The organism is Actinokineospora sp. NPDC004072, assembly GCF_053604195.1.
Window position 1 is genome coordinate 114,474 of sequence record NZ_JBSGHB010000006.1, and the last position, 56,416, is coordinate 170,889.

Genomic DNA, 56,416 nt, shown 5'->3' on the forward strand with positions numbered 1-56,416 from the left:
GGCCTCCCTGCTCGTGCGTCCTATGCCGACCTGCCTCGACGTGGACAGCCCAGATTTCCGGTATTCGTCCTTCTGGTTCGTGGGCCGGGAACCAGAAGTGTTCGAACCATCGGTGCAGGCTGAGCGCGAGAAGATGCAGCAGGAGGAAGAACGCAGGCAGAACGACATCTACCGACGGCTCGGAGGGACGGCGTGAAGGCGGCTGCATACCTGGTGGTGACGGCATGCCTGGTCGCTGCCTGCACCCCGGAGCCGGGACAACCGGTTGCTGCGCCCGGGAGCAGTTCGGCGCCTCCTGTTTCTCCGGTCACCACACCTCAGCGGACGCCGGTCACCACCTTCACCGTGACCCCGCCGACCGTCTCCCGGTCCCTCGACGTCCTCCCGTGGACGTTCAAGGTCTGCGACCTGCTCACCGATCCCGAGGCCGCGGAGATCGGGGTGAGCGGTCCGGCGGTGGCGGGTCGGCCGGACGAGCAGGGCGGCCGCTGCACGCGCGACGGCGACTCCCGGCTGACGATCAGGATGTACGGCCGCTACGAAGAGGTCACCAACCTGCTGCTCACCACCGACTACAAGACCGAGTACATCGCCGAAGCCACCGTCTCCGGCCAACCCGCGATCGTCGTATCGAACGAACGGACACCTACCGAGAAGTGCACAGTCGGCGTGATGCTCGCCCGACGGCAGTCCCTCCAAGTCGACCTCAAGACCAGTGCCCAAGGCCCAGGAGACGTATGCGACCGAGCCCTCATCGCCGCGGAACGAGCCGTAGGGCGGATCGCCGGGTGAGGCGGGTTGGGTGGTTGGTGGGTGCTGCTCTGCTAGGCGGGTGCGCTGGGGAGGTGGGTGTGCCGGTGCCAGGCGCGCCGACCACGACCCAGCCCATCTACGCCACGGTCCCGCCCCAGACGCGGATCACGACACACTCGGTGGAGCCGCCGGAGGTCGAGACGGGCATTGACGTGCTGCCGTGGACGTATCGGCCGTGTGATGTGCTCACCGATGCGCAGGCCCGGTATGTCGGGGTTGAGGCGCCTGCGGAGGCCAGCGTGCCGGATGAGCAGGGGGCGGAGTGCTCGCGGACCGCGGGCGACGGGCCGGATCTGCGGATTCGGCTCTACGGGCGGCGGGAGGAGGTGACGGGGCTGCTGCTCGCCACGGATGTGCGCACCCAGTACCTGGCCGAGGCCACCGTCGAAGGCCAGCCCGCCATCGTCGCCTCACCCGAATCCACTCCACAAAGGCGGTGCGTGGTCGGGGTGATGATGGCCGAGGAGCAATCCATCGAAATCAAACTGGAGGCCGAGGATCGCGCTGTCTGCGATCGGGCGCTGGTCGTCGCCGGGTTCGTGGTGGCGACGATGGGATAAAGAAAACCGGGCCCTCGGCGGAGGGCCCGGTTCGTCACAGTTCGCGCTTGGCCTTCAGCTTGGCCAGGGCTTCGGCCAGGATGGCTTCGCCGTCGGCGTCGGAGCGGCGTTCCTTCACGTAGGCCAGGTGGGTCTTGTACGGCTCGTTGCGGGGTGGCTTGGGTGGGGCCTGCTCGTCCAGCCCGGCCGGGAGGCCGCAGCGGGGGCAGTCCCAGGAGTCGGGCTTCTCGGCGTCGACGGCGAACGCCGGGCGGGACTCGTGGCCGTTCGCGCACCAGTACGACACCCGTTGGCGAGGAGCGGACTCACCGCGCTCGGACTCGCCCATCGGACCGGCTCCGACCCGGGTGCCCCGGATCGCATTACCACCGGACATCGGTCTTCACACCCCCACAATCAACGTTGTCACGCGATCTTCGTCATCAGGCCGAGCCCGACGACGCAGATCACCCAGATGGCGCCGATGAACAAGGTCGCGCGGTCCAGGTTCTTCTCGACCACGCTGGAGCCCGACAGGCTCGACTGCATGCCGCCGCCGAACAGCGACGACAGACCGCCACCGCGGCCCCGGTGGAGCAGGACCAACAGGACGAGCAGAAGGCTGGTGACGATCAGAGCGATCTGCAGGGTCAGGATCATGTCATCCTCGCTGTCGAACGGTGGAAGCCAAGGCTACCGTGTGTGGTCCTGAGGTACGACCACCGGTATCGCCCGCCCGCGGCCCACCCTTGAGCAGGGTAACCCGGCACCGGCCGCTTCCGATCATCGGACCCCGCCCTCTCGATCACCTGACCGAGTGATTCGGACAATAACCCGAAAGAGGGGGAGCCCGGAATGGACTCCCCCTCGATTACCGCTTTCAGGGCAGCGGTCCGCCCGCCGCCATCGCGCAGAGCTTCGTGAACTCCTCGCTCTGCAGACTCGCCCCGCCGACCAGCGCGCCGTCGACGTCCTCCTGCGCGACGAGGTCGCCGATGCTGCCGGACTTCACCGAGCCGCCGTAGAGCACGCGGACCGTCGAGGCCACCTCGTCGCCGTAGGACGACGCGAGCTGCTTGCGCAGCGCGGCGCAGACCTCCTGCGCGTCGGCGGGCGTGGCCACCTTGCCGGTGCCGATCGCCCACACCGGCTCGTAGGCCACCACGACCGAGGCCACCTGCTCGGCCTTGAGGCCCTTGAGCCCGGCCACGAGCTGGTCGGTGCAGTGCTGGACGTGGTTGCCCGCCTCGCGGACGTCCAGCTGCTCGCCCAGGCACAGGATCGGCGTGATGCCGTGCTTGAGCGCCGCCTTGACCTTCTTGTTCACCAGCTCGTCGGTCTCGCCGTGGTACTCCCGGCGCTCCGAGTGGCCCACGGTGACGTACGAGCAGCCGAGCTTGGCCAGCATCGGGCCCGAGACGTCACCGGTGTAGGCGCCGGAGTCGTGCTGGGAGATGTCCTGCGCGCCGTACTTGAGCAGCAGCTTGTCGCCGTCGACCAGCGTCTGCACCGAGCGGATGTCGGTGAACGGGGGCAGGACGGCGACCTCGACCTTGGCGTAGTACTTCTCGGGCAGCGCGAAGGCGATCTTCTGCACCAGGGCGATGGCCTCCAGGTGGTTGAGGTTCATCTTCCAGTTGCCCGCGATGAGCGTCTTGCGCGCCATCAGCCCTCCAGCACCGACACGCCGGGGAGGTCCTTGCCCTCCAGGAATTCCAGCGACGCGCCGCCGCCGGTGGAGATGTGCGAGAAGCCGTCCTCGGGCAGGCCGAGCAGGCGCACCGCCGCGGCCGAGTCGCCGCCGCCGACCACCGAGAACGCGGCCGAGTCCACGATCGCCTGGGCGACGCCGCGCGTGCCCTCGGCGAAGGGGGCCAGCTCGAACACGCCCATCGGGCCGTTCCAGAACACCGTCCCCGCCGACCGCAGCACCTCGCCGTAGCGCTCGACGGTGATCGGGCCGATGTCCAGGCCCTTCCAGCCCTCGCGGATCTGCGCGGCCAGCACGGTCTGGGTGTTCGCCTCGGCGGAGAAGTCGTCGGCGATGACCACGTCGGCGGGCAGCAGGATCTTGCCGGGGTGCTCGGCGAGCAGCCGCTTGCAGGTGTCGATCATGTCGGCTTCCAGCAGCGAGTCGCCCACGCCCAGGCCCTCGGCGGCCAGGAACGTGAAGCACATCCCGCCGCCGACCAGCAGGGTGTCCACCCGCGGCAGCAGCGACTCGATGACGGCGAGCTTGTCGGAGACCTTCGAGCCGCCCAGCGCCACCACGTACGGCCTGTCGGGCTCGCCGGTCAGCTTGCGCAGCACCTCGACCTCGGCGAGCACCAGGCCGCCCGCGTAGGCGGGCAGCTTGGCGGCCACGTCGTAGACGGAGGCCTGCTTGCGGTGCACGACGCCGAAGCCGTCGGAGACGAACACGTCGGCCAGCGCCGCGTACTCCTCGGCCAGCGCGGACCGCTCGGCGGCGTCCTTGGCCGTCTCGCGCGCGTCGAACCGCACGTTCTCCAGCAGCGCCACCCCGCCCTCGGCGAGCCCGGCCACGGTCTCCTGGGCCGAGGGCCCGGTTACGTCGTTGGCCAGCGCGACCGGCGACCCCAGCAGCTCGCCCAGCCGCAGCGCGACCGGGGCGAGGGAGTACTTGGCGTCGGGCGTGCCCTTGGGACGGCCCAGGTGCGCCGCCACCACGACCCGCGCCCCGGCCGCTGCCAGCCGGGAGATGGTCGGCAGCGACGCGCGCACGCGGCCGTCGTCGGTGATCCGGGTGCCGTCCAGGGGGACGTTCAGGTCGGCGCGCACCAGCACGCGCCGACCAGCGACCCCCTCGGCGAGCAGGTCGTCCAGCGTCCGCATCAGAGCTTGGACGCCACGAGCGCGGTCAGGTCGGCGAGGCGGTTGGAGTAGCCCCACTCGTTGTCGTACCAGCCGACGACCTTGACCTGGTTGCCGTTGACCTTGGTCAGCGGGGCGTCGTAGATGCACGACGCCGGGTCGGTCACGATGTCGGCGGAGACGATCGGCTCCTCGTTGTAGCGCAGGATGCCCGCCAGCGGGCCGTCGGCCGCGGCCTTGTACGCGGCGTTGACCTCGTCCAGGGAGACCTCGCGGCCCAGGGTGACGGTCAGGTCGGTGGCCGAGCCGGTCGGCACCGGCACGCGCAGGGCGTAGCCGTCGAGCTTGCCGTTGAGCTCGGGCAGCACCAGGCCGATCGCCTTGGCGGCGCCGGTGGACGTCGGCACGATGTTCAGCGCGGCGGCGCGGGCGCGGCGCAGGTCCTTGTGCGGGGCGTCCTGCAGGTTCTGGTCCTGGGTGTAGGCGTGGATGGTGGTCATCAGACCGCGCTCCACGGTGAAGGCGTCGTGCAGGACCTTGGCCAGCGGCGCGAGGCAGTTGGTGGTGCAGGAGGCGTTGGAGATGACGGTCTGCGAGCCGTCGTACTTGTCCTCGTTCGCGCCCAGCACGACGGTCAGGTCCTCGCCCTTGGCGGGCGCGGAGATGATGACCTTCTTGGCCCCGCCCTCGTCGACGTGCTTGCGCGCGTCGGCGGCGTTGGTGAAGAAGCCGGTGGACTCGACCACGACGTCGACGCCGAGGTCCTTCCAGGGCAGCTTGCCCGGGTCGCGCTCGGCCAGGGCCTTGATGGTCCGGTCGCCGACCTTGATGCCCTCGTCGACCACCGACACCTCCTGCGGCAGGCGGCCGAGGACGCTGTCGTACTTGAGGAGGTGCGCCATCGTGGCCACGTCGCCGAGGTCGTTGAAGGCCACGATCTCGATGTCGTGGTCACCGGCCGCCACAGCCCGGAAGAAGTTGCGACCGATACGACCGAAACCGTTGACGCCTACTCGAACCGTCACCGTCTTGTCTCCTCGTGAAATGGGCTCTTGACCAACCCGAACCCTACTGGCCGGACGAGGGCGCCACAGGGTGCGGTCGGCAGTGTCTCTTTATCGAATCAGATCCGCGCCCCGCGCGCCACCACCCCGCCCGGATCGTGGACGCGGACCTGTCACGGGTGTACCCGCTGGCGCGATCGTCGATGCGAGGGCAATCGCACCGAGGAGGCGGCGTGGGCGGATCGCTGAAATCCCGGCGGGGCCGGGTCCTGGCGGGGCTGGTCCTGGCCGGGTTGCTGATCGGGCTGGTGGTCGTCCTCCGGTCGGCGACCGAGCAGCAGTCGTGGGCCTCGGCGCAGGGCGTCGTGCAGGAGCGCATCCGCGAGGGCAAGAGCTACTCGGTGCGCGTCGCCTACGCGCTGCCCGACGGCAGCCTGCAGGTGGCGACGCTGTCGGAGAACGGCCCGGCGCGCGAGCCGGGCGAGCAGGTGACCGTGCGCTACGACCTGGAAGGCGGACGGGTGGTCGACGCGGCGCTGGCCGACAACGACCAGGCGTTCTGGGTGACCGGGATCCTGCTGGGCGTGCTGGCCCTCGGCGCGCTGGTGGTGAACCTCGCCGCGTGGGCGCCGCGGCCGCGGGACTGACGTGGAACGAAGCGGAGTCCGCCTGCCCCCACGCCGGGCGGACTCCGCTTCGTTCATCCCCCCGCGGGTGCTCCTCCCCCAAGCAGCACCCGCGCTCCCGGTAGTCAGGAGCACGGGGCGCCCGGGGCAGATACCTGATGTGACCCAGGTCACGCTTCGACTTCGAGCATCTCGGGCGTGACCACCGATTCGGTGTCCGGGACGCCGAGGTCCTTGGCCCGCTTGTCGGCCATCGCCAGCAGCCGCCGGATGCGCCCGGCGACCGCGTCCTTGGTCATCGGCGGGTCGGCGAGCTGGCCGAGCTCCTCCAGCGACGCCTGCTTGTTCTTCAGCCGCAGCTCCCCCGCGGCGGCGAGGTGGTCGGGGGCGTCGACGCCGAGGATCTCCATCGCCCGCTGCACGCGCGCGGCGGCGGCGACGGCGGCGCGGGCGCTGCGCCGCAGGTTGGCGTCGTCGAAGTTGGCCAGGCGGTTGGCCGTCGCCCGCACCTCGCGGCGCATCCGGCGCTCCTCCCAGGCCAGCACGCTGGAGTGCGCGCCGAGCCGGGTCAGCATCGCGCCGATGGCGTCGCCGTCGCGCACCACCACCCGGTCGGCCCCGCGGACCTCCCGCGACTTGGCCTGGATGCCCAGCCTGCGCGCCGCGCCGACGATGGCCAGCGCCGCCTCCGGGCCGGGGCAGGTGATCTCCAGCGCCGAGGAGCGGCCCGGCTCGGTCAGCGACCCGTGGGCCAGGAACGCCCCGCGCCACGCGGCCTCGGCGTCGCAGAGCCCGCCCGCCACGACCGGGGCGGGCAGCCCCCGCACCGGGCGGCCACGCGGGTCCAGCAGCCCGGTCTGGCGGGCCAGGCCGTCGCCGTCCTTGACCACGCGCACCACGTACCGGGTGCCCTTGCGCAGGCCGCCGGAGGTGATGACGTGCACGTCGGCGTGGTGGCCGTAGAGGTCGTGGATCTCCTTGCGCAGCCGCCGAGCCGCCGAGCCGGTGTCCAGCTCGGCCTCCACGACCACCCGGCCGCCGACGATGTGCAGGCCGCCCGCGAAGCGCAGCAGGGCGGAGACCTCGGCTCGTCGGCAGCAGGTCTTGGACACCGCGAGCCTGCTCAGCTCGTCCTTGACTGCAGCGGTCATCGCCACGGCCGATCTCCTCTCCCACGCGCTCCCGGCGTACATCCCATCACGGCGTGTCGGCCCCGGCGTGTCGGCCCCGGCGGATCAGCGCCCGCGCACCGCGGCGATCGCCCTGGCCAGGGTGGCGCCGAGGGCCGCGGGGTCGTGCCGCTCGGGGGCGGCGGCGTTGGTGACCGAGTCCAGCCACGCGGTCGCGCCGAGCGCGCCGGCGGCCCGTCGCAGCCGGTCCGGGGTGGGCACGGCGTCGGCGTCGGCCACCACCGCGTCGACCCGCAGCCCGGGGGCGTGCTCGCAGAGCACGTCCAGGTGCTGCTCCGGGGAGAAACCCGCGGTTTCCCCCGCCTGGGGGACCAGGTTGAGCACCACGACCCGGGTGGCGGCGGTCTCCACGAGGGCGTCGTGCAGCTCGGGGACCAGCAGGTGCGGCAGGACGCTGGTGAACCAGGAGCCGGGGCCCAGCAGCACCAGGTCGGCCTCCCGGACGGCGGTCACCGCGTCCGGGCAGGCGGTGGGCAGCTCGCCGCGGCGGCGGGCGTTGCACAGCCGGATGCGGTGCACTCGGCCCGGCGTGGTGGCGACGGCGACCTGCCCGCGGATGCGCCGCACGGTCGCCGGGTCCTCGTCGAGGCCGGTCACGTCGGCCTCGATGTCCATCGGCTCGGTGCACATCGGCAGCACCCGGCCGGTGACGCCGAGCAGCCGCCCGGCCTCGGCCAGCGCGGCGACCGAGTCGCCCAGGACCTCCAGCAGCCCGGCCAGCACCAGGTTGCCGACCGCGTGCCCGGCCAGCGCGCCGGTGCCGCCGAAGCGGTGCTCGAACACCGTGCGCCAGGCGTCCGGGCCGGCCAGGGCGGTCAGCGCCTTGCGCAGGTCGCCGGGCGGCAGCAGGCCCAGCTCGCGGCGCAGGCGGCCGGAGGAGCCGCCGTCGTCGGCGACGGTGACCACCGCGGTGATGTCGTCGGTGATGGCGCGCAGCGCGCCGAGGGTGGCCTGCAGGCCGTGCCCGCCGCCCAGCGCGACCGCGCGCAGACCCGTCACTCGCGCCCCAGGTCGCGGTGCACGACCTTGACCGCCATGCCGTCGGTGTCGCTGAGCCGCCGGGCCAGCTCCTCGGAGATGGCCACGCTGCGGTGCTTGCCGCCGGTGCAGCCCACGGCCAGCGTCAGGTACCGCTTGCCCTCGCGGCGGAAACCTGCGCCGATGAGCCGCAGCAGCTCGTGGTAGCGGTCGAGGAACTCCTCGGCGCCCTCCTGGCTGAGCACGTAGTTGCGCACGTCGCCGTCGCGGCCGGTCAGCTCCTTCAGCTCCGGGATCCAGAACGGGTTGGGCAGGAAGCGCACGTCCATCACCAGGTCGGCGTCCATCGGCAGGCCGTACTTGTAGCCGAAGCTGAGCACGGTGACGCGGGTGCCGACGTCGGTCTCGGTGCCGAAGGCGTCCTCGATCTTGGCGCGCAGCTGGTGCACCGAGAGGGTGGAGGTGTCGAGGATGAGGTCGGCGTCGGTGCGCAGCGGGCGCAGCACCTCGCGCTCAGCGGAGATGCCGTCGATGAGCCTGCCCTCGCCCTGCATCGGGTGGCCCCTGCGGACTTGCTCGAAGCGGCGCACCAGCACCTCGTCGGTGGCCTCCAGGAACAGCACGCGCGGCTTGTACCCGCGGGCGTCGAGGTCCTTGATGATCGCGTCGAGGTCGTGGGTGAACGCCCGGCTGCGCACGTCCATCACCACGGCGATGCGGGTGATCGCGCCGCGGGCCTGGGAGCCGAGCTCGACCATGGTGGCGATCAGCTCGGGCGGCAGGTTGTCGACGACGAACCAGCCGAGGTCCTCCAGGCACTTGGCCGCGGTGCTGCGGCCCGCGCCGGACAGCCCGGTGACCACAGCGACCGACATGCCCGTCCCACCGGGGGATGCGCCGCTGACAGTCGGATCAGTCATGGTTTCCTCTCTTCGGAAAGCGCGCTGTGCACGGCCTCGGCGGTGGTCCTGCCGATGCCCGGCACCCCGCTGATCTCCTCGACGCTGGCCGCGCGCAGCCGCTTCACCGAGCCGAAGTGCTTGATCAGCACCTTGCGGCGGTGCTCGCCGAGTCCGGGGATGTCGTCGAGGGCGGAGGCGGTCATCCGCTTGGCGCGCTTCTGCCGGTGGTAGGCGACCGCGAACCGGTGCGCCTCGTCGCGCACGCGCTGGAGCAGGTACAGCGCCTCGCTGGTGCGCGGCAGGATCGCGGGCTCGGGGTCGGCGGGCAGCCACACCTCCTCCAGCCGCTTGGCCAGGCCGATCACCCCGACGTCGGTGATGCCGAGGTCGGCGAGCACGTCGGCGGCGGCGTTGGCCTGCGGGCCCGCGCCGTCGACGACCAGCAGGTTGGGCGGGTAGGCGAAGCGGCGCGGGCGGCCGGTCTCCGGGTCCACCCCCGGGGTCGGGTCCTGGCCGCCGGACTCCCCGGCGTGGCGGGCGAAGCGGCGGCGCACGACCTCGGCGATGGCGGCGACGTCGCCCTCGGTGGCGGCCTCGCGCAAGGCGAAGCGGCGGTACTCGGACTTGCGCGGCAGCCCGTCCTCGAAGACCACCAGCGAGGCGACGACGTCGCTGCCCTGGATGTGGCTGACGTCGATGCACTCGATCCGCAGCGGGGCCGAGTCGAGGCCGAGGTGGTCCTGCAGCTCCTGCAGCGCCGCGGAGCGGGCGGTCAGGTCGCCCGCGCGGCGCAGCTTGTGCTGGGTGAACGCCTCCTTGGCGTTGCGCTCGACGGTCTCCATGAGCGCGCGCTTGTCGCCGCGCTGCGGCACGCGCAGCCCGACCCGCGCCCCGCGCAGCCCGGAGAGCCAGTCGGCCAGGGCGTCGGCGTCGGCGGGCAGCTCGGGCACCAGCACCTCGCGCGGGACCGGGCTGTCGGCCTCGGCCTGGTCGGCCTGCTCGCCGTAGAAGCCCAGGAGGAACTGCGCGACGAGGTCGGCCAGCGGGCTGGCGCTCTCCTCCACCCGGTCGATCACCCAGCCGCGCTGCCCGCGCACCCGCCCGCCGCGCACGTGGAAGACCTGCACGGAGGCTTCGAGGTCGTCGAAGGCGAAGGCGACCACGTCGGCGTCGGTGCCGTCGCCGAGCACCACGGCCTGCTTCTCCATCGCCCGCTTGAGCGCGCCGATGTCGTCGCGCAGGCGGGCGGCGCGCTCGAACTCCAGCGCCGCCGACGCCTCGCCCATCTCCCGCTCCAGCCTGCGGATCATCAGGTCGGTCTTGCCGGAGAGGAAGTCGGCGAAGTCGGTGACGATCTCCCGGTGCCGCGCGGCGTCGACCCGGCCGACGCAGGGGGCCGAGCACTTGTCGATGTAGCCGAGCAGGCAGGGCCGCCCGATCTGGCCGTGCCGCTTGAACACCCCGGCCGAGCAGGTGCGGGCGGGGAAGACGCGCAGCAGCAGGTCCAGCGTCTCGCGGATGGCCCAGGCGTGGGCGTAGGGGCCGAAGTAGCGCACGCCCTTCTTGCGGGCGCCGCGGTAGACGTGCAGCCGCGGGTACTCCTCGTTGAGGGTCACGGCGAGCACGGGGTAGGACTTGTCGTCGCGGTAGCGGACGTTGAACCGCGGGTCGAACTCCTTGATCCAGTTGTACTCGAGCTGGAGGGCCTCGACCTCGGTGGTGACGACCGTCCACTCGACCGCGCCCGCGGTGGTCACCATCTGGCGGGTGCGCGGGTGCAGCGAGGCGACGTCGGCGAAGTAGGAGTTGAGCCGCGAGCGCAGGCTCTTGGCCTTCCCGACGTAGATCACCCGGCCGGTGGGGTCCCGGAACTTGTAGACCCCCGGGGCGTCGGGGATGGACCCGGCGGACGGGCGGTAGGTGGACGGGTCGGGCACGCGACAACCCTACGTGCCAGGGCCGACAGCAGGTCCGCGGGCTCGCCGGCCCCGGCCGGTCCGACCGGGGCCGCCGCCGCGCTCAGGCGAGCCGGACGTTGCCGCCCTCGACCTTGACCGGGATCTCCGCCAACCCCGCCGTCGCGGGCCCCCGGGTCACCGCTCCGGTGGCCGCGTCGAAGGTGCTGCCGTGGTTCGGGCAGGTGATCGTCCCGTCAGACGGCAGGCCGACGATGGTGCCCTGGTGCGGGCACGCGGGGTTGTACGCCTTGACCGCCTCTCCCGTGCGGACCAGCAGGATCTTGGTGTCCGGGCCGTCGACCAGCACGCCGCCGCCGTCCGGGATGTCCGCGACGGCCGCCAGCGCGCCGGGCGCGCCGCCGGTGGTCGTGCCCGCGCCGGTCGTGGGGCCTGCACCGGTGGTCGGGCCGCCGGGCGCCGGGGTCTCGGTCGAGCACGCCGCCAGCGCGCCGGGGGCGATCAGGGCGACCATGAGGCCGCACAGGGCCTGCCTGCGTCCGGTGGTGGGTTCTGCGGTCACGCGGGAGCCTCCTCGTAGCTGCACTCCAGGACAGGAGAACACCCCGGGTTACGCCCGCGCAGCGCGGGAGGTTCAGCCGACGTGCGCGGCCTTGTGGAGCTTGCGCAGCTCGCGGATGGCCAGGACCGCGCGGTCGCGGTCGATCGACTGCACCGCCATCAGCACGATGTACTCGTCGTCGGGCAGTTCGAGGCGGGCGTAGGACGCCCCGTCGGGGAAGGTCACCGCGACCACGTCCGACCAGGGGACCAGCTTCGAGCCGAGCATGTTGCGCACGACGACGCCGGTCTCGTCGGCGGTCACCTTCGGCCAGGTGAACCAGAGCGCCCCCAGCGCCAGCAGCACCCCGATGCCGATCATGGCGACCTGGTCGGAGGTCTGGAAGTACACCCCGGTCGACTGGTTCTTCAGCAGCACCCCGACGGCGGTGAACACCGCGATGAACACCACCGCGAAGGCCACGGCGACGAACCGGACCTTGATGGGGCGGACCGTCACCGGAACCCCTGCTCCGTCCACGGCTGCCGCAGCCCCCGCAGCACCAGCGCGGATTCCAACGCCGCCAGACACGCCTCGTACCCCTTGTCCTCCGCCGAACCGGGCAGCCCGCACCGGTCCAGGGCCTGTTGCTCGTCGTTCACGGTCAGCACGCCGTTGCCCACCGGGGTGGACTCGTCCAGCGACACCCGGGTCAGCCCGGCCGTCACCGCGTCGCAGACGTACTCGAAGTGCGGCGTCCCGCCGCGGATCACCACGCCCAGCGCCACGACCGCGTCGTGGTGGCGGGCCAGCTCCTGGCAGACCACCGGCAGCTCGACCGCGCCCGGCACCCGGACCACGGTCGGCTCGGCGATGCCCGCGGCGTCGGCCGCGGCGAGGGCGCGCTCCAGGAGCTGGTCGGTGATCTTGGTGTGCCACCGGGTGGCCGCCACCGCCAGCTGGATGCCCTCGCAGTTGGGGACGACCGCCTCGGGCCTGCCTTCGCCGCTCACGCGGTTCCCTCCCCGGACGTCGCCTGCGTGGTGTCGAATTGTTCCAGGTTGGCCAGGTCGTGCCCCATCCGGTCCCGCTTGGTGCGCAGGTAGTGCAGGTTCTCCGGGTTCGGCCAGACCGACAGCGGCACCCGGTCCACCACGGTCAGCCCGTAGCCGTCGAGGCCCACGCGCTTGGCCGGGTTGTTCGTCAGCAGCCGCATCGAGCGCACGCCCAGGTCGACCAGGATCTGCGCGCCGGTGCCGTAGTCGCGGGCGTCGGCGGGCACGCCGAGGGCGAGGTTGGCGTCCACGGTGTCGGCGCCCTTGTCCTGCAGCTGGTAGGCCTGCAGCTTGTGCATCAGGCCGATGCCGCGGCCCTCGTGGCCGCGCATGTAGAGCACGATGCCGCGGCCCTCGTTGGCCACCGCCTCCATCGCCGCGTCCAGCTGCGGGCCGCAGTCGCACCGCAGGGAGCCGAAGACGTCGCCGGTCAGGCACTCCGAGTGCACCCGGACCAGGATGTCGGCGCCGTCGCCGATCTCGCCGTAGACCAGCGCGACGTGCTCGATGCCGTCGAGCAGGCTGTCGTAGCCGACCGCGCGGAAGGTGCCGTGCGTGGTCGGGATGCGCGCCTCGGCCACCCGCACGACCTGCTTCTCCGTGCGCCGCCGGTAGGCGATCAGGTCGGCGATGGTGATGATCTCCAGCTCGTGCTCGGCCGCGAAGACCTCCAGCTCGTCGCGCCGGGCCATGTCGCCGGTGTCCTTCTGCGAGACGATCTCGCAGAGCACGCCCGCAGGCCGCAGCCCGGCCATCCTGGCCAGGTCGACGGCGGCCTCGGTGTGCCCGGGGCGGCGCAGCACCCCGCCCTCCTTGGCGCGCAGCGGCACCACGTGGCCGGGCCGGGTGAAGTCCTCGGCCCGGGACGCCTCGTCGGCCAGCAGCCGGATCGTGCGCGCCCGGTCGGTCGCCGAGATGCCGGTCGACACGCCCTCCTTGGCGTCCACCGTCACCGTGTACGCGGTGCCGCGGCCGTCCTGGTTGGTGTGGAACATCGGCGGGAGGTTGAGCCGCTCGCAGTCGGCGTCGGTCAGCGCGACGCAGACGTAGCCGGAGGTGTAGCGGACCATGAAGGCCAGCATCTCCGGGGTGGTCTTCTCCGCGGCGAAGATGAGGTCGCCCTCGTTCTCCCGGTCCTCGTCGTCGACGACGATCACCGGCTTGCCCGCGGCGACGGCATCGATGGCCCGCTCGATGGCGGCGAAGTCACTCACCCGCGACCTCCTTCACGACGGCCCCGATGTGGGGCGATGCCAGTCTCTCCACGTACTTGGCGATGACGTCCACTTCGAGGTTGACCTTGTCCCCGACCGCGCGGACGCCCAGCGTGGTCACGCGCAGGGTCTCCGGGATCAGGCTCACGGTGAACCAGTCGGGCCCCACCTCCACCACGGTCAGCGAGACGCCGTCGACGGTGATGGAGCCCTTCTCCACCACATAACGCGCCAGCCGCGGCGGCATTCCGATCCGCACCAGGTCCCAGTGCTCCGACGGCTCGCGGGCGGCGATCTCGCCGGTCCCGTCCACGTGGCCCTGCACGATGTGACCGCCGAAGCGGGCACCCACGGCCGCGGCGCGCTCCAGGTTGACCGGGTCGCCCGCGCCCAGGCCGCCCAGGCTGGTGCGCACCAGGGTCTCGCGCATCACGTCGGCGGTGAACGCGCCGCCGTCCAGCTCGACCACGGTCAGGCACACGCCGTTGACCGAGATCGAATCGCCGATGCGCGCGTCCGCGGTGACCAGCGGGCCGCTGATGGTCAGCCGCGCCGCGTCGGCGAGGTCGGCCACGGCCACCACCTCGCCGCGCTCCTCCACGATCCCGGTGAACACCGCGTCCTCCCTCAGTCCGTGACCGGCACGGCGCTCACGCGCACGTCCGGTCCACACATGGTGACCTGTTCGACGGCCATCCGGTGCGCATCGGTGATGGTCGACACGCCCGATGCGCCCAACGCCACAGGGCCGCCGCCCAGCAGGACGGGCGCGATGTAGGCCAGCAGCCGGTGCACGGCACCCGCTTGGACGAACGCGCCCGCCAGCGTCGGCCCGCCTTCGAGCAGGACGTCGACCGCGCCGCGGGCGTCCAGCTCGGCCAGGACCTCGTGCGGGTCGCGCGTGCGCAGGTGCAGGGTGGGCGCGCTGGCGTCGAGGACCTTCGCGCCCGCGGGCAGGTCGCCCTCGCCGACGACCACCCGCAGCGGCTGGCGGTCGAGCAGCGCGCCGTCGGCGTCGCGGGCGGTCAGCGCCGGGTCGTCGGCCAGGACGGTGCCGCGGCCGACGACGATCGCGTCGATGCGGGTGCGCAGGTCGTGCACCTCGGCCCGGGACTCGGCGGAGCTGATCCACCGGCTGGTGCCGTCGGCCGCGGCGACCCTGCCGTCGAGGGAGGCGGCGTACTTCCAGGTCACGTGCGGGGTCCCGGTCCGCTGCCGGTGCAGCCAGGCGCGCAGCGCGCCGCGCTCGGCCTCCTGCGCGAGCAGCCCGCCGTCCACGCGCACGCCCGCCGCCGCCAGCACCGCGGCCCCGCCCGCGGCCACCGGGTTGGGGTCGGCCACGGCGTAGACGACCCGGGCGACCCCGGCCGCCAGCAGCGCGTCGGTGCAGGGCGGGGTCCGGCCGTGGTGGGCGCAGGGCTCCAGGGTGACCACGGCGGTGCCGCCGCGCGCCCGCTCCCCCGCCGCCCGCAGCGCCACGACCTCGGCGTGCCCGCCGCCGGGCGGGCGCGTCCCGCCGAGCCCTGCGACCTCGCCGCCCGCGTCGAGGACCACGCAGCCCACCGGCGGGTTCGGGCTGGTCGTGCCGTGCACTCCCGCGCCCTGCGCCAGGGCTGCGCGCATCGCCGCGACCAGCCTGTCCTCCACGCCGACCAGTCTTTCAGGTCCGGTTGACGCCGCGCACCCGCCTAGCTGCGGTGTGCTGAGGCCCGCTCACGCAAGGCGGCGACCGCGGCGGCGGGGTCGTCGGCGTTGTAGACGGCCGAGCCCGCCACGAAGCAGTCGACCCCGGCCTCGGCGGCCTGGTCGATGGTGTCGGCGTTGATGCCGCCGTCGATCTCGATGAGGACCTTGAGGTGCCCGGTGTCGACCAGCCTGCGCGCGGCCCGGACCTTGTCCAGCACGTCCGGGATGAACTTCTGCCCGCCGAACCCCGGCTCGACCGACATGATCAGCAGCGTGTCGTAGTCGCGCAGGACCTCGACCCACGGGTCCAGCGGGGTGCCCGGCTTGAGCGACAGGCCCGCCTTCGCCCCGGCCGCCCGCAGGTCGCGGGCCACCGCCCGCGGGTCGCGCACCGCCTCGGCGTGGATGGTGACGTTGTGCGCGCCCGCCTCGGCGTACCCGACGGCCCACCGGTCCGGGTCGGCGATCATCAGGTGGCAGTCCAGCGGGATGTCCGTGGCCTTGCGCAGCGACTCCACCACCGGCAGGCCGAGGGTGAGGTTCGGGACGAAGTGGGCGTCCATCACGTCCACGTGCAGCCAGTCCGCGCCGCGCACGGCGGCCATCTCCTCGGCGAGCCGGGCGAAGTCGGCGGACAGGATGCTGGGCGCGATCATCGGGGTGGTCGACACAGGGCCGCAGCATAGGCAGCCGCGCCGGGCCCCGCTGCGGTCACCGTCCGCCCAGGTGAGCCACATCTCGGAGGAAGTCCAGGACCGGCTGCGTCTGCCCCACGATGGAGTGGCCGACGCCGGGCAGGACGGTCACCCGGGCGTGCGGCACGGCGCGGGTCAGGCGCGCGGCGGTGCCTGCGGAGTCGAACATCGCGTCGCGCTCGCCCGCGATGGCCAGCACCGGCATGGTCAGCCCGCGCAGGGCGTCGTCGGGGAAGACGGGCAGGCGGTCGCGGCGGGGCAGGAAGTGGGTGAACATCAGCGCCAGGTACTCGGCGACCTCGGGCAAGTCCCGCACGTCGACGCCCGCCACCGACTTGATCGACCGCAGCATGCCCCAGCGCCCGAACGGCTTGTAGAACAGGGCCTTGAACACGAAGCCGACCTTCTGCCTGCCGAGCCCACCGGGGCACAGCAGGGCCAGCCGCTCGACCCGCTCGGTCCGCCGGATCGCGTAGTCCAGGCCCATCCACCCGCCGAGCGAGGCGCCGACGAACGCCGCGCGCTCGATCCCGAAGTGGTCGAGGACGTCGTCGAGCCAGTGGGCGTAGGCCGCGGAGTCCAGCGGCGGGCGCGAGGGGGCGGAGAGCCCCGGCTCGCCGATGAGGTCGACGGCGTGCACGCGGAAGTGCTGCGCGAAGGCCGTCACGTCGCCCATCCACATCGTGGCGTTCGTGCCCGCGCCGTGCAGCAGCACCAGCGGCGGGGCGTCGCGCGGGCCGCAGACGAGGACGAACGTCTCCCCTTCGCGGGTCGGCACGGTGACGCGCTCGGCCGGGACCGGCCAGGCGTCGAGGCTCTGCTCGTAGCGGCGGCGGATCTCGCGCCCGCCCGCCTCGGTCTTGTAGATCATGAGTCAAGCACCCCTTGCAGGTAGTCGAGGATGTGCCGGGTGTCGGCCAGCCCGCCGAGCACGACGACCTTCATGCGGGCCCGCTCCTCGTCGTAGGCGGTCTCCACCCGCAGCGGCTGGTCGGCCGGGTGGGTGCGCACGGCGGTCAGCAGCGTGCTGACGCGGTGCGCGGTCTCCGGGCTCACCGCGTCGATCTCGACGACGGTGGACACATCGACATGGCGATGCCTGCGCACCTCCGGCGGGTCGGCCACCGGGGCGCCGACGAAGGCTTCGAGGTCGGCGCGGGTGATCCGGTACTGCTTGCCGATCCGGACGGCCTTCAGCCGCCCTTCGCGCACGTAGCCGCGCACGGTCCGCACGTGCAGCCCCAGCTGCTCCGCCACCTCTTCGGTCGAGTAGAGCTCTTTGCCCATGTTCTTACCTTACCAGCCGTGTTTGAACGGCTGATAGGTAATTTTGGGGAAGGATACGTATATACGCCCTCCCGATCCTCTAGGTTGCGATCGTGGACTTCGCGCGCGTGCTCTCCGTCAACGTCGGCAAACCCCGACCCACCGAGGCGTCCGTCGGCATCACCGGGATCGACAAGCGGCCGGTCGACGGCCCGGTCGAGGTGATCGCGCCCGGCCCGTCGAAGTCGGGCCTGTCCGGCGACACGATCTGCGACGTGGCCAACCACGGCGGGCCCGACCAGGCGGTCTACGCCTACGCCCGGGAAGACCTCGACGCCTGGGCCGCCGAGCTCGGCCGCGACCTGACCCCGGGCGTCTTCGGCGAGAACCTGACCACGGCGGGCGTCGACACGACCAACGCGGTGATCGGCGAGCGCTGGCAGGTCGGCAGCACGCTGCTGGAGGTGTCCTGCCCCCGCATCCCGTGCCGCACCTTCGCGCTCTGGCTGGAGCAGGAGCAGTGGCAGCTGCGGTTCACCCAGCGCGCCGTGCCCGGCGCGTACCTGCGGGTCATCACCCCCGGCGCGATCACCGCGGGCGACCCGGTGGAGATCGTCCACCGGCCGGACCACGGGGTGACCATCGGCGTGGTCTTCCGGGCGATGACGCTGGAGCCGGACCTGCTGCCCCAGCTGGTCGACATCGAGGAGCTGTCGGAGAAGCACCGGACCCGCGCCCGCAAGCGGGTGGGCGTCTGATGCGCCCGAGCGGCCCGCGCGTCGGCGCGTACGTGGTCTGCCTGATGGACGGCAAGATCCTGCTGAGCAGGATGGTGTACGTCGGCCTGCGGTGGATGCTTCCCGGCGGCGGTCTCGAACACGGCGAGGACCCGGTCGACGCGGCGGTGCGGGAGGTGTTCGAGGAGACCGGCTACACGGTGGAGATCGAGGACCTGCTCGGCCTGCACACCTACTTCCGCGAGGAGGACGGGGAGAGCCACCACGCCCTGCGCGTCGTCTACACCGGACGCATCACCGGCGGGGAGCTGACGCACGAGGTCGGCGGCAGCTCGGACATGGCCGCCTGGTTCCCGCTGGCCGAGGTGCCCACCCTGCAACGCGCCACCCTGGTCGACCTCGCCCTGCAGATGCTCGACTCCCCACCCCGAACCGGCCGCATCGCATGACCTTCGCCTCCGCCGCCCGCGCGGGCCTCGCCGCCGCAGCAGACCCGGTGCGGGCGGCGGAGATGCGCCGGTACATGAAGTCCGCGATGCCGATGCGCGGCGTCCCCAAGCCCGCCCGCGCGGCCCTGGTGAAGGAACTGGTGGCCCAGCACCCCTTCACCGACCGTCCTACTTGGATCGCGGCCACCTGCGACCTGTGGCGGACGGCGCAGTTCCGCGAGGAGCGCTACCTCGCCCTCGACCTCATCGGTCACCGCCGCTACGCGGCCTGGCAGGCCCCGGACCTGCTGCCGCTGTACGAGGAATTCATCGTCACGGGCGCGTGGTGGGACTTCGTGGACGAGATCGCCACCCGCAGGCTCAACGACCTCCTCCTCTCCCACCGCCCCACCCTCACCCCGCCGATGCGCGCGTGGGCCACCGACCCCGACCTCTGGAAGCGCCGCGCATCCGTGCTGTGCCAACTGCACCACAAGTCGGCCACAGACCTGACCCTGCTGACCCACGCGATCGAATCCAACATCGCCGACCCGGACTTCTTCCTCCGCAAGGCAATCGGCTGGTCACTCCGCCAGTACGCCCGCACAGACGCCACGTGGGTCCGCACCTTCGTCGACACCCACCCGGCCCTGTCCCCCTTGTCCCGCCGGGAAGCCGTCAAGCACCTCTAGCCCCTGTGGACAACTCCGGAGCCCGCCGCCCCGCTTCGGGCAACCTGGGAATCACGAGCCCAACCCCACGGGCGCCAACCCCCAGGAGATCCCATGTCCACCCGCACCCATGCCTCCCCGCACCACGCCGCTCCCCGGCGCACCCACCACGCCCCAGCTCCCCGCCACTCCAGGCTTCCGAGCTTTGGGCACGCACCCTCTCTCAGGTGGGGCGAAGTGCGCCGCCCTACCCTGGTCGAGCCCACACCCGCCGGGACTAGCGCGCGGCACCTAGCCGCTCACCATCCACGCCTTCGGCCTGCGCACACGCAGACAGACGGGAGTCCCGGCCTCAACTCGTGCACCCGGGGCGCATCCGCACCCGGGTCTCGGCACTCACCTGCGCCTCACGAACCCACGAGGCAGCATTGGCCCGGCAGTCGGCACCGGCGTGCAGCCTGTGACCCACGGGGTCTCAGGCCACACGTCGAGCACTGGACCGCGCGGCGCGGGATGGGCGAGCACTTGCCCGCCCATCCCGGGTCAGCCGCGCAACACCGCGCCGAAGCGGTCCGCGGCGGCGGCCACGGCGGCGTCGCGGGCCGTGGTCGCCTCCTCGACCGTCAGCGTCCGGTCGGGGGCGCGGAAGCGGAGGGCGTAGGCCAGCGAGCGCTTGCCCTCGCCCACCTGCTCGCCGGTGTAGACGTCGAACAGCGACAGGTCCTCCAGCAGGGCGCCGCCGCCGGCGCGCAGGGCCTGCGCGACCTCGGCGACCGGGACCTCTGCCGGGACCACCAGCGCCACGTCGAGCAGGACCGGCGGGTACGGCGAGACCATCGGCACCGGGCGGGACTGGACCAGCGGCATAGCGTCGAGGTCCAGCTCCATCGCGCAGGTCCGCGCGGGCAGGCCGAGGGCCTCCACGACCTTCGGGTGCAGCTCGCCCGCGTGCCCCACCGGGAACCCGCCGACGCGCAGCTCCGCGCAGCGGCCGGGGTGCCAGGGCAGCAGGTCGGACTTGTGCACGGTCAGCTCCACGCCCGCGGCCTCGGCCACGGTGCGGGCGGCCTGCACGGCGTCGGCCCAGCTCGCCTGCTCGCCGGGGCCCCACCAGCCGGCGCGGGTGCGGTGGCCCGCCAGGACCGCGGCGACGTGGACGGGCTGGTTCGGCAGCGCGGCCGCCAGCTGGCCCAGCTCGTCGTCGCCGGGGCGGCCGGTGACCGGGACCTCCGGCATCGGCGCAGGCTGGTGGCGGGGCAGCACGACCTGTCCGATGTGGAACAGGGCGGCGTCGCGCGCGCCGCGGGAGACGTTGCGCACCAGCGTGTCCAGCAGGCCGGGCAGCAGGGTGGTCGCCAGCGCGTGGCGGTCGGCCTCCAGCGGGTTGAGCACCGACAGCGTCCGCCGTCGGGAGTCGTCGGCGGCCAGGCCGAAGGCGTCGAACACCGCGGGGTCGAGGAACGGGAACGGCAGGACCTCGACGTAGCCGTGCTCGGCCAGCGCCCGGCCGACGGCGCGCTTGCGCCGCTGGGCCGCGGTCAGGCCGCGCCCGGGCGGGGCCGCGGGCAGCTCGGTCGGGATGGTGTCGTAGCCCTGCAGGCGCAGGACCTCCTCCACCAGGTCCGCGGGCTGCAGCAGGTCCGCGCGCCAGGACGGCGGGTACGCGGTGACGGTGGGCGTGCCCGCCTCGTCCGCGCCGACGTCCACGGTGCAGCCGATCTGCTGCAGGCGGGTGACCGTCACCCCGCGCGGGTAGCGGATGCCCGCCACCCGGTCGGGCAGGTCCATCGCCATGACCACGGGCGCGGGCATGGTCGGGTTGCCGACATCCGTGCGGCCGGGCTGGATGCGGCCCTCGCCGTACTCGCGCAGCAGCCGGGCGGCGCGCTCCAGGGCCGACGGCGGCAGCGCCGGGTCGACCGCGCGCTCGAAGCGCTTGGACGCCTCGCTCGGCAGCTTGTGCCTGCGCACCGCCCTGGCGATCGACGCCGGGTCCCAGATCGCGGCTTCGAGCAGGATGTCGGTGCTCTCCGGGGTGATCTCGGTGGACGCCCCGCCCATCACGCCCGCCAGCGAGATCGGGCCGGTGTCGTCGCAGACCACGATGTCGTCCGGGTCCAGCGTGCGGGTCACGTCGTCGAGGGTCACCAGCTTCTCCCCCGGCTGCGCGCGCCGGATGGTGAGCCCGCCGGTGAGCCGCGCGGTGTCGAAGGCGTGCATCGGCTGGCCGGTCTCCAGCATGACGTAGTTCGTCACGTCGACGGCCAGCGAGATCGACCGGATGCCCGCCAGCGCGAGCCTGCCGCGGATGAACCACGGCGTCGGCGCGGTCGGGTCGATGCCGCTGACCCGGCGCACCACGAAGCGGGAGCAGCCGTCGGGGTCCTCGATGGCCACCGGCACGCTCTCGCCCTCGGCGGGCGGGACCTCCACCGCGGCCGGGTCGATGACCCGCAGGTCCAGCGCGCACGCCAGCTCGCGGGCCAGGCCGCGCACGGAGAAGCAGTAGCCCATGTCCGGGGTCGGGGCGACCTCGATCACGGTGTCGGTGAGGCCGAGCAGCTCCACGGCGTCGTCGCCGGGGGCGGCCTCGCCGCTGGGCAGCACGAGGATGCCGCTGTGGTCGTCGCCGAGGCCGAGCTCGCTCAGCGAGCAGATCATGCCGTTGCTGACCCGCCCGTAGGTCTTGCGCGCGGTGATCGCGAAGCCGCCGGGCAGCACCGCGCCGGGCAGCGCCACCACGACCAGGTCGCCCTCGACGAAGTTGGACGCGCCGCAGATCACCTGGGTGGTCGCGGGGGCGTGCGGGTCGACCGGGTCGGGGTGGTCGTCGAGCGGGTCGGTGATCAGCGGGTCGCCGATCTCGACGGTGCAGTAGCGGATCGGCTTCTTGAAGCCGGTCAGCTCCTCGATCTCGGCCACGCGGCCGACGACCAGCGGGCCGGTGACCGGGCCGAGCGGGGCCAGCTCCTCGACCTCGATGCCGATGCGGGTGAACGCCTCGGCCACCTGCTCCGGGGTGAGGTCCTTGGTGTCGTCGGTCAGTTCGAGCTGCTGGACGAGCCAGCTCACCGGGAGCCTCACTGCGCCTCCGTGCCGAAGGGAAGGGTGAACCGGACGTCGCCCTCGACCATGTCGCGCATGTCCGGGATGCCGTTGCGGAACTGCAGCGTCCGCTCGATGCCCATGCCGAAGGCGAAGCCGGAGTGCACGTCGGGGTCGACGCCGCAGGCGCGCAGCACGTTGGGGTGCACCATGCCGCAGCCGCCCCACTCGACCCAGCCCGCGCCGCCCTTCTTCTCCGGGAACCACACGTCCAGTTCGGCCGACGGCTCGGTGAACGGGAAGAAGGACGGGCGGAGGCGCACCCGCGACTCCGCGCCGAACATGGCCTTGGCGAAGGCGTCCAGCGTGCCCTTGAGGTGGGCCATCGTCAGGCCCTTGTCCACGGCCAGACCCTCGACCTGGGTGAACACCGGGGTGTGGGTGGCATCCAGCTCATCGGTGCGGTACGTGCGGCCCGGGCACACCACGTACACCGGCAGCTCGCGGTCTAGCAGCGAGCGGATCTGCACGGGGGAGGTGTGCGTGCGCAGCACGAGCCCGCTGCCCTCGGGGGCGACGTAGAACGTGTCCTGCATCGTCCGCGCCGGGTGGTCCTTCTTGAAGTTGAGGGCGTCGAAGTTGAACCACTCGCCCTCCAGCTCCGGGCCCTCGGCCACCTCGTAGCCCATGCCGACGAAGACGTCGGCGATGCGGTCGGACAGGGTGGTGATCGGGTGGCGGGCGCCGCGCGGGACGCGGTCCCAGGGCAGGGTGACGTCCACGCCCTCCTCGCGGAGCACGCGCTCGTCGCGCTCGGCCTGCAGGCGGGCGCGGCGTTCGTCGAAGGCGGCCTTGATGGCGATCTGCGCCTCGTTGACCCGCTTCCCGGCCTCCGACCGCGCCTGCGGCGGCAGCGCGCCGATCTCCCGGCGGGCCAGCAGCAGCGGCGAGCGGTCGCCGAGGTGCGCGGGCTTGACCGCGGCCAAGGCGTCGAGGTCGGCCGCGGCGGCGAACTCGGCGCGCGCTGCGTCCACGGCGGCCTGGAGGGTCTGCGGCGACAGCGCCGCGACCTCCTTCGGGTCGTACGGGTCGTTGGCTCCGGACATGGTTGGCAGACAGCTCCCGTTGGTGGCCAGGGCACGCACCCGAGCGCCGGGTGAGCAGCCCGATCCTAAGTGATCGCACCGGCCCACCCGCAGCGAGTTACCTCATCGGGTGGGTCGGCGCTGGGCTCTGGCGGTTTCATAGAGGCACAGCGCCGCCGCCGTGGCCAGGTTCAGGCTTTCGGCGGCCCCGTACCGGGGGATGCGCAGGGCGGTGTCGCACGCGCGGAGGGTCGGCTCGTCCAGCCCGTGGGCCTCGTTGCCGAACACCCAGGCCGTCGGCGAACCCACGTCGGCGGTGTGGATGTCGTGCTCGGCGTAGCCGTGGGCGGCGACCAGGCGCAGGCCCGCGGACCGGCAGGCGGCCAGCGCGGCGGGGACGTCGCGGGTGCGGGCGATCGGCAGGTGGAAGACGCTGCCGGTGGAGGCGCGCACGCACTTGCCGTTGTGCGGGTCGACGGTGTCGCCCGCGAAGACCACGGCGTCGGCGCCCGCGGCGTCGGCGACCCGGGTGACGGCGCCTGCGTTGCCGGGGTCGGCGATGCCGACCAGCACCGCGACCAGGGTGGGGGCGCCTGCGAGCGCGGTCTCCAGCGGCTTGTCGACCAGGTCGCAGACGGCGACCACGCCCTGCGGGGTCACGGTCTCGGACAGGCCTGCCGCGGCCTTGTCGGTGACCTCGGACACGCGCGCGCCCGCGTCCTGCGCGGCGTGCAGCAGGTCGGGGTGGCGGTCGGCGGCGTCGGCGGTGAAGAACACCTCGTGCACGCGGCCGTGGGTGAGGGCCTCGCGGACGGCCTGGGCGCCCTCGGCGAGGAAACGGCCCGCCTTCTCCCGGCCGGGCCGGCGGGTCAGGGCCCGCGCGGCGGCGACCCGGGGCGTGCGTTCGGTGCACACCCCGGGTCGCGGTGCGGTGCTCAGGAAGCGGCCTTGCCCTGCGCGTCCGCGTTGGCGCGGGCGATCTCGACGAGGGCGGTGAAGGCGGCCGGGTCGCTGACGGCGAGCTCGGCGAGGATCTTGCGGTCGACCTCGACCCCGGCGACCTTGAGGCCCTGGATGAACCGGTTGTAGGTCATGCCGTTCTGGCGGGCGGCGGCGTTGATCCGCTGGATCCACAGCTGCCGGAAGTCGCCCTTGCGCGCGCGGCGGTCGCGGTAGGCGTAGTTGAGCGAGTGGAGCACCTGCTCCTTGGCCTTGCGGTACAGCCGCGAGCGCTGGCCGCGGTAGCCGCTGGCCAGCTCCAGGGTGGTGCGGCGCTTCTTCTGGGCGTTGACCGCCCGCTTCACGCGTGCCACTGTGGTTGTCCTGTCGATCTAGTGGGCGGCGGGGGTGGCCGCCCGGGTGGGCATGTGCGAGGGGGTCAGCGGCCGAGCAGCCGGTTGACGCGGGAGACGTCCGGCTTGGCGACGTCGGTGGTGCCCGAGAGGTCGCGGGTCTCCTTGCTCGACTTCTTCTCGAGGCGGTGGCGCAGGCCGGTCTGCTGCCTGCGCAGCTTGCCGGTGCCGGTGATCCGCACCCGCTTGGCGGTCCCCTTGTGGGTCTTCATCTTGGGCATGTTCGATCCTCGGTTCACGCCGCCCGCGCCCCGCGAGGGGAGCGGGCGGCATCGGGGTGGACAGTCGGGGGTGTCCCGGTCACTCCGCGGCGGAGCCGTCGGCCACCGGCGTCTCCGCGGTGGCCTGCGTGGCCTCGGCCGGGGCGGCGTCGGCATCGGCCGCTTCGCCGTCGCGGCGGCCTGCCGGGCCCTTCGGCTTGGGCTTCACGTTCTTGTGCGGGGCCAGCACCATGATCATGTTCCGGCCGTCCTGCTTGGCCGAGGACTCCACGAAGCCCAGCTCGCGCACGTCCTCGGCGAGTCGCTGCAGCAGCCGGAAGCCCAGCTCGGGGCGGGACTGCTCGCGCCCGCGGAACATGATGGTGACCTTGACCTTGTTCCCGCCCTCGAGGAAGCGCACGACGTTGCGCTTCTTGGTCTCGTAGTCGTGGGAATCGATCTTCGGCCGGAGCTTCTGCTCCTTGATGACCGTGAGCACCTGGTTCCGCCGGGACTCGCGGGCCTTCTGCGCGCTCTCGTACTTGTACTTGCCAAAGTCCATGAGCTTGCAGACCGGCGGACGAGCCTGGGGTGCGACCTCGACGAGATCAAGGTCCGCTTCCTGCGCCAGGCGGAGCGCGTCCTCGATGCGCACGATCCCGACCTGTTCGCCGTTGGGTCCGACCAGGCGGACCTCCGGCACGCGGATGCGGTCGTTGATGCGTGTCTCCGTGCTGATGGGGCCTCCTCGGTGTGGCTAAGTTCGCACGACCGGCGTCGCGGGACCCCAATGCGTCGAGCCCCGTCGCCAGATGGCGCGGGGCCCGCTTCCGACCGAATACAGCCCACCAGGGGCTGACCGGACCCGGCCACCTGCGGTGACTCGGGTGGGAGCGGGGGCTCCACTTTGCCGCCCCCGCCGAACGGGGGCTGGTCGCACGTGGAATGGTAGCAGACCGTGAACGACACCCCTGACGTCCACCGGCCCGCCGAGGACGACAACGCCCGCGACCTCGCCGAGATTCCCAGCGTGGAGGTCATCAGCCGGGCCGCGCTGATGCTGATGTCCGCCGCCGCCGAACGCCTCGGCCTCTCCGCCCCCGACCCCGCCACCAGCCCCCACCGCGACCTCGACGAGGCCCGCCGCCTCATCACCGCCCTGGCAGGCCTGGTCACCGCCGCCGCCGAATACCTGGGCCCCCACGCCGCCCCCGTCCGCGACGGCCTCCAATCCCTCCAGAAGGCCTTCCGCGAGGAATCCGCCTTCCCCGACGAGCCGGGCCAGGGCCCCGGCGAGAAGTACACCGGCCCGGTGTACTGAGCCGACCGGGGCGGCGACCCGGGCAGCGGAGCGGGCGGCCGACCGCAGCGCGGACGCCACCTGCCTGGTCGCCGCCGCCAAGGGGTCTGGCGCGGGTGCGGCCAGACGACGCCGCTGCGAGCTGGGCAGCGTGCGGCGGTCGCACCCGGACGATGCCGTGACGAGACCGCCGCGCGGGAGAGAGCCATGAGCCGTTCCCGACGCGGCGAGAGGGCGGTTGGGCGTGCCGGAGTGAGGCGGGGACGCGGGCCGATCGGGGTGGCGGAGCTGCCTTGAGTGGGGTGCGGGCTGCGGGTGACGGGGGCTAGCGAAGTCGCGGACTAACGGGGTGAAGGGGCTAGCGGGCGACGGGCCAGCAGGGTGACGGGCTAGCGGATGACGGGCTAGCGGGGTGGGGTGGGGCGGTAGTGGAGTTCGGGGCGGCCTACTGGGCCGTAGTGGGGGTGGCGGGTGGCTTGGGCGTGGGTGGCCAGGTATTCGAGGTAGCGGCGGGCGGTGGGGCGGGAGACGCCGGTGGCCTCGGCGGCGGTTGTGGCGGTCAGTTCGCCTGCGGTGTGGAGGGCGGTGGTGATGGTGGTGAGGGTTTGGGGGCTCATGCCCTTGGGGAGGGCGGTGGGGGCGCGGAGGGCTTCGAGGGCGCTGTCTACTTCGGACTGGTTCACCGTCGTCGTGGTGGACAGGCGGGTTCGGTAGTGGGCGTAGGCGGTGAGTTTGGCGCGGAGGGCGGGGAAGGTGAAGGGCTTGAGGAGGTACTGGACCACGCCCGCCGACACCGCGGAGCGGACGACGGCCAGGTCTCGGGCGGAGGTCACGGCGATCACGTCGGCGGGGACGGCGGTGGCGCGGAGGGTGCGGAGGAGGTCCAGGCCGTGGGTGTCGGGGAGGTAGAGGTCCAGCAGGACCAGGTCGACCGGGGTGGTTTCCAGGAAGCGCAGCGCGGCGCGGGCTGAGTGGGCGACGCCGCTGGGTGTGAAGCCGGGGACTCGGCTGACGTAGGTGCGGTGGGCTTCTGCGGCGATCGGGTTGTCCTCCACCACCAAGACCGTGATCATGAGCGCTCCCCCAGCGGCAGTCGGACGAGGAACTCCGCGCCCGGTCCCGTGGACACCTCGATGGTCCCCCGGCACCGCCGCACGGCTTGGGCGACGAGCGCCAGGCCGAGCCCGCGCCCGTCGTCCTTTGTGGACCAGCCGCGGTCGAAGGCGTTCGGGGGCAGGCCGGGGCCGGTGTCGGTGACGGTGAGGACCAGGTCCGGGCCGTCGCGGGTCGTGTGGACGGCGACGGTGCGGCGCGCGGGGGCGGTGGCGGCGGCATCGATGGCGTTGTCGATCAGGTTGCCGAGGATGGTCACCAGGTCGCGGGCGGGGATGCGGTCGAAGGGCGCCGGGGCGGCGTCGACCTGGAGGTCCACGCCTCGTTCGGCGGCTTGGGCTGCCTTGCCCAGCAGGAGGGCGGCCAGGACCGGCTCATCGACCGCGGCGACGACCTGGTCGGTGAGGCGTTGGGCCAGCGCCAGCTCCTCGGTGGCGAACGCGATCGCCTCGTCCGCGCGGCCCAGTTCGACCAGGGACACCACGGTGTGCAGGCGGTTGGCGGCCTCGTGGGCCTGCGCCCGCAGCGACTCGGTGAAGCCGCGGACGGTGTCCAGTTCGCCGGTGAGGGCTTGGAGGTCGGTGCGGTCGCGCAGGGTGACGACGGTGCCCAGCGGCCTGCCGTCGACCCGCACCGTCGAGGAGTTGACGACCAGCACCCGCGTGTCGGTCAGGTGGAGTTCGTCGTGCATCTCGGTGTCGGCGACGAGGTTGTCGACCAGGGCGGACGGCAGTCCCAGCTCGTCAACGCGCCTGCCTTCGGCGTCGGCGGGCAGGTCGAGCAGCGCGCGGACGCCGTCGTTGCAGAGGGTGACGCGATGGTCCGCATCGAGCAGGACCAGGCCCTCGCGGACGGCGTGCAGGATCGACTCGTGGTAGCCGATCACCCGGCGCAGCTCGGCGGGGGCGAGGCCACCGGTCTGCCTGCGCAGGCGGCGGCTGACCAGGTAGCTGCCCGCCGTCCCGACGACCAGCGCCGCCCCCGCGACGGCCAGCAGCCCGAGCACGCGGTCGCCCACGGCGTCGCTGATGGCCGCCACCGTGATCCCCGCCGCGACCAGCGCGATGACCTGCCGGTCCGGCCCGAAGACCGGGACGACGGCGCGCACCGACGGGCCGAGCGTGCCGGTGTAGGTCTCGGTGAACGCCTGCCCGGCCAGCGCGGGCGCGGTGGTGCCGAGGAACTTGCCGCCGATGCGCCGCGGGTCGGGGTGGGTGAAGCGGGTGCCGTCCGGGGCCATGATCGTGATGAAGTCGATCCCGGTGTCGGCCAGCACCGCCGCGGTGTAGGGCTGGAGGACCCGGGTGGGGTCGGCGCCGGTCACGGCCTCGGCGACCATCGGGGTGTCGGCGAGCGCGCGGGCCAGCGCGGTGACGGTGCCCGCGCTGGACTCCTCGGCCCGCTCGGCGACGTCGACCCAGGCCAGCGCCGCTCCCCCGGCCACGATGACCGCGACGATCACCCCCTGCAGGACGAGCAGCCTGCGGGCCAGGCTCCACGGTCTGCGCCTGCTCATGCGTGCACGCTATGACCACAATGGTGACCCACGCCACAGCCCGCGCCAAGGTCGGACCCACCGACCTGGGGAGGCGCCCGTGTCCCGTTCCCGCCGCGACCGCACGCACTGGCTGTACCTGGCCGTCATCGCCGCCGTCGTGCTCGGCGTCGCCGTCGGCCTGATCGCGCCCGAGCAGGCCAAGGACCTCAAGCCGCTGGGCACCGGGTTCGTCGCGCTGATCAAGATGATGATCAGCCCCGTCATCTTCTGCACCATCGTGCTCGGCATCGGCTCGGTGGCCAAGGCTGCCAGCGTCGGGCGGGTCGGCGGTCTGGCCCTGGGCTACTTCCTGGTGATGTCGACCGTCGCGCTGGCCATCGGCCTGCTCGTGGGCAACCTGCTGCACCCCGGCGACGGCCTGCGCCTGACCGCGGAGGCGGCGGCCACCGGCGCGTCGCAGGTCGAGGAGTCCAAGACGACCACCGAGTTCCTCCTCGGGGTGATTCCCTCGACGCTGCTCTCCGCGCTGACCGAGGGCGAGGTGCTGCAAGCGCTGCTGGTGGCGCTGCTGGTCGGGTTCGCGCTGCAGCGCATGGGCCCGGCGGGCGAGCCGGTCCTGCGCGGCATCGGGCACCTGCAGAAGCTGGTCTTCCGGGTGCTGGCGATGATCATGTGGGTGGCCCCGGTGGGCGCGTTCGGCGCGATCGCCGCCGTGGTCGGCGAGACGGGCATCGCGGCGATCGGGGGCCTGGCGGTGATCATGCTCGGCTTCTACGCGACGTGCCTGCTGTTCGTCGTGGCGGTGCTGGGGCCGCTGCTGTGGCTGGTCGCGCGGGTCAACCTGTTCTCGCTGCTGCGCTACCTGGGCCGGGAGTTCCTGCTGATCTTGTCCACCTCGTCGTCGGAGGTGGCGCTGCCGCGGCTGATCGCGAAGATGGAGCACCTGGGGGTGAGCAGGCCGGTCGTGGGCATCACGGTGCCGACCGGCTACTCCTTCAACCTCGACGGCACCGCGATCTACCTGACGATGGCGACGCTGTTCGTGGCCAACGCGACGGGCGCGCCGCTGTCGGCGGGCGAGCAGGTCTCGCTGCTGGTCTTCATGGTCATCGCGTCGAAGGGCGCGGCGGGGGTGACCGGCGCGGGCCTGGCGACGCTGGCGGGCGGGCTGCAGTCGCACCGGCCGGACCTGGTCGACGGCGTGGGCCTGATCGTGGGCATCGACCGGTTCATGTCCGAGGCGCGGGCGCTGACCAACTTCGCGGGCAACGCCGTGGCCACCGTGCTGGTCGGCACCTGGACCCGCGAGTTCGACCGCGGCCGCGCGCACGCCGTCCTCTCCGGCGGCCTCCCGTTCGACGAGCGCGCCATGACCGACGACCCCGCCACCCCGGCCGAGAATGATCGCGAGTTGGCCGGAACCTCGGCGGCGCTGCCTCGTTGAGCACACCGAACCGCCCGCGACCCGATGCCCCCGGGTCAACGGGCGGTTCAGTGCTTTCCTACCAGATCGGGTGAATCGTGCGGCGGTGCGCTGGGAGGAGCCGCGGGCGCAGCCGGGGCACGGCCACCCGGTCGTTGCCGTGGCCGTAGGTCAGCGGTTGCAGGCGCGAGCTGACCGCGCGGACCACCCGGAACGGGCCCGTGGCGACATCGGCGCTGGTCACGTCCACCAGGGCGACGCGGATGCCGGACGCGCCGAGGACCCCGGCGAGGTCGGTGGTCGACGCGGGGGCGCCGGTCTCGGGGAGGTCGGCGAGCAGCGTCGTGCCGCCGCAGCGGAGGCGGTCGAAGGCGACGACGCGGTCCGGGCGGAAGTAGAAGGCGGCGTGGTCGAGCATGGTGCGCACGTCCTCGGGCCGCTCCGGGACGCGGTGGGCCTTGGCCCGCAGCAGCGCCGTCAGGTGCGGTGCGGCCTGGGCGAGTTCGAGGATGGCCTGGCGGACGGCCTCGCGCGGGTCGCGGGCGCAGCCGAGGCCGACGGCGACGCCGGGCAGCCGCTTGCCGTCGCCGAGGGCGAGCGCGGCGGCGGTCGCGCCGTAGGTGCTGGTCGGCAGCAGGTGCACCTCCACGGTGTGGCCCTCGTCGGTCAGCGCGTCCACCGCGTCGGCCAGGTCGGCGTCGAGCGTCTCGTCGAGCTGGATGAACCGGCCGCGGGCCCCGGTGAGCCAGGCGGCGAGCATGGCGTCGCGCTCGACGAGCTCCAGCACGGCGTGCACGGCCGCGGTCTCGGCGTCCGGGCCCGCGGCCAGGCCGTTGGAGGTGCCCTGGCAGATCAGGTGCTCGGGCAGCACGGCCAGCCGCAGGTAGGCCAGGACGGCGGGCACCCACACCGGCCTGCCGTCGTGCAGCCACGTGCCGCGGACCCACGGGTGGTCGACGCGGCGGTCGAAGGGGGCGAACTCCGCCCGGGCGTACTGGTCGGGCTCGTAGAGCGGCAGCTCGCGCGGGTCGAGCACGTCGCCGTCGAGGTCGGCGGGCCGGGCCCAGCGCAGCCGCCCGGGGTCGGGCAGGCTGGCGGCGTAGCGCTCGATCGCCTCGCCCACCGCCGAGCGGATCGCGCCCACCTCGTCCATGCCCTTGCCCCAGCCGACCGGCATGGGGTGGGCCAGGCCGCCGTCGACGCGGTGCGGCGGGGCCGCGGTCACCACGTAGGCGCCGCCGGGCAGCGGCCGGCGCACGCTCAGCCACGGGATGACCCCGGTCAGCGGGTCCACCCAGCCCGCCAGCGCCTCCAGCAGCTCGGCCGGGTCGTCGGTGTCGGGCAGGGCGACGGTGCCGATGCCGTCGGCGCCGCCGCAGACCGCGCAGTCCGGCAGCGGGATGACCCGGTGCCAGAGCACCTGGCCGTCGCGCACCTCGGCCACGTGGTCGCGCAACTGCCCCGGCTCCCGCAGCAGCCGCACCACCGGGTCATCCATCGCCACGACCATTGTCGGGCCGTCGATCAGCGCCGCGTCGACCCGCGTGGTGGCCTCGGCGTCCGCGCCGAGCAGGCCGTTCATCCCGACCCGGGTCGTGGTCTCGGCGTCGATCAGCTCGGCGCTGACCCGGGTCGTGGCCTCGTCCTGGCCGGACGCGGCCGCCGCGGCCACCCGCCGCACCCGGGCACACTCGCCGCACCCCGGTCGGCCGGGCTCGGCCAGCGGCCCGACGAAGGTGGTGGCGCCGTCGACCTCCACCACGACGGCGGGCAGCCGCGCCTGCCGCGCCCACCGCCCGAAGCCGCTGGTGTCCACGCGCGTCCCGACCACCACCGACACGGCGAGCCGGGCGCCGGGGACGACCTGCCGGTCGAACACCACTCCCGGTCCGAGCGCGGTGCGCAGGCGCGCCGACAGCCCGGCCGCGCTCGACCGGGCCGGGCCGACGGGGACGTCACCGCGCACGGCCCGCCAGCTCCCGGGCCCGGCGCGGCGGACCGCCGACCAGCCGGAACTCGGCGGGGGCGGTGATGCCCTTCACCGCATCCCAGGCCAGCAGCCGGTCGTCATCCCCGCCGAGCAGGGACAGCCGGGCCGCGGTGCGGCGCTGGGGCTGGACGACCCGGGCTCCCAGGTCTCGCGGGCTGGTCATGACGGCGCCTCCTCGTGGTCTTCGTACACAGAGGAGCACCGCCGACCACTCCGGATACATCCAGACGGGTCATGGTGACGCGCCCGGGCCGTCCGGGCAACTCACAGCACCTTCGCGAGGAACCTCCCGGTGTGGCTCTCGGCCACCGCGGCGACGTCCTCGGGGGTGCCCTCGGCCACGACCGTGCCGCCGCCGGAGCCGCCCTCCGGGCCCAGGTCGATGATCCAGTCCGAGGTCTTGATGACGTCGAGGTTGTGCTCGATGACGATGACGGTGTTGCCCTTGTCCACCAGGCCGTTGATCACGCCGAGGAGCTTGCGGATGTCCTCGAAGTGCAGGCCGGTGGTCGGCTCGTCGAGGATGTAGACCGTCTTGCCGGTGGAGCGCTTCTGCAGCTCGCTGGCCAGCTTGACCCGCTGCGCCTCGCCGCCGGAGAGGGTCGGGGCGGGCTGGCCGAGCCGCACGTAGCCCAGGCCGACGTCCACCAGGGTCTTGAGGAACCGGTGGATGGCCTTGATCGGCTCGAAGAAGGCCGCGGCCTCCTCGATGGGCATGTCCAGCACCTCGGCGATGGTCTTGCCCTTGTAGTGCACCTCCAGGGTCTCGCGGTTGTACCGCGCGCCCTTGCACACCTCGCACGGGACGTAGACGTCCGGCAGGAAGTTCATCTCGATCTTGATCGTGCCGTCGCCAGCGCACGCCTCGCAGCGCCCGCCCTTGACGTTGAACGAGAACCGGCCGGGCTGGTAGCCGCGCACCTTCGCCTCGGTGGTCGAGGCGAACAGCTTGCGGATGTTGTCGAACACGCCGGTGTAGGTCGCCGGGTTCGACCGCGGCGTGCGGCCGATCGGCGACTGGTCGACCTGGACCAGCTTGTCCAGCGCGCCCAGCCCGTTGACCCGGGTGTGCCTGCCCGGCACCTGGCGGGCGCCGTTGAGCTTGTTGGCCAGCACGGTCGCCAGGATGTCGTTGACCAAAGTGGACTTGCCGGAGCCGGACACGCCGGTCACCGAGACCAGGCAGCCCAGCGGGAACGACACGTCGATGCCGCGCAGGTTGTGCTCGCGCGCGCCCACCACCGTGATCTGGCGCTTGCGGTCGACCGGGCGGCGCATCGCCGGGGTCGGGATCTCCTCCCGGCGCGACAGGTACGCCCCGGTCAGCGACTTCTTGTTCTTCAGCAGCTCTTTGAAGGTGCCGCTGTGCACCACCTGGCCGCCGTGCTCGCCCGCGCCGGGCCCGATGTCGACCACCCAGTCCGACGCGCGGATGGTGTCCTCGTCGTGCTCGACCACGATCAGCGTGTTGCCCAGGTTGCGCAGCCTGGTCAGCGTCTCGATGAGCCGGTGGTTGTCGCGCTGGTGCAGGCCGATCGACGGCTCGTCCAGCACGTACAGCACGCCGACGAGGCCGGAGCCGATCTGGGTGGCCAGCCGGATGCGCTGGGCCTCGCCGCCGGAGAGCGTGCCCGCGGCGCGGTCCAGCGACAGGTAGTCCAGGCCGACGTCGAGCAGGAAGCGCAGCCGGGCCTGGATCTCCTTGAGCACCGCGCCCGCGATCATCGCCTCGCGCTTGCCGAGGGTGAGCCCGTCGAGGAACCGGGCGCACTCGCTGATCGACATGGCCGAGACCTCGGCGATCGAGCGGTCGCCCTGGTCGGCGTGGGCGAGGGTGACGGCCAGGATCTCCGGCTTGAGCCGGGTGCCCTGGCAGGCCGGGCAGGGCACCTCCCGCATGTAGCCCTCGTACTTCTCCCGCATGAACTCCGACTCGGTCTGCTCCTGGCGGCGCTCCAGGAACGGGATGACGCCCTCGTAGTTGGCGTAGTACGAGCGCTCGCGGCCGTAGCGGTTCTGGTAGCGCACGTGCACCTGCTCGCCGATGCCGTGCAGCACGGCCTTCTGCGCCTTGGCGGGCAGCCGCCGCCACGGGGTGTCCATGCGGAAGCCGACGGCCTCGCCGAGCGCGCCGAGCAGCCGGGTGAAGTACTCCGCGGTCTGCCCGCCCGCCCACGGGGCGATCGCGCCGTCGGCCAGGGACAGCTCGTCGTCGGGCACGACCAGCTCCGGGTCGACCTCCTTCTTCACGCCCAGGCCGGTGCACTGCGGGCAGGCGCCGTAGGGGGAGTTGAAGGAGAACGAGCGCGGCTCCAGGTCCTCCACGCCCAGCGGGTGGCCGTTGGGGCAGGCCAGGTGCTCGGAGAAGCCGCGGCGGCGCTGCGGGTCGTGCTCGTCGAGGTCGACGAAGTCCAGCTCGACCAGCCCGTCGGCCAGGCGCAGCGCGGTCTCCACCGAGTCGGTGAGCCGCTGCTTGGCGCTGGCCTTGACGGTCAGCCGGTCGATGACGACGGCGATCTCGTGCTTCTCCTGCTTCTTCAGCTTCGGCGGGTCGCTGAGCTGGTGCAGCACGCCGTCGACCAGCGCGCGGGCGTAGCCCTGGGTCTGGAGCTGGGCGAAGAGGTCGACGTACTCGCCCTTGCGGCCGCGGATGACCGGGGCGAGCACCTGGAAGCGGGTGCCCTCGGGCATGGCCAGCACCTGGTCGACGATCTGCTGCGGGGTCTGCCTGCTGATCGCCTCGCCGCACGCGGGGCAGTGCGGCTTGCCCGCCCGCGCGTAGAGCAGGCGCAGGTAGTCGTACACCTCGGTGATCGTGCCCACGGTGGACCGCGGGTTGCGGCTGGTGGACTTCTGATCGATGGACACCGCGGGCGAGAGGCCCTCGATGAAGTCCACGTCGGGCTTGTCCATCTGGCCGAGGAACTGCCGCGCGTAGGCCGACAGCGACTCCACGTAGCGGCGCTGGCCCTCGGCGAAGATGGTGTCGAACGCCAGGCTCGACTTGCCGGACCCGGACAGGCCGGTGAACACGATCAGGCTGTCCCGGGGCAGGTCGAGGTCGACGCCGCGCAGGTTGTGCTCCCGGGCGCCGCGAACGACAAGGCGGTCCGCCACTGCAGGTCCCTTCGGTCGAGCAGGTTGGCCCGTCGCTGCTGGTCACGAGCGGACACGCGACGGGGTGAACGGCCACGGCGGTGGCCGAGCGCATGCTAGGCGGGTGCACCGACAATTCTGGCGGTCGCGCCGTCCCGATGCACCCGCGGAGCGGTACCCGAGAGTAGCCGAAACCCCCTAACCTGGGTGGGGGGCGGCCGAGTGGGGGCGGCGCTGCTTCCGTTCACAGTCACCCAGCACGAGGGACATTCCATGACGGGATCGACGGCCACGACCGTTCACGCCGACCGCGCCGCGGCCGCACTGCGGGCCGTGCGCGCGGCCACCGGTCCGCTGGTGGCCGCGGTGTCCGGCCTGGACCAGCGCGCGCTGGCCGGGCCGAGCCTGCTGCCCGGCTGGACCCGCGGCCACGTGGTGACCCACCTGGCCCGCAACGCCGACGCGCTGGTGAACCTGCTCACGTGGGCCCGCACGGGCATCGAGCACCCGGCCTACCCCAGCCGCGCCGACCGCGACGCCGACATCGCCGACGGGGCCGACCGGATGGCGAGGGTGCAGCGCGAGGACCTCATCGCCGCGGGCGACCGCTTCCTGCACGAGGCGGGCAGGCTGGCCGTGGAGGACTGGTCGACGGCGCTGACCCACCCGTCCGGCCGGTCGATGGCCGCCGCCGAGATCCCCGAGCTGCGGCTGTTCGAGATCTGGGTGCACCTGGTCGACCTGGACGCGGGCCTGGACTTCACCGACGTGGACCCGGCGCACCTGGACCTGCTGCTCGACGTCGCCGTGCGCGGCCGCCGCGCCGAGGACGGGCCGGTCCAGCTGACGGTGGACCTGCCCGACGGGCGTCAGCTGTCGGTGCCGCTGGCAGGCGACGAGCCCCGGGCCGTCGCGGGCCCGGCCGCGGCGGTCCTGGGCTGGCTGACCGGCCGCGGCTCCGCCGACGGGCTGACCGGCGAGCCGCCGGAGCTGGGCCCCTGGGGCTGAGCCTGCTCGTCCCGGCTGCCCGCCCGGTCGATGGCCCCGGTGAGCCAGGCGTGCGCGGGCCGCTCGACGGCGCGGGTGAGCGCCCAGCCCAGCAGCACGGCGACCGCGAGGCAGGTGAGGAACCGCCCGGTCGGGCCGACGCCGATGTCGACGAGCGCGCGGGCGATGACGTAGCCGAGCTCCTGGTGGACCAGGTAGACGCCGAAGGAGATGCCGCCGAGCCAGGCGACCGGCCGGGCCAGCGGCCCGATGTTCCAGTCCGGCCCGCCCGCCGCGGCGGCGAGCACGAGCAGGGCGACGCCGAAGGCGATGGTGGAGGCGGAGTCCTCCGAGCGGGTGTGCAGCTCCATCCCGAGGAGCATGGCAACGGTGTAGCCGACGAGGTGGGCGCCGGACATCCGGTCGCGCGTCCACAGCCACACCGCCACCCCGACGCCGAACACGGCGGCGCGGTGCAGGGTCAGCCCGTCGTAGAAGAGGCGGAGCACCTCGTCGTCGTAGCGGCGCAGGAGCAGCTGGATGACGGCGGGGACGATGATGAGCGCCCACAGCAGCCCGAGCAGCACCGGGCCGCGCAGCCACCGGCGCGGGGCGAAGATCGCGGCGAAGGCGAAGGCGGTGACCTGGGCGGGCAGCGTCCAGTAGGAGCCGTCGATGAAGTCGAACTCCTTCGACCAGGTCTGGATGAGCAGCAGGTTGGCGACCAGGTCGGTGCTGTCGGGGGTGAACCAGCCGAAGCCGGGGGCGACCAGCCGCAGCACGAGGTAGGTGACGACGACGGCGACGAAGTAGGACGGCAGGAGCCGGGCGAGCTTGTGCCCGAACCAGCGGAGCGTGCGCCCGCGGCGGACGGTCACGCAGACGAAGAACGCGGAGATGGCCAGGAGGGTGTTCGCACCGAAGAGCACCGGCAGGTAGACGGCGAAGGGACCTAACTCCGGGTGGTCTTCAGGCCCCTGCCGGGTGATGTGCCCGACGACCACGCCCAGCACGGCGACGACGCGGACGACGTCCCAGCTGACCTTGCGCTTCGTCTTCGCCACAGGCCACACCACCGATGATCAGGTTACGTGCGGGTAACACCATAGACCGTACGGAGCAGCGTGATCGCGGCGGGTACCGTCACCGCCGTGGAGCTTGTCGACACCTACACCGGCCACGTCGCCCCCGACGGTCCTGCCACCCGCCGCACGCTGCGCGACCTGACGATCACCAAGGTCTCGGTCGGCCCGATGGACAACAACGCCTACCTGCTGACCTGCCGGGCCACCCGGCAGAGCCTGCTGGTCGACGCCGCCAACGACCCGACCCGCCTGTCCGACCTCATCGGCCACGGCCCCGACCGCCCGACCCTGCGCACCATCGTCACCACCCACCAGCACGGTGACCACTGGCAGGCCCTGGGCGCGATCGCGGGCGCGTTCGGCGCGGAAACGGTCGCCCACCCCTTGGACGCGGACCCGCTCCCCGTCCCCCCGGACCACCTGGTCGAGCACGGCGCGCGGATCCCGGTGGGCCAGTGCGAGCTGGAGGTCATCCACCTGCGCGGCCACACCCCCGGCTCCATCGCCCTCCTCTACCGCGACCCCGAAGGCCACCCCCACCTCTTCACCGGCGACTCCCTCTTCCCCGGCGGCCCAGGCCGGACCAACACCCCCGAAGACTTCACCAGCCTCATGGACGACCTGGAAGCCAGGGTGTTCGGCGAGCTCCCGGACGAGACCTGGTTCTACCCCGGCCACGGCGACGACTCCACCCTCGGCACCGAACGCCCCAAGCTCGACGAGTGGCGGGCCCGCGGCTGGTGACACGAACGGCGCTCGGGTAGGGCGCCCGCATACGGAGTGCCTGTGAACACCAACCCGTCGCCGGACATCCAGGTCAGGTTCGAGGCCGAAGCCTTCCCGCCCGGCGCGGTTCCCAGGTGGGGTGATCTGACGTTCACCTCCGATGACCTAGCCCATGCGCTATTCATCACTGGCCGGGCGCCTGCGCACAGGGGTAGGCGCGGTATGGCGTCAGCGTACGAGTGGCTCCACCGCGTATCGGTCGTGCCTGCATACTTGAGACGCACCCTCCGAGAATCCCGACTGGTCCGCTCCCAGCTGGCGCTGGAATTGGACATCCGAGAAGACAGGGCTGCTCTTCGGTCCCACGACCAAGGGGTGGGTGGTCGCGGAAGCGAAGGGGAGATCTAGCGGAGTCGAGTCCACCCTGCGCAGCAAGATAGTCGCGCAGAAGCGCTCGGTCAGCAGCATCAACGGATCGCCGCCCTGGATCGCTTTCGCTTGCGTGGCCCACTTCCCCCGGCCAGCGGGGCACATGCGGTTGAGCGCGTTCGACCCCGAGGAGGACGACATCGAGACGGTCGCCCTCGAAATATCGATGGATCGTTTCATGCTCGCCTACTACACACCCTTTGTGCGGGTCATCGAGTTGGGCGACGCCGAGGAGGACTCGTCCGCGGACATGGCTTCGTTCGGCCCCCTCGGCCCTCGGGCCGGCCTCCCCCATCGCCTCAGGCAGCGGATCAACAGCGCTGAACGCGGCGAGCTGGACGGCCTCTACGAGGATGTGCAGCAGATCCTCGAGCGGGCGCGTGAACGCTTTCAAAGACCAGACGGCACGATAATCGCGACCAACTGGGATGAGGCGATGCGCATCGAAGGCCAGGAGTGGTTCTCCGACACGGACTTCGAGTAGCGCGCATCCCTAGCTCAACCGATGAATGACCTGGAGGCCCTATGTCCTCGGACAACCCACCGGCGAGGCGTGCTCCTGCGTCGGCACCCTCGCCATCGCCGGGTGAGCCGGTGTTGCCGTCGGACGGGCGTGGGGACGGGGTGCAGGGCGAGACGGTTGTTGAGATCTTCACGGATGGGGCGTGCAGTGGGAATCCTGGGCCGGGAGGCTGGGGGGCGGTGCTGCGGTATGGGCGGTATGAGCGGGAGTTGTACGGCGGGGAGCCGGAGACGACGACCAACAATCGGATGGAGTTGATGGCTCCTATCCGGGCCCTAGAGGCGTTGACGCGGCCGTCGGTCGTGGACGTCTACACCGACAGCACCTACGTCCGCAACGGTGTCACCTCGTGGATGCGGAAGTGGAAGACCAACGGGTGGCAGACCAGCGCCAAGAAACCGGTGCTGAACGCCGATCTGTGGCGCAGGTTGGATGAGGCCGCGGCGAGGCATGAGGTGCGGTGGCACTGGGTGAAGGGGCATGCGGGGCATCCCGAGAACGAGCGGGCTGACCAGCTCGCGGTGCGGGGTGTCCGGGAGGCGACCGGTCAGACGGACAAGCCGAGGTCCTCGGCTGCGGCGCGCAGGTCGAGGTAGCCCGCGCCTGCTTCCCACAGGGCGTCGGCGCGGGGTTCGAGCTTGCCGGGGCGCCAGCGGGACTCCGCGTAGGACGCTGACGCCTCGCGCAGGGCCGCGAGGCTGGTCGCGGCCTCCGCGGCCACGCGGGCGGCCAGGTCGTCGGGGGCGGGGAGGCGGATGTCCTCGCCGCGGCCTTCGGCGATGGCGGTGAGGGCGTCGGTGCGGGTTTCGCCGTCCCAGATCAGGGCGGGGCGGTGGATGCGGTGGTTCCACACCGGGGTCGTGCGCCAGTAGGCGGTGAACGGGCCGCGGGCCATGCGGGAGGCGGCGGCCCAGTGCTGGGCGCCGGGCGGGGTGGTCAGCCACGGGACCGACGGCAGGTCGACGACCAGCGCGACGGTCACGGTGTCGACGTCGGCCACCGGGCCGAGCAGGTCGCCTGCCACCCACAGCTCGGTCACCCGCAGCGCCACCACGGGCGAGTCGGCGAGCCGGGCGCAGGACTCGGCGAGGTCGGTCAGATGGTGTACGGCCCGGCTCCACTTCACGGGCCAATCCTGCCTCAGGGGATCAGGTCGGCTGGCAGGTCCTCCGGCGCGGCGGCGCGCAGGCGGGCCTGCACCGCATGCGCCCCGCCGCTGAGGGCCACGTCGGCGTAGCAGGTCAGGCCCGCGGCGGCGAAGCGGCGCAGCAGCGGGGCGAAGGCCGCCGACGGCCCGGTGGCCAGCTCGCCCACCCGCCGCCCGTCCACCCGGACCGCGACGGCGGCGCCCTCGGCGTGCAGGCTGCCGTAGACCAGCCCGCGGCCGGGGCAGTACGCCTTGGCCAGGCACTCGGCCAGCGCCTCCAGGTACTGGGCGCGCACCGGGTAGGTCCGCCCCGGCGGCAGCTCCACGCGCGGGCCGGGCTCGGGCTCGTTCAGCGGCAGCACCTCGGCCGGGTCGGCCAGGTCCAGCGACACGCTGGCGATGAAGTCCAGCTCGCGGTGCTCGTAGGACCACCACAGCCGCGCCCGGCACAGCGCGACCGCCACCTGCCGCAGCGCGGGCTGGTAGGCCGCGGCGGCGGCGCGCGGCAGGTAGCCGACCACGCGGCCGTCGATGAGCACCTGGACCGCGTTGGCGTCGTAGGGGTTGTCGGGCTCGCGGCGCAGCTCGGCGACGGTGACGCGCTCGCTGGTCCCGCTGCCGGTCAGCGCCCGCAGCGTGTCGAAGTAGTGCGACTCCCCCGCCACCGCCTGCTCGAACGCGCCGCGCCCGTGCAGCACCACCGCGCCGGGGCGCAGGCGGGCGGCCAGGTCGGCGAAGGCGGGCTGCTGGGCCTGGGAGAAGCGCAGGCGGTGCCGGGCGCCGTCGCGCAGCACCAGCTCCAGCGCGCCCGAGCGCAGCGGCTGCGCGTCGGTGACCGCCACCTCGGCGATGTCGGCGCGCTGGATCACCGTCCGCTCGCCGAACAGCGCCTCGGCGACCGCGTTGGTCGCCGTGACCACCAGCGCCGCCCCGTCGAACTCGACCCGGACCCCGTTGCCGTCCAACCCGCCTCCCCGGCCCTTGGATGGAGGGTATGTCTGACGGCGCGACCGCGGCGTTACATGAAGGGGCGGCCCTGCCGTCGGGGGGTGACAGGGCCGCTGTCGGCAGTGTCGTCGCAGCCGCGCCGGGCGTTACCGGCGGGTCGTCCAGCAGGCCGGGCCGGTACCGGAGAGGATGGCGGGCGCAACCGCAGTCGAGGGAAGAGGTAGGGGTATGGCCGCGCAGAAGCCCGAGGTCGAGCCGATCGAGGGCCAGCCGCCCGCGGACCTGGAGCACCGGGACCTGAAGGTCGGCGACGGGCCGGAGGCCACGGCCGGGCGGACGGTCAGCGTGCACTACGTGGGGGTCGCGCACTCCACCGGCGAGGAGTTCGACTCCTCGTGGGGCCGGGGCGAGACGTTCGACTTCCAGCTCGGGGAAGGCCGGGTCATCGAGGGCTGGGACCGCGGCGTGGCGGGCATGCGGGTCGGCGGCAGGCGGCGGCTGGTCATCCCGCCGCACCTGGGCTACGGCGACCGCGGCGCGGGCGGGGTGATCAAGCCCGGCGAGACGCTGATCTTCGTCGTGGACCTGCTGGCCGTGAGCTGAGGCGGCGGCCCGCCCCCGGGCCGGGGGCGGGCCTGCTCAGCGCAGCCGGTCGAGCAGCGGGTCCAGCGCCGCCGGGTCCTCGACGTGCGCGCTGTGGCCCAGCCCCGGCAGCAGCACCGGCTCGGCCACCAGCGCCGCCAGGTGGGCGGCCGGGCTCATCGGGTCCTCGGCGCCGGCGGCCAGCGTGACCGGGCAGCGGGCCGCGGCCAGCAGCCCCGGCAGGTCCGGCCTGCCGACGGCGAACGCGGCCGGGTCCAGCGCCAGCCGCCAGCCCCCGTCGACCGCGGTCACCAGCCGGTCGGCTGGCGCGCCCGCGGGCAGCCCGGCGACCTTCCTGGCGCGGTCGAGCGCCTCCTCCTCGGTCGGGAAGACCCGCGCGGGCCGCTGCGCCAGCTCGGCCGCCTTCGCCAGGTCGGCAGGCGACCAGCTGACCTTCACCCCGAGCGCGCACACCGCGGTCACCGGGACGCCGAACCACCCGCTGGCCAGGGCGAGGCCGACCACGCCGCCGAGCGAGTGCCCCAGCACCGCGACCGGCCCGTCCACGACGCGCGCCACGGCGGCGGCCAGCGCGCCGAAGGAGTAGCGGGGCAACGGGACCGAGCCGCCGTGCCCGGGCAGGTCGGGCGCGATCCACGAGCCCGGCCAGCGGTCGATGACGCCCGCCCAGGCCGCGGCCGAGCCGCCGAGGCCGTGCAGGAGCAGCAGGGCGGGGCCGTCGCCGCCGCGGTCGACCTGGAGTTCATCCACGGGTCGAGATCATGCCGTACGAGAATGCGGTCATGGAGACCGCCGCGCTGCTCGACCCCGACACCTACGTCCGCGGTGTCCCGTACGACCTGCTCGCCGACCTGCGCGAACGCGCCGCGGTGCACCGGGTCGGGGACTTCTGGGCGGTGCTGCGCCACGCCGAGGTGCGCCACGTCCTGCGCACGCCGCGGGTCTTCTCCTCCCACCTCGGCGGCACCCAGATCAAGGACCCGGCCACGCCCGAGGCCCTGCGGTACGTGCGGCGGATGATGCTCAACCAGGACCCGCCCGAGCACACCCGGCTGCGCGGCCTGCTCACCAAGGCGTTCACCCCGCGCGCCGTCGCCCGGCTCACCGACCGCATCGCGGGCTGGGCCGAGGAGATCATCGGCCGGGCCGCGCGCCGGGGCGCGTTCGACTTCGCCAAGGAGGTCGCCGACCTGCCGCTGCTCACCCTGTCGGAGGTCTTCGGCGTGCCCGCCGAGGACCGGATGCTCATGTTCGACTGGAGCAACCGCGTCATCGGCTACCAGGACGCCGAGTACGCCGTCAGCGCCGCGGCCAGCGGCGGCACCGAGCTGGCGCGGATGGCCCGCGCGCTGCGGCCCGCGCCCGGCCCGAACGGCGAGATGCCCGACCCGCGCACCCGCGAGGGCATGCCCGACCTCTACGCCTACGCCCACGGCCTGGCCGAGCTCAAGCGGCGGGAGCCGGGCGAGGACATCATGAGCACGCTGATGTCGGCCGCGGACACCGTCTCGACCGAGGAGTTCGAGAACCTGTTCTGGCTGTTCTCCGTCGCGGGCAACGAGACGCTGCGCAACGGCATCCCCGGTGGGATGATCGCCCTGCTGTCCAACCCGGACCTGCCGGTCGACGACATCCCCACCGCGGTGGAGGAGATGCTGCGCTGGTGGACGCCGGTGATGAACTTCCGCCGGACCGCGGCCGAGGACACCGAGCTGGCCGGGGTGCCCATCCGCCGCGGCGAGAAGGTCGTGGTCTGGTTCTCCGCGGCCAACCGCGACCCGCGCGTGTTCGCCGACCCGGACGCCTTCGACCCGACCCGCGCGCCCAACGACCACCTGACCTTCGGGCACGGCCCGCACTTCTGCCTGGGCGCGCAGCTGGCCCGGGCCCAGATGCGCGCGGTGTTCGCGGCGGTGCAAGCGCTCCCAGGCAGGCTCGTGCCCGCCGGTGCGCCCGTCCGGCTCCGGTCGACCTTCCAGAACGGGGTGAAGAGCCTGCCGGTCCGCCTCGTTCCCCGGTAGCGTCCGACGGGGAAACCACGACCTGGGGGACCACCGATGAGGGACATGCTGCTGCTGGCCGACGAACCCGCCGAGTCGGCCGCCGCGTTCGGCACGCTCGGCCTGGCCGTCGGCTGGGTCCGCCACCGGGTGGGCGGCGCGCCCGCCGCCGAGTTCGTCCTCGACGACCCCAGCGGCACGCTGGAACCGCTGGCCCGGCTGCGGGCGCTGTGCGCGGAGCGCGGGCTGCGCCCGGTCTACGCCGCCGGCACCACCGACGCCGCCGTCGTCTACGCGACCCTGTGGGCCGAGGCGCTCAAGGTCCGCTGCGCCTGCCCCAGCGAGTGCGTCGACTTCTTCTACGACCGGCTGGTGCAGCGCCGCGAGCTGGGCGAGCACCCGTGGAACCTGCCCGCGGTGGCGGGCGACGAGCTGGACAACCTGCCCGGGGACGGCCCGTGGGCGGTCAAGGCGCGCGGCGGCCCCGGCCGCACCCGCCGCTGCGAGACCCCGGCCGAGGTGGCCGCCGCGGTGGGCGACGCGGGCGCCGACCACCTGGTCGAGCCGTGGCTGCCGGGCATCGACTTCGCCATCGACGCCTTCTACGTGCACGGGGCGATCCGGCTGACCGCGCTGGGCGAGTCGACTGTGGACGGCGAGGTCACCGCGTGGCTGGCCGGGCCGGTGCTGCCCGAGGAGCTGGTGGCCGACATGCTGGCCGACCTGTCGGACCTGCTCACCGCGCGCGGGTTCGAGGAGGGGCCGGTGCACGCGCGCTTCCGCCTGCGCGGCAGCAGGCCGACGCTGGTGTCGCTGCGCCCGCGCCCGGGCGGCGACGGCCTGCCCGCCCTCGGCGCCGCGACCGGCGCGGCCGGCCTGATGGACTGCTACCGCCGCATGCTGCACGGCGACGACCTGCCCGCCTACGCCTTCCCCACCAGCTGGGCCTACCAGCTGCACGCCCCCGCGGGCACCGCGTCCACCGCCGCGCGCACCGCCGTCCCCGACGCCGAGTTCACCGACCACGGCGAGCACGGCTGGTCGCTGCGGCTGCGCACCCCGGACGAGACCATCGCCAGGGCGGCGAAGGAGAGCATCGAAGCCCTCACCTGAGCACCGGCTCCCCCCGCTCGACCGAGAGCAGGGCGGCGTCGATGGTCTCGGCCAGGGCGATGGCGTCGGCGGCGGGCACCGGGGCCGGTGCTTCACCGCGCAACCACGCCGCGACGGCGTGGTAGTAGGCCAGGTAGTCGCCGGGTTGGATGGGCAACGGCTCCACCGTTTCGGCCACCAGCTCGGCGGGGCCCGGGTAGGCGCCGAAGCCCGGGCTGGTGGGCAGCACGCCCGAGCGGGCCGCGGACTCCTGCGGGTCCAGGCCCCAGGTGCGCACGCCCGCCCGTGTGCCGGTGACGACGAACCGCGGCGCCACGGCGGGCGTGGAGTCGCTCATCCGCAGCAGGGAGCGGACGCCGCCTGCGTGGGTGAGCAGGATGGTGGCGTCGCGGGGGCCGCGGGACTCGGCGAAGACGGTGGTGGGCGGGCCGAAGAGGACCTGAGCCTGGTCGACGAGGTGGGTGCCCAGGTCGTAGATGATGTCGGTGAGGTCGGCGGGGTCGGTGCTGGCCTTCCACGCCGTGCGGCTGGAGCGGGCGGCGCGCTCGAAGCGGGACTCGAAGCGGGTGACCTCGCCGAGGCGGCCCGCCTCGACCAGCGCGCGGACGGTGCGGAAGTCGCCGTCCCAGCGCCGGTTCTGGAAGACGGTCAGCCGCTCCCCCGCGATCGAGCGCACCTCGTCGGCCGTCCCGGCCGCGGGCTTGTCCACGACCACGGCCCGGCCCGCCGCCAGCGCCGCGCCCGCGTGGTCGACGTGGTACCGGTTGGGTGAGGCCACCACCACCAGGTCCACGTCCCTGGCCAGCAGCTCCTCCACTGTGGACACCACCGCCACGTCCGGGTGGCGCTGGCCGACCTCGGCGGCGTGCCCGCTGGTGACCACGGCGTCCACCCGCAGGTCGGGCACGGCTTCGATGTAGGGCGCGTGGAAGGCGCTGCCGGACAGGCCGTAGCCGATCAATCCCACCGCGAACACGTGTCGTCCTCCTTGTCGACCCACCCGGGGTAGCGGAGCGCGGCCGCGGGCCACCCGATCGGTTGCAATGGGCCCGCACCTCCTGGAATCGCCCGGCGGCCGGGCATATCGTCGGGTCTCGCCCGGCCGACCGCCGGGCAATTCTCCCAATCGGCAACTTGGAGTGCCATGCCCATCAGCAGAAAGACCATCGCCGGTGTCGCCGCGCTCGGCGCCGCGCTCGTCGCGGGCCCGGTGGCGATCGCCGCGCAGCCCCCGACCCAGGAGCACGCCAAGCTCGCGCTCACGGTCGTCGGGCGCAGCGGGGAGCTCAAGGCCAGCACCCTGCGCTGCGGCCCCGACGGCGGGTCCCACCCGTCGGCCAGCACGGCCTGCTCGCAGCTGGCCCAGGTCAGCGGCGACATCAGCAGGCTCAACGCCGATCCGGCGATGATCTGCACCCTGGAGTACGACCCGGTCACCGCCACCGCGCGCGGCACCTGGGACGGCCGCCCGGTCGACTACCGCGAGGTCTTCCCGAACCAGTGCGCGATGTGGTCCTACACCGGTTCGGTGTTCAACTTCTGACGGTGCGGAAACGGGCCCGGGAACGGGCCCGTTCGCAACCACCTATTCGAGCGACAGGAATTCGTGACGGTACGCCGCCGCCTTCCTCCCATCGAGTGGAATTCACCACCCGCTCGATGAATTCCGCGTCCGCGACGCCCCTCCCGCGCCTGTGTCCACAGGGGACCGGTCAGGCGAACGGGAGCCACGACAGGTGCGCGAGGGTGGCGAGGTCGGTCGCCTGGACGCCGCCGTACCCGAACGTCCACAGCACCCCGCCCGCGATCGCGGTGCGGACCACCTCCTGGTACTCGCCGGGGTTCGTCACGCGCCCGCGTTCGGCGATGCCGTCGCGGCTGATCGTCAGCAGGACGGCCGAGCCCCTGCCGGTCCCGTCGGCGACGGGCAGGACCACCAGGTCGCCGTAGGCCAGGAAGGCGTGCGGGTCGTGCTCGACCGGGGAGTAGGAGCCGGGCTGGTGGTATTGGGCGACCCGGGTCGGCGCAGGGCCGGTGATGTCGAACAGCGAGACCTGCGTCCCGGTCGCCTGCCCCTCCGCCGTCGCCTCCTGTCCCACGCCCAGCAGCCTGCCGTCGCCGACGGGGTGCAGGTAGGCCGAGAAGCCGGTGATCTTCAGCTCGCCGGTCACCCGGGGCGCGGTCGGGTCCAACAGGTCCACCGCGTACAGCGGGTCGGTGCGGCGGAAGGTCACCACGTACGCCATGTCCCCCAAGTAGCGCACGGAGTGGATCTGCTCGTTCTTGCCCAACCCGCCGACCCGGCCGACCTGGGCCAGCGCCCGGTCCCGGCGCTCCAGCACGGTCACCGCGCTCTCGCTGGGCGGCGTCTTCGCCTGGGCGGGCAGCCAGCCCGCCGACTGGCCGGTCGTCGTGGCGATGCGCAGCCTGCCCTCGTGCTCGGACAGCGAGTACTGGTTGAGCAGCCAGCCGTCGACGGTCCCGGACGCCAGGTACACCGGCTTGCCGGGCGCGGCCACGTCGAACTGGTGCACCTCGGTCTTGGCGGGCCCTGGCGGCGGCAGCGGCAGGGCGACGTCCGAGGCCCACATGACGCTGCGCGGGGTGCGGTCGTCGGCGACGTACAGCGTTGTGCCCGTGCCGTACACCGTGTCGCCGTCGGCGGCGATGGCGATGGTGTCGCGCACCGACAGGTCCGCGCGCAGGTCCAGGCTCAGCACGCTCAGCAGCGACGTGCCGACGTACGCCGCGGGCCTGCTGAGCGCGGCGCAGTCCACGAGCGGGCCGGAGCCGCCGGACGAGAGCGTGTACCGGGGCAGCCAGTCGTCGATGGTCGAGCGCTCGATGACCCCGCGGTTGCGGGCGCGGGCCTTCTCCTCGCTGCCGCCGCCGGGGTGGCTGAACTCCAGCCGCGGCGCCGACCGCAGGACGACCCGGGCGACCGACCCGACCATCCGCGCGTCCAGGTACGCCCCGTCGACGGTCAGCGCCTGCACGACCCGCCCCGCCGCCAGGTCGACCAGGGCCAGCCCGCTGCTCTCGGCCTCGGCGCGGTCCGGCGTGAACATCACCAGGGCGCGGTCGCCGTGGAGCAGCACCGACGAGGCGTGGCCGGGCAGCGGCACGACAGCGGCGGTCGAGCGGCGCTCGACGTCGATGACGCGCACCTTGCCGTCGACCACGCTGACGATGCGGTCGCCGTCGGTCTTGACCAGGTCCGGCTCGTCCGCGGCGGACTCGTGCACGTTCGTGGTGGAGAACCCCTTCTCCGCCCCGGGGGCGCCTGCCGCGCTGCTGTCCTCCACGGCCATGCCCCGGCCTGCGTAGCCGACGACCGGGTCCAGGCCCCACGGGCCGACCTTGGCCAGCCCGGCCCGCTTGAGGTCGGCGAGGGCGGCGGCGCAGGAGTCGAAGGCGACCAGGCGGATCCCGCCGAGGTCGGCAGGCGCGGGCGGCGGCGGGCCGTCGGTCGCGCCGACGTGCCACGCGGCGCCGATCACCGCCGCCCCCAGCAGCGCGATCGCGGCGGTGGCTGTCCCGATCGATGGCCAGCGGCGGGCGTCGGTGCTCATGCCGCACAGACGGATTGCCGGTTCGGTGGGGTTGCATCCGGGTAGTCGGCTACCATAGAGACTGTGCGTGTTCGAATATGTGCGATGAGTATTGTTTCGGGTGAGTTCTCCCACAAAGGCGCACGAACCCGCACATGCGCGATACCCTAGGCGCATGACCCTGGCGCTGGAGACCGTGCTCGCCAAAGCCGGCCTGCGGATCGACCCCGACGAGTTCCTCGGACTGGTCGAGGACGCCGCGCGCAGGCTCTCGCCCGCAGCGGCCGACCCGGCCGACTACTTCACCCCGGAGCAGCGCGACACCCTCGCCGACGTCGGGTTGGACTTAGCCCCCCGCAGGCCTGCCGAGGTCGACTCGCGCGCCCGCGCGGTGGCCGCCGAGGCCGTGCTGCGCGACTCCGCGCTGACCGTGTCCGCCGCGGCCGACGTCGTGGGTGTGGACACCAGCCGCATCCGCCACCGCCTGGCCGCGGGCAGGCTGGCGGGCTGGAAGGACCGCGGCGGCTGGCGGCTGCCCGCCTGGCAGTTCGTCCCCGGCGGCGTGCTGCCGGGGCTGGAGGCCGTGCTCGCCGCCGTCCCGGAGGACCAGCCGCCGCTGGTCGTGGCCGCGTTCATGACCACCCCCCAGCCGGACCTGCGGATCGAGGAGCACCCCGCCACGCCGCGCGACTGGCTGCTGGCGGGCGGGTCCCCCGGCCGGGTCGCCACGCTGGCCGCCACCCTGGGCATCCCGGCCTAAGACCCACGAGGAACCCCGTACCCCGATGTCCCGGCTCCCTCAGCCGCCGACCCCTGCCGACCTGAAGACCCTGCTGCGCATCGACGAGGACGTAGTCGCCGTGCACAGCGGGACGCACCTGGTGCGCGTCTTCGCCGCGGCGGGCGCGCACCGGCAGCGCTGGAACTCCTTCCGCTTCACCGGCCCCCTCCCGCACGCCCGGTTCGACCCGCACCCGCTGGGCCCCGACGCCGGTCCGGCCCACGACCCCAACCACGGGGTGCTGTACTTCGGGCTGACCGTGCGCACCAGCGTCGCCGAGGTCTACCAGCAGACGTCCGTGGTCGACCGCAAGACCCGGCGGCCGCACCTGGTGATCATCCGCCCGCGGCGCACCCTGCGCCTGCTCGACCTCGCCGGGCTCTGGCCGACCAGGGTCGGCGCGTCGCAGGAGATCAGCAGCGGCAACAAGGCGATCACGCAGGCGTGGGCGCGGGCCATCCGGCAGGCCCACCCCGACCTCGACGGCGTCTGGTACCGCTCGTCGATGGACAGCGGCGAGCCCGCCGTGTGCCTCTGGGACCCGCCTGCGGGCGGCGCGATGCCCGCCGCCCCCGACCTGCTGCTGCCGCTGGACTACCCGGGCCTGGACCTGCCCCTGGCCCGGATCTGCGACGAGCTGAACTACACGCTCCTCTAGGGCTTGACCGGCAGGTGCCGGTGCCACCAGTCCAGCACGGCGTCGAAGCGCTGCTTGCGGTGGTTCGGCTTGCCCGAGCGGGTCAGCTCGTGGCCCTCGCCGGGGAACAGCAGCAGCTCGGTCTCCACGCCGTTGCGCTTGAGCGCGGTGTACATCCGCTGCGCCTGCTCCACCGGGCACCGCCAGTCGTGCTCGGAATGCACCACGGCGAACGGGATGTCGATCTTGTGGGCGTGGGTGAGCGGGCTCTTGTCCAGCAGCGCCTGCGGGTCGCTCCCGCAGTAGGCCTCGGCGAACCACCAGCCGATGTCGGAGGTGCCCACGAACGAGTCCCAGGCGTTGACCGCGCGCTCGCTCCACGCCGCGGTGAAGCGGTGGCCGTGGTGGGCGGCCAGCCAGCCGGTCATCCAGCCGCCATAGGAGCCGCCCATCACCCCGACGCGGGTCGCGTCGAGGTCGGGGCGCTCCAGCGCGGCGTCGAGCACGGCGAGGACGTCGTCGGCGTCGACGGTGCCCATCGCCTCGACGATGGCCCGCCCGTGCGCCTCGCCGTAGCCCGCCGAGCCGCGCGGGTTGGGCAGCACGACGGCGTAGCCGGCGGCGGCGTAGACCTGGGCCTCGTCGAACAGGCCCCAGCCGTAGTACATGAACGGGCCGCCGTGCACCGACAGCAGCACCGGGTGCGGGCCGTCGCCCTCGGGCAGCACGAGCCAGCCGTGGGTGGCGTAGCCGTCCGGGGCCGAGCCCTTGATCTCGATCGGCTGCCGCAGGCCCGCGGCCCGCAGCGGCGCGGAGTAGTCGGTCAGCCGGGCGGTCTCGTCGCCGCGCACCAGCACGACCTCGCCCGCGGAGTCCCAGGTGGACACCGTGCAGACGACCCGATCGCCGTCGACGGCGAAGCCCTTGACCTGGCCCTGCTCGCCCTCGACGAGCGCCAGCTCCGACAGCTCGGCCCGGTCGGCGTCCAGGGGGACCCGGCGCAGCTCGACCGCGCCGCGGTGGCGCACGCCGACCAGCACCCCGTCCGCGGTGACGACCGGCGCACCGGACGAGCGCTCGCAGTCGACGGTCTCGACGTCGGTGAGCCTGCGCGGCTCGCCCTGGCCGTCGAGGCCGAACGGGACCGCCCAGACACCACCGTTGCACGCCACCGACTGGGTGCCGGTGAACTCCTCGCCCAGGTAGACGACGACGTTGTCGGCGCTGACGACCGGCAGCTCCGCCGAGCCCGCCGAGCGGACGACCAGCACCGGCGCGCCGCCGTCGGCGGGGACGGCGTAGAGGTCGGTGTTGAGGGTGTCGGCGACGCCCCAGTCCCGCTTGGCCGTGACGACCAGGTGGGCGCCGTCGGGGGTCCACGCCGGGTCGGACGGCTCGGCCGCCCCGGTGGTCAGCGCCCGCGGCTCGGCGCCGCCCGCCACGTCGACGACGAAGAGCTGGGCCGGGCGGTCGACGAAGAAGCCGAGGTCGTCGACCCGGAAGTCCAGGGTGGTGATCCGCCGCGGGGCCTCGGCGTCCGGCCCGCCGTCGGCGCCGTAGCGGCCCGGCTCGGGGACGCGCGCGGTGAAGGCGATCCGGGTGGAGTCCGGCGACCAGACCGGCGCGCCCGCGCCGAGCGGCAGGTCGGTGAGCTGGCGGGCCTCGCCGCCCGTCGCGGGGATCACCCAGAGCTGGGGGGCGCTCCCCTTCTCGGCGATCCGCAGGAACGCCACCGTCGTCCCGTCGGGGGAGATGGCCGGGGCCAGGTCGCGGAACCCGCGGGTGAACTCCGCGACGGGCCCGCCGTCGAGCCGGACCCGGTGCAGCCCGCCGCGGTAGGCGTCGACCTCCAGGTCGGGGGTGGAGACCCCCACCAGGAGCAGGTCACCCCGCAGGGCGGGCGCACCGGGCGCCGTCAGCAGTTGAATGTCCTCTGGGCGCACGCGACGACGGTACCCGACAGTTAGCAAACCTCACGACTTCGGGTTATTCCCAGTCGTCACCTGTGAACTACCGCGCGGCCTCGGTCTCCAGCTCCGCCTTCTCGTCCCGCTTGGTCTTGATCAGGCTCGCCACCGTGGTGATGGCCAGGACGCCGACGATGACCGACAGGGACACCGCGATGTTCGGCGTCCACACCGACAGCGGCTCACCGCCGTTGATGAACGGCAGGGAGTTGGTGTGCAGCGCCTCCAGCACCAGCTTGACGCCGATGAAGCCGAGGATCACCGCGAGGCCGGTGGACAGGTAGACCAGCTTGGTGAGCAGCCCGCCGAGCAGGAAGTACAGCTGGCGCAGGCCCATCAGCGCGAAGGCGTTGGCGGCGAAGACCAGGAAGGGCTCCTTGGTCAGGCCGAAGATCGCCGGGATCGAGTCGACCGCGAACAGCAGGTCGGCGGTGCCGATGGCGATCATCACGATGAACATCGGCGTGACGTAGCGCTTGCCGTCGATCTTCACGAACGACTTCTCGGCGTGGTAGCTGTTGGTCACCGGCAGGATGCGCCTGGCCATCCTGGTCAGGGCGTTCTCCTGGTACTCCTCCTCGTCGTGGGACATGCCCTGGCGCGACAGGCTCCACGCCGTGTAGATGAGGAACGCCCCGAAGAGGTAGAACACCCAGCTGAACCGGGCGATGGCGACCGCGCCGACGGCGATGAACATGCCGCGCATGATCAGCGCGAGCAGGATGCCGATGAGCAGCACCTTGTGCTGGTGGATCTTCGGCACCTTGAACGCCGACATGATGATCAGGAAGACGAAGAGGTTGTCGACCGACAGCGAGTACTCGGTGATGTAGCCGGCGAAGTACTCACCGGCGTAGACGCCGCCGGAGAAGACCCAGATGGCGATGCCGAACGCGATGGCGCAGGCGACGTAGAACGCGACCCACCGACCCGCCTCGCCCACGGTGACCTCGTGCGGCTTGCGGTCGACGATGAACAGATCGATCGCCAGCAGCAGGAGCAGGCCGCCAATCGTGGCGATCCACGCCCAGGCAGGGACGAGCATCAGGGTTACCTCCGGCGTTCGGGCACACGCGAACAACCGGAGGTCTCTTCCGCCGGGTGCGCTGCACCCGACCGCCGGCCCCGGAGCCCGACTTGCGGCCCGTGTTGACGAGATCGGCGCGAAGGAATACTCCCCTCCGACAGCCCCGGGCACGGGGCCAGGTTGATTCTTGCTTGTCCGCAGGCAACGCACCAGTCGGGGGTGCGCGTTCCCGGATTGGCATAGGTCACACCACCCGGTCCGGTGTCAGCCCAGCGTGAGCGGGCTGACACCCGCTGGGAGGACTCTCAGCGAACTTCGCATAACGTCGTTCCCGTGCCCTCATTCCCACGTCCACGAGCCCGCCAGGTGGTGGCAGGCGCGCTGGCCGCCGCCATCGCGGTGGCAGGCGTCGTCTGGCTGAACACCGGCGACGACCCGCCGCCGGTGGCGACCACCGACCAGGTGGTCGAGGTCCCCGGCGGGCCCGGCGAGCCCGCGCCGGTGCGCCTCGACACCCGGCTCTACCTGCCCGAGACCACCCCCGCCCCGGCCGTGCTGGTCGCGCACGGCTTCGGCGGCAGCAAGGAGAGCGTCGACGCCGACGCCCTGGAGCTGGCCCGGCGCGGGTTCACCGTGCTGACCTGGTCGGCCCGCGGGTTCGGCGCGAGCACCGGCCGCATCGGGCTCAACTCCCCCGACCACGAGGTCGCCGACGCGCGCGCCCTGGTCGACTGGCTGGCCCAGCGGCCCGAGGTGGTCACCGACGGACCCGGCGACCCCCGGGTCGGGGTGACCGGCGGCTCCTACGGCGGCGCGCTGTCGCTGCTGCTGGCGGGCACCGACCGGCGGGTGGACACGCTCGTCCCGCTGATCACCTACAACGACCTCGGCCAGGCCCTGGCGCCGAACTCGGCCGCGGGCGGGCCGGTGGACGCGGGCACCCCCGCGGTCAACGCCTTCGCCGAGGACGGGGTGTTCAAGCGGTCGTGGGCGGGCATCTTCTTCGCGGCCGGGATGGGCGGCGCGGGGCTGGCCGACCCGGCAGGCGACGCCGTCGAGGAGGGCACCGAGGACGACAACGCGGCCGAGGCCGCCGCGGCGCAGGCGGTCAACGGGGCGGGCATGCCCCGCGGCGGCCCGCCCGGGCCGACCGACCCGTGCGGCCGGTTCACCCCCGCGGTGTGCGCCGCGTACGCCCAGATCGCCCAGACCGGGCAGGCCGACGAGTCGACGATGGCGCTGCTGCGCTCGGTCTCGCCCGCGACGGTCACCGGCCGGATCACCCAGCCGGTGATGCTGGTGCAGGGCGAGCAGGACACCCTCTTCGGCCTCGACCAGGCCGACGCGACCGCCCGGCAGCTCGCCGGGCCGGTGAAGGTCGTCTGGTACACCGGCGGCCACGACGGCGGCAGGCCGGGGCCGGAGCTGCGCGCGGAGATCGGCGAGTGGTTCGACTTCCACCTGCGCGGGCTGGGCGCGGACCCGGGAACGGGCTTCGAGTACGCCGTGCAGGGCGCGATGCGCGCGCAGGGCGCGCCGTCGGTGCGCACGGTGACCGCGCCCGCGTACCCCGGGGTGGGCGGGGCGGCCCCGGTGGAGCGGCGCCCGGTGCCGCTGGCCGGGCCCGAGCAGGTCGTGGTCAACCCGCCGGGTGGCAACCCGGCGTCGATCAGCAGCATGCCCGGCCTCGGCTCGGTGATCGGCAGCTCGCCGCGGCTGGCCGGGCGGCTGGCGGTGGACCTGCCGGGGCAGTCGGCGCGCTTCCGCAGCGAAGCGGTGACCCAGCAGCTGCTCATCGCGGGCTCGTCGACCGTGCGGCTGCGGATCTCGGCCGTGCCGGGCACTCCGCCGCCGCCCGGGGGCGCGGTGCTGTTCGCCAAGGTCTACGACGTCGACGCCAACGGGGTGCGGACGCTGCCGGGCTCGGCGGTCTCGCCGTTCCGGGTGCCGCAGCTGCCCGCCGACGGCACGCCGGTCGAGGTGACGGTGACGCTGCCGGGGATCGTGCGGCCGGTGGAGACCGACCACAGCGTCGAGCTGGTGGTGACCTCGACGGACCAGGCGTACCAGATGCCCGCCGAGCTCGCGGCCTACCGCGTGGCGCTGGCCTCGGCCGACCTGGCCGTGCCGGTGGTGGCGGGGGTCGGGTCGAGCACGGCCCCGCCCGCCGGTCCGCTCATCGGCATCGCCGTGGTCGTGGGGCTGGTCGTGGTGATCGCGGTGGTCGCGTACGTGCGGCGGCGCCGGGCCGACCGGTTCGAGCCGGAGCTGGCCGAGGTGCCGCTGGTGATCGAGAACCTGTCCAAGGAGTACCCGGGCGGGCTGAAGGCGGTCAGCGACCTGTCGTTCCGGGTGGAGAGCGGCCAGGTGCTCGGCCTGCTCGGGCCCAACGGCGCGGGCAAGACGACCACGCTGCGGATGCTGATGGGCCTCATCCAGCCGACCGCGGGCACGATCCGGGTGTTCGGGCACGGGGTGCGCCCCGGTGCGCCGGTGCTCAGCCGCATCGGCTCGTTCGTCGAGGGCGCTGGCTTCCTGCCGCACCTGACCGGGCGGCAGAACATGGAGCTGTACTGGGCGGCGACCGGGCGGCCGGTCGAGGAGGCGCACTTCGCCGAGGCGCTGGAGATCGCCGGGCTCGGCGGCGCGGTCGACCGGCGGGTGCGCACCTACAGCCAGGGCATGCGCCAGCGGCTGGCCATCGCCCAGGCGATGCTGGGCTTCCCGGACCTGATGGTGCTCGACGAGCCGACCAACGGGCTCGACCCGCCGCAGATCCACCAGATGCGCGACGTGCTGCGCCGCTACGCCTCGACCGGGCGCACGGTGCTGGTGTCGTCGCACCTGCTGGCCGAGGTCGAGCAGACCTGCGACCACGTCGTGGTGATGCACCGCGGCAAGCTGGTCGCGGCGGGCACGGTGGAGGACATCGTGGCGGGCGGCGGCGAGGCCACCTTCCGGGTGGACGACCCGCAGGCCGCGGCGGCGGCGCTGCGCGGGGTCGCCGAGGTCACCGTCGAGGGCGACCTGGTGCACGCCGACCTCAACGGCACGCCGCGCTCGCACGCGCTCAAGGTCCTGGTGGAGGCGGGGGTCGCGGTCGAGCAGGCCGGGCCGCGCCGCCGCCTGGAGGACGCCTTCCTGCAGCTCGTCGGAGAGGAGCCCCAGCGATGAGCGGGACCAACGGCCGCGCCCCGGACTGGGGCGTGCCCAAGGCCGCGGCCACCGCGGGCCAGCGGTCGGGCCGGGAGACCCTGACCACCGTGCACACCGACCCGGTGGCCATCGACGACATGGTGGCCTCGGCCTCGCGCGAGCACATCGGGCACGGCAGCGACGGCTCGGTCGACGGGTTCACCCCCGGCCGCACGCTGCCGCTGCGGGTGGAGCTGCTGCGGCAGCTCCGCAGGCGGCGCACGCAAGGTCTGCTGGGCTTCCTGGTGCTGCTGCCGTTCGTGCTGTGGGCGGCCTTCGAGTTCGGCTCGGACAGCTCCAACCGGCGCTCCGGCGGGTTCGTCGACCTGGCCACCGCCAGCGCGCCGAACTTCGTGGTGTTCGTGCTGTTCGCCGCGGGCAGCTTCCTGCTGCCGATGATCGTGGCGCTGTTCTTCGGCGACACGGTGGCGTCGGAGTCGTCGTGGTCGTCGCTGAAGTACCTGCTGTCCATGCCGATCCCGCGGATGCGGCTGCTGCGGCA

At 73.2% G+C, this 56,416-nt stretch carries 57 protein-coding genes and 1 pseudogene (2 of these 58 only partly in view); 21 read left to right on the top strand and 37 right to left on the bottom strand.

Going from position 1 to position 56,416, the window contains the following annotated elements:
• The 3 genes from ACWEPX_RS11240 to ACWEPX_RS11250 all read left to right on the top strand — a co-directional run.
• Positions 1-196, top strand: the end of a protein-coding gene (locus tag ACWEPX_RS11240) for a hypothetical protein (RefSeq protein ID WP_451896990.1). Its footprint begins 755 nt before the window's first position; 196 of the gene's 951 nt are visible here — the last part of the coding sequence; its start codon lies beyond the left edge, outside the window; it ends in the stop codon at positions 194-196.
• Positions 197-216: 20 nt separating this feature from the next.
• Positions 217-792 (top strand): DUF3558 family protein, encoded by a 576-nt coding sequence (locus ACWEPX_RS11245; protein WP_451897203.1) that lies wholly within the window; start codon positions 217-219, stop codon positions 790-792.
• A gap of 140 nt (positions 793-932) precedes the next feature.
• A complete protein-coding gene (locus ACWEPX_RS11250) occupies positions 933-1,373 on the top strand; it encodes a DUF3558 family protein (protein ID WP_451896991.1) in 441 nt (146 codons plus the stop codon).
• A 34-nt stretch (positions 1,374-1,407) separates the two neighbouring features.
• Here ACWEPX_RS11250 and ACWEPX_RS11255 read toward each other — a convergent pair whose 3' ends face one another.
• From ACWEPX_RS11255 to gap, 5 genes are all read right to left on the bottom strand, one after another.
• Complete coding sequence (locus ACWEPX_RS11255) at positions 1,408-1,749, bottom strand: RNA polymerase-binding protein RbpA (protein WP_189210965.1); 342 nt, start codon at positions 1,747-1,749, stop codon at positions 1,408-1,410.
• Between the two features lie 29 nt (positions 1,750-1,778).
• Complete coding sequence (gene secG / locus ACWEPX_RS11260; protein WP_451896992.1) at positions 1,779-2,012, bottom strand: preprotein translocase subunit SecG; 234 nt, start codon at positions 2,010-2,012, stop codon at positions 1,779-1,781.
• A 220-nt stretch (positions 2,013-2,232) separates the two neighbouring features.
• Entirely contained in the window at positions 2,233-3,018 is a 786-nt protein-coding gene (tpiA, locus tag ACWEPX_RS11265; RefSeq protein WP_451896993.1) for a triose-phosphate isomerase, read from the bottom strand.
• The gene (locus tag ACWEPX_RS11270) at positions 3,018-4,205 is read right to left on the bottom strand and encodes a phosphoglycerate kinase (protein ID WP_451896994.1); all 1,188 of its coding nucleotides are present in this window, start codon (positions 4,203-4,205) and stop codon (positions 3,018-3,020) included. The genes tpiA and ACWEPX_RS11270 overlap by 1 nt, the downstream gene beginning before the upstream one ends.
• A complete protein-coding gene (gap, locus tag ACWEPX_RS11275) occupies positions 4,205-5,209 on the bottom strand; it encodes a type I glyceraldehyde-3-phosphate dehydrogenase (protein ID WP_451896995.1) in 1,005 nt (334 codons plus the stop codon). Before gap ends, ACWEPX_RS11270 begins: the two co-directional genes overlap by 1 nt.
• 212 nt (positions 5,210-5,421) lie before the next feature.
• On the opposite strand from gap, the gene ACWEPX_RS11280 reads away from it, so the two are divergent.
• Positions 5,422-5,835: a hypothetical protein gene (locus ACWEPX_RS11280; RefSeq protein WP_451896996.1), complete on the top strand. Its 414-nt coding sequence runs from the start codon at positions 5,422-5,424 to the stop codon at positions 5,833-5,835.
• 149 nt (positions 5,836-5,984) lie between these two features.
• Here the strand turns inward: ACWEPX_RS11280 and whiA are convergent, their stop codons facing one another.
• The 13 genes from whiA to ACWEPX_RS11345 form a co-directional block, all read right to left on the bottom strand.
• Entirely contained in the window at positions 5,985-6,971 is a 987-nt protein-coding gene (gene whiA, locus ACWEPX_RS11285) for a DNA-binding protein WhiA (protein WP_451896997.1), read from the bottom strand.
• A 78-nt stretch (positions 6,972-7,049) separates the two neighbouring features.
• Positions 7,050-7,994: a gluconeogenesis factor YvcK family protein gene (locus ACWEPX_RS11290; protein WP_451897204.1), complete on the bottom strand. Its 945-nt coding sequence runs from the start codon at positions 7,992-7,994 to the stop codon at positions 7,050-7,052.
• 5 nt (positions 7,995-7,999) lie between these two features.
• The gene (gene rapZ, locus ACWEPX_RS11295) at positions 8,000-8,902 is read right to left on the bottom strand and encodes an RNase adapter RapZ (RefSeq protein ID WP_451896998.1); all 903 of its coding nucleotides are present in this window, start codon (positions 8,900-8,902) and stop codon (positions 8,000-8,002) included.
• Positions 8,899-10,821, bottom strand: coding sequence for an excinuclease ABC subunit UvrC (gene uvrC / locus ACWEPX_RS11300; protein WP_451896999.1), 1,923 nt, complete (start codon positions 10,819-10,821; stop codon positions 8,899-8,901). The genes rapZ and uvrC overlap by 4 nt, the downstream gene beginning before the upstream one ends.
• A gap of 82 nt (positions 10,822-10,903) precedes the next feature.
• Positions 10,904-11,362: a Rieske (2Fe-2S) protein gene (locus ACWEPX_RS11305; protein ID WP_451897000.1), complete on the bottom strand. Its 459-nt coding sequence runs from the start codon at positions 11,360-11,362 to the stop codon at positions 10,904-10,906.
• Positions 11,363-11,434: 72 nt separating this feature from the next.
• Positions 11,435-11,860, bottom strand: a complete 426-nt coding sequence (locus ACWEPX_RS11310) for a PH domain-containing protein (protein ID WP_451897001.1) — start codon at positions 11,858-11,860, stop codon at positions 11,435-11,437.
• On the bottom strand, positions 11,857-12,354 hold the full coding sequence (gene ribH / locus ACWEPX_RS11315) for a 6,7-dimethyl-8-ribityllumazine synthase (RefSeq protein ID WP_451897002.1): 498 nt from the start codon (positions 12,352-12,354) through the stop codon (positions 11,857-11,859). The genes ACWEPX_RS11310 and ribH overlap by 4 nt, the downstream gene beginning before the upstream one ends.
• Positions 12,351-13,610 (bottom strand): bifunctional 3,4-dihydroxy-2-butanone-4-phosphate synthase/GTP cyclohydrolase II, encoded by a 1,260-nt coding sequence (locus ACWEPX_RS11320; RefSeq protein WP_451897003.1) that lies wholly within the window; start codon positions 13,608-13,610, stop codon positions 12,351-12,353. The genes ribH and ACWEPX_RS11320 overlap by 4 nt, the downstream gene beginning before the upstream one ends.
• Positions 13,603-14,226, bottom strand: coding sequence for a riboflavin synthase (locus ACWEPX_RS11325; protein ID WP_451897004.1), 624 nt, complete (start codon positions 14,224-14,226; stop codon positions 13,603-13,605). The genes ACWEPX_RS11320 and ACWEPX_RS11325 overlap by 8 nt, the downstream gene beginning before the upstream one ends.
• A gap of 11 nt (positions 14,227-14,237) precedes the next feature.
• Positions 14,238-15,233, bottom strand: coding sequence for a bifunctional diaminohydroxyphosphoribosylaminopyrimidine deaminase/5-amino-6-(5-phosphoribosylamino)uracil reductase RibD (gene ribD / locus ACWEPX_RS11330; RefSeq protein WP_451897205.1), 996 nt, complete (start codon positions 15,231-15,233; stop codon positions 14,238-14,240).
• Positions 15,234-15,298: 65 nt separating this feature from the next.
• A complete protein-coding gene (gene rpe, locus ACWEPX_RS11335; RefSeq protein WP_451897206.1) occupies positions 15,299-15,952 on the bottom strand; it encodes a ribulose-phosphate 3-epimerase in 654 nt (217 codons plus the stop codon).
• A gap of 55 nt (positions 15,953-16,007) precedes the next feature.
• Positions 16,008-16,862 carry an alpha/beta fold hydrolase gene (locus ACWEPX_RS11340; RefSeq protein WP_451897005.1) on the bottom strand — a complete coding sequence of 285 codons (855 nt, stop codon included), beginning with the start codon at positions 16,860-16,862 and terminating at the stop codon, positions 16,008-16,010.
• Positions 16,859-17,278 carry a helix-turn-helix domain-containing protein gene (locus ACWEPX_RS11345; protein WP_451897006.1) on the bottom strand — a complete coding sequence of 140 codons (420 nt, stop codon included), beginning with the start codon at positions 17,276-17,278 and terminating at the stop codon, positions 16,859-16,861. Before ACWEPX_RS11345 ends, ACWEPX_RS11340 begins: the two co-directional genes overlap by 4 nt.
• Before the next feature lie 92 nt (positions 17,279-17,370).
• Here ACWEPX_RS11345 and ACWEPX_RS11350 point away from each other — a divergent pair, with 92 nt between their 5' ends.
• Genes ACWEPX_RS11350 through ACWEPX_RS11360 form a run of 3 tightly spaced genes read left to right on the top strand, consistent with a single transcriptional unit; the run spans position 17,371 to position 19,114 of the window.
• On the top strand, positions 17,371-18,015 hold the full coding sequence (locus tag ACWEPX_RS11350; protein WP_451897007.1) for an MOSC domain-containing protein: 645 nt from the start codon (positions 17,371-17,373) through the stop codon (positions 18,013-18,015).
• Positions 18,015-18,443, top strand: coding sequence for an NUDIX hydrolase (locus ACWEPX_RS11355; protein WP_451897008.1), 429 nt, complete (start codon positions 18,015-18,017; stop codon positions 18,441-18,443). The genes ACWEPX_RS11350 and ACWEPX_RS11355 overlap by 1 nt, the downstream gene beginning before the upstream one ends.
• Entirely contained in the window at positions 18,440-19,114 is a 675-nt protein-coding gene (locus tag ACWEPX_RS11360; protein WP_451897009.1) for a DNA alkylation repair protein, read from the top strand. Before ACWEPX_RS11355 ends, ACWEPX_RS11360 begins: the two co-directional genes overlap by 4 nt.
• Positions 19,115-19,636: 522 nt before the next feature.
• Here the strand turns inward: ACWEPX_RS11360 and pheT are convergent.
• From pheT to infC, 6 genes are all read right to left on the bottom strand, one after another.
• Positions 19,637-22,177, bottom strand: coding sequence for a phenylalanine--tRNA ligase subunit beta (gene pheT, locus ACWEPX_RS11365; RefSeq protein ID WP_451897010.1), 2,541 nt, complete (start codon positions 22,175-22,177; stop codon positions 19,637-19,639).
• On the bottom strand, positions 22,174-23,244 hold the full coding sequence (gene pheS / locus ACWEPX_RS11370; RefSeq protein ID WP_451897011.1) for a phenylalanine--tRNA ligase subunit alpha: 1,071 nt from the start codon (positions 23,242-23,244) through the stop codon (positions 22,174-22,176). The genes pheT and pheS overlap by 4 nt, the downstream gene beginning before the upstream one ends.
• A 102-nt stretch (positions 23,245-23,346) precedes the next feature.
• On the bottom strand, positions 23,347-24,138 hold the full coding sequence (locus ACWEPX_RS11375; protein WP_451897012.1) for a TrmH family RNA methyltransferase: 792 nt from the start codon (positions 24,136-24,138) through the stop codon (positions 23,347-23,349).
• Positions 24,139-24,158: 20 nt separating this feature from the next.
• A complete protein-coding gene (rplT, locus tag ACWEPX_RS11380; protein WP_451897013.1) occupies positions 24,159-24,536 on the bottom strand; it encodes a 50S ribosomal protein L20 in 378 nt (125 codons plus the stop codon).
• 65 nt (positions 24,537-24,601) lie between these two features.
• Entirely contained in the window at positions 24,602-24,796 is a 195-nt protein-coding gene (gene rpmI / locus ACWEPX_RS11385; protein ID WP_451897014.1) for a 50S ribosomal protein L35, read from the bottom strand.
• A gap of 79 nt (positions 24,797-24,875) precedes the next feature.
• Positions 24,876-25,514, bottom strand: coding sequence for a translation initiation factor IF-3 (infC, locus tag ACWEPX_RS11390; RefSeq protein ID WP_451897207.1), 639 nt, complete (start codon positions 25,512-25,514; stop codon positions 24,876-24,878).
• Positions 25,515-25,733: 219 nt separating this feature from the next.
• Here infC and ACWEPX_RS11395 point away from each other — a divergent pair, with 219 nt between their 5' ends.
• Positions 25,734-26,096 carry a DUF1844 domain-containing protein gene (locus ACWEPX_RS11395; RefSeq protein ID WP_451897015.1) on the top strand — a complete coding sequence of 121 codons (363 nt, stop codon included), beginning with the start codon at positions 25,734-25,736 and terminating at the stop codon, positions 26,094-26,096.
• Positions 26,097-26,479: 383 nt separating this feature from the next.
• On the opposite strand, the gene ACWEPX_RS11400 is transcribed toward ACWEPX_RS11395, so the two are convergent.
• Both ACWEPX_RS11400 and ACWEPX_RS11405 read right to left on the bottom strand, forming a co-directional pair.
• Positions 26,480-27,148, bottom strand: coding sequence for a response regulator (locus tag ACWEPX_RS11400; protein WP_451897016.1), 669 nt, complete (start codon positions 27,146-27,148; stop codon positions 26,480-26,482).
• Complete coding sequence (locus tag ACWEPX_RS11405; protein ID WP_451897017.1) at positions 27,145-28,704, bottom strand: ATP-binding protein; 1,560 nt, start codon at positions 28,702-28,704, stop codon at positions 27,145-27,147. The genes ACWEPX_RS11400 and ACWEPX_RS11405 overlap by 4 nt, the downstream gene beginning before the upstream one ends.
• Positions 28,705-28,783: 79 nt before the next feature.
• Here ACWEPX_RS11405 and ACWEPX_RS11410 point away from each other — a divergent pair, with 79 nt between their 5' ends.
• The gene (locus tag ACWEPX_RS11410) at positions 28,784-30,130 is read left to right on the top strand and encodes a cation:dicarboxylate symporter family transporter (RefSeq protein WP_451897018.1); all 1,347 of its coding nucleotides are present in this window, start codon (positions 28,784-28,786) and stop codon (positions 30,128-30,130) included.
• A gap of 58 nt (positions 30,131-30,188) precedes the next feature.
• Here ACWEPX_RS11410 and ACWEPX_RS11415 read toward each other — a convergent pair whose 3' ends face one another.
• From ACWEPX_RS11415 to uvrA, 3 genes are all read right to left on the bottom strand, one after another.
• Positions 30,189-32,075 (bottom strand): TOMM precursor leader peptide-binding protein, encoded by a 1,887-nt coding sequence (locus tag ACWEPX_RS11415; RefSeq protein ID WP_451897019.1) that lies wholly within the window; start codon positions 32,073-32,075, stop codon positions 30,189-30,191.
• Positions 32,065-32,262 (bottom strand): hypothetical protein, encoded by a 198-nt coding sequence (locus tag ACWEPX_RS11420; protein ID WP_451897020.1) that lies wholly within the window; start codon positions 32,260-32,262, stop codon positions 32,065-32,067. Before ACWEPX_RS11420 ends, ACWEPX_RS11415 begins: the two co-directional genes overlap by 11 nt.
• Before the next feature lie 101 nt (positions 32,263-32,363).
• Positions 32,364-35,216: an excinuclease ABC subunit UvrA gene (gene uvrA, locus ACWEPX_RS11425; protein ID WP_451897021.1), complete on the bottom strand. Its 2,853-nt coding sequence runs from the start codon at positions 35,214-35,216 to the stop codon at positions 32,364-32,366.
• 252 nt (positions 35,217-35,468) lie between these two features.
• Here uvrA and ACWEPX_RS11430 point away from each other — a divergent pair.
• Positions 35,469-36,089 (top strand): annotated as a pseudogene (locus tag ACWEPX_RS11430) (maleylpyruvate isomerase N-terminal domain-containing protein); the annotation flags it as partial.
• Here the strand turns inward: ACWEPX_RS11430 and ACWEPX_RS11435 are convergent.
• Positions 36,065-37,246: an acyltransferase family protein gene (locus ACWEPX_RS11435; protein ID WP_451897022.1), complete on the bottom strand. Its 1,182-nt coding sequence runs from the start codon at positions 37,244-37,246 to the stop codon at positions 36,065-36,067. The pseudogene ACWEPX_RS11430 and the gene ACWEPX_RS11435 overlap by 25 nt on opposite strands.
• An 87-nt stretch (positions 37,247-37,333) precedes the next feature.
• Between ACWEPX_RS11435 and ACWEPX_RS11440 the strand changes: the two genes are divergently transcribed.
• From ACWEPX_RS11440 to rnhA, 3 genes are all read left to right on the top strand, one after another.
• Positions 37,334-38,011, top strand: coding sequence for an MBL fold metallo-hydrolase (locus ACWEPX_RS11440; RefSeq protein ID WP_451897023.1), 678 nt, complete (start codon positions 37,334-37,336; stop codon positions 38,009-38,011).
• Positions 38,012-38,372: 361 nt separating this feature from the next.
• Positions 38,373-38,906, top strand: coding sequence for a hypothetical protein (locus ACWEPX_RS11445; protein ID WP_451897024.1), 534 nt, complete (start codon positions 38,373-38,375; stop codon positions 38,904-38,906).
• Between the two features lie 140 nt (positions 38,907-39,046).
• Positions 39,047-39,541, top strand: coding sequence for a ribonuclease HI (rnhA, locus tag ACWEPX_RS11450; RefSeq protein ID WP_451897025.1), 495 nt, complete (start codon positions 39,047-39,049; stop codon positions 39,539-39,541).
• On the opposite strand, the gene ACWEPX_RS11455 is transcribed toward rnhA, so the two are convergent.
• A complete protein-coding gene (locus ACWEPX_RS11455; RefSeq protein ID WP_451897026.1) occupies positions 39,493-40,071 on the bottom strand; it encodes a DUF7711 family protein in 579 nt (192 codons plus the stop codon). The two genes, rnhA and ACWEPX_RS11455, sit on opposite strands and share 49 nt — an antisense overlap.
• A gap of 14 nt (positions 40,072-40,085) precedes the next feature.
• Complete coding sequence (locus ACWEPX_RS11460; RefSeq protein WP_451897027.1) at positions 40,086-41,057, bottom strand: HIRAN domain-containing protein; 972 nt, start codon at positions 41,055-41,057, stop codon at positions 40,086-40,088.
• Positions 41,058-41,268: 211 nt separating this feature from the next.
• On the opposite strand from ACWEPX_RS11460, the gene ACWEPX_RS11465 reads away from it, so the two are divergent.
• Positions 41,269-41,643: an FKBP-type peptidyl-prolyl cis-trans isomerase gene (locus tag ACWEPX_RS11465; protein ID WP_451897028.1), complete on the top strand. Its 375-nt coding sequence runs from the start codon at positions 41,269-41,271 to the stop codon at positions 41,641-41,643.
• A 36-nt stretch (positions 41,644-41,679) separates the two neighbouring features.
• Here ACWEPX_RS11465 and ACWEPX_RS11470 read toward each other — a convergent pair whose 3' ends face one another.
• Positions 41,680-42,393, bottom strand: a complete 714-nt coding sequence (locus ACWEPX_RS11470) for an alpha/beta fold hydrolase (RefSeq protein ID WP_451897029.1) — start codon at positions 42,391-42,393, stop codon at positions 41,680-41,682.
• Positions 42,394-42,404: 11 nt separating this feature from the next.
• On the opposite strand from ACWEPX_RS11470, the gene ACWEPX_RS11475 reads away from it, so the two are divergent.
• Entirely contained in the window at positions 42,405-43,664 is a 1,260-nt protein-coding gene (locus ACWEPX_RS11475; protein WP_451897030.1) for a cytochrome P450, read from the top strand.
• A 36-nt stretch (positions 43,665-43,700) separates the two neighbouring features.
• Entirely contained in the window at positions 43,701-44,756 is a 1,056-nt protein-coding gene (locus tag ACWEPX_RS11480; protein ID WP_451897031.1) for a hypothetical protein, read from the top strand.
• Here ACWEPX_RS11480 and ACWEPX_RS11485 read toward each other — a convergent pair.
• Entirely contained in the window at positions 44,749-45,732 is a 984-nt protein-coding gene (locus ACWEPX_RS11485; protein ID WP_451897032.1) for a Gfo/Idh/MocA family protein, read from the bottom strand. The genes ACWEPX_RS11480 and ACWEPX_RS11485 overlap by 8 nt on opposite strands.
• Positions 45,733-45,900: 168 nt before the next feature.
• Between ACWEPX_RS11485 and ACWEPX_RS11490 the strand changes: the two genes are divergently transcribed.
• The gene (locus ACWEPX_RS11490) at positions 45,901-46,299 is read left to right on the top strand and encodes an SSI family serine proteinase inhibitor (RefSeq protein ID WP_451897033.1); all 399 of its coding nucleotides are present in this window, start codon (positions 45,901-45,903) and stop codon (positions 46,297-46,299) included.
• 169 nt (positions 46,300-46,468) lie between these two features.
• Here the strand turns inward: ACWEPX_RS11490 and ACWEPX_RS11495 are convergent, their stop codons facing one another.
• The gene (locus ACWEPX_RS11495) at positions 46,469-48,328 is read right to left on the bottom strand and encodes a beta-propeller domain-containing protein (protein ID WP_451897034.1); all 1,860 of its coding nucleotides are present in this window, start codon (positions 48,326-48,328) and stop codon (positions 46,469-46,471) included.
• 154 nt (positions 48,329-48,482) lie between these two features.
• Here ACWEPX_RS11495 and ACWEPX_RS11500 point away from each other — a divergent pair, with 154 nt between their 5' ends.
• Together ACWEPX_RS11500 and ACWEPX_RS11505 are read left to right on the top strand one after the other, a co-directional pair.
• Positions 48,483-49,067 carry a DNA-binding protein gene (locus tag ACWEPX_RS11500; protein WP_451897035.1) on the top strand — a complete coding sequence of 195 codons (585 nt, stop codon included), beginning with the start codon at positions 48,483-48,485 and terminating at the stop codon, positions 49,065-49,067.
• Positions 49,068-49,092: 25 nt separating this feature from the next.
• Positions 49,093-49,746 (top strand): RES family NAD+ phosphorylase, encoded by a 654-nt coding sequence (locus ACWEPX_RS11505; RefSeq protein WP_451897036.1) that lies wholly within the window; start codon positions 49,093-49,095, stop codon positions 49,744-49,746.
• Here ACWEPX_RS11505 and ACWEPX_RS11510 read toward each other — a convergent pair.
• Positions 49,743-51,668 (bottom strand): S9 family peptidase, encoded by a 1,926-nt coding sequence (locus ACWEPX_RS11510; RefSeq protein ID WP_451897037.1) that lies wholly within the window; start codon positions 51,666-51,668, stop codon positions 49,743-49,745. The genes ACWEPX_RS11505 and ACWEPX_RS11510 overlap by 4 nt on opposite strands.
• Positions 51,669-51,735: 67 nt before the next feature.
• A complete protein-coding gene (locus ACWEPX_RS11515; RefSeq protein WP_451897038.1) occupies positions 51,736-52,737 on the bottom strand; it encodes a TerC family protein in 1,002 nt (333 codons plus the stop codon).
• Positions 52,738-53,052: 315 nt separating this feature from the next.
• On the opposite strand from ACWEPX_RS11515, the gene ACWEPX_RS11520 reads away from it, so the two are divergent.
• Both ACWEPX_RS11520 and ACWEPX_RS11525 read left to right on the top strand, forming a co-directional pair.
• A complete protein-coding gene (locus ACWEPX_RS11520) occupies positions 53,053-55,893 on the top strand; it encodes an alpha/beta fold hydrolase (protein WP_451897039.1) in 2,841 nt (946 codons plus the stop codon).
• Positions 55,894-56,012: 119 nt separating this feature from the next.
• Positions 56,013-56,416, top strand: the beginning of a protein-coding gene (locus ACWEPX_RS11525; RefSeq protein ID WP_451897208.1) for an ABC transporter permease. It continues 478 nt past the right edge of the window; only the first 404 of its 882 coding nucleotides appear in the window; the start codon lies at positions 56,013-56,015; its stop codon lies off the right edge, out of view.

Coding starts and splice junctions, on each gene's coding strand:
- ACWEPX_RS11500 (WP_451897035.1), top strand. CDS start 48,483: ATGACCCTGGCGCTGGAGACCGTGCTCGCCAAAGCCGGCCTGCGGATC.
- secG (WP_451896992.1), bottom strand. CDS start 2,012: ATGATCCTGACCCTGCAGATCGCTCTGATCGTCACCAGCCTTCTGCTC.
- ACWEPX_RS11480 (WP_451897031.1), top strand. CDS start 43,701: ATGAGGGACATGCTGCTGCTGGCCGACGAACCCGCCGAGTCGGCCGCC.
- ACWEPX_RS11355 (WP_451897008.1), top strand. CDS start 18,015: ATGCGCCCGAGCGGCCCGCGCGTCGGCGCGTACGTGGTCTGCCTGATG.
- ACWEPX_RS11475 (WP_451897030.1), top strand. CDS start 42,405: ATGCCGTACGAGAATGCGGTCATGGAGACCGCCGCGCTGCTCGACCCC.
- ACWEPX_RS11400 (WP_451897016.1), bottom strand. CDS start 27,148: ATGATCACGGTCTTGGTGGTGGAGGACAACCCGATCGCCGCAGAAGCC.
- ACWEPX_RS11360 (WP_451897009.1), top strand. CDS start 18,440: ATGACCTTCGCCTCCGCCGCCCGCGCGGGCCTCGCCGCCGCAGCAGAC.
- ACWEPX_RS11340 (WP_451897005.1), bottom strand. CDS start 16,862: ATGATCTACAAGACCGAGGCGGGCGGGCGCGAGATCCGCCGCCGCTAC.
- ACWEPX_RS11345 (WP_451897006.1), bottom strand. CDS start 17,278: ATGGGCAAAGAGCTCTACTCGACCGAAGAGGTGGCGGAGCAGCTGGGG.
- ACWEPX_RS11515 (WP_451897038.1), bottom strand. CDS start 52,737: ATGCTCGTCCCTGCCTGGGCGTGGATCGCCACGATTGGCGGCCTGCTC.
- rpe (WP_451897206.1), bottom strand. CDS start 15,952: ATGATCGCGCCCAGCATCCTGTCCGCCGACTTCGCCCGGCTCGCCGAG.
- ACWEPX_RS11270 (WP_451896994.1), bottom strand. CDS start 4,205: ATGCGGACGCTGGACGACCTGCTCGCCGAGGGGGTCGCTGGTCGGCGC.
- pheS (WP_451897011.1), bottom strand. CDS start 23,244: ATGTCCGGAGCCAACGACCCGTACGACCCGAAGGAGGTCGCGGCGCTG.
- ACWEPX_RS11495 (WP_451897034.1), bottom strand. CDS start 48,328: ATGAGCACCGACGCCCGCCGCTGGCCATCGATCGGGACAGCCACCGCC.
- rpmI (WP_451897014.1), bottom strand. CDS start 24,796: ATGCCCAAGATGAAGACCCACAAGGGGACCGCCAAGCGGGTGCGGATC.
- ACWEPX_RS11405 (WP_451897017.1), bottom strand. CDS start 28,704: ATGAGCAGGCGCAGACCGTGGAGCCTGGCCCGCAGGCTGCTCGTCCTG.
- ACWEPX_RS11505 (WP_451897036.1), top strand. CDS start 49,093: ATGTCCCGGCTCCCTCAGCCGCCGACCCCTGCCGACCTGAAGACCCTG.
- ACWEPX_RS11255 (WP_189210965.1), bottom strand. CDS start 1,749: ATGTCCGGTGGTAATGCGATCCGGGGCACCCGGGTCGGAGCCGGTCCG.
- ribD (WP_451897205.1), bottom strand. CDS start 15,233: ATGCGCGCAGCCCTGGCGCAGGGCGCGGGAGTGCACGGCACGACCAGC.
- ACWEPX_RS11490 (WP_451897033.1), top strand. CDS start 45,901: ATGCCCATCAGCAGAAAGACCATCGCCGGTGTCGCCGCGCTCGGCGCC.
- ACWEPX_RS11420 (WP_451897020.1), bottom strand. CDS start 32,262: ATGACCAGCCCGCGAGACCTGGGAGCCCGGGTCGTCCAGCCCCAGCGC.
- rapZ (WP_451896998.1), bottom strand. CDS start 8,902: ATGACTGATCCGACTGTCAGCGGCGCATCCCCCGGTGGGACGGGCATG.
- tpiA (WP_451896993.1), bottom strand. CDS start 3,018: ATGGCGCGCAAGACGCTCATCGCGGGCAACTGGAAGATGAACCTCAAC.
- ACWEPX_RS11465 (WP_451897028.1), top strand. CDS start 41,269: ATGGCCGCGCAGAAGCCCGAGGTCGAGCCGATCGAGGGCCAGCCGCCC.